The sequence below is a fragment of the Paenacidovorax caeni genome (assembly GCF_001298675.1).
In the GTDB taxonomy this organism is placed as follows: Bacteria; Pseudomonadota; Gammaproteobacteria; order Burkholderiales; family Burkholderiaceae_C; genus Paenacidovorax; species Paenacidovorax caeni.
The window spans coordinates 167,569-217,500 of sequence record NZ_CYIG01000005.1; the positions used below are offsets into that span (position 1 = coordinate 167,569).

Consider the following 49,932-nt stretch of genomic DNA (forward strand, 5'->3'; position numbering starts at 1 on the left):
TCGCCCCGCAGGTAGGGCGGGACCCGTTCAGCCATCACGCACTGCAGCGCAAGCCCCTTCTTGCCCGCATGGATGCGCAGCGTGGCGAGGATCTGGTCGCACACCTCCTGCAGCGAGAAGTCGGCAATCTCCATCTCGACCGCGCCTTTCTCCAGCTTGGCCGTATCCAGGATGTCGTTGAGCAGGCGCAGCATGGAGCGGGCCGCTTGCTGCACGGTGCCCAGGTGGCGACGCTGCTCGGCGTCCAAGGGGGTGTCGAGCAGCGCCTCAGTGAAGCCGATGATGGCGTTCATGGGCGTGCGGATTTCGTGGCTCATGTTGGCCAGGAAGGTGCTGCGCGCGGCGGCAGCGGCTTCCGCGCGCTCCTTGGCCTCGCGCAGTTCCTGCTCCATGGCGAGGCGCTCGGTGAGGTCGGTGACGAATTTCATGACCTTGAAGGGCCGGCCGTCCACGTCGAAGATGGGGTTGTAGGAGCCGTACATCCAGATGCGCCGCCCGCCCTTGCCCAGGCGCAGGTGCTCGCCCGCGTCGCACTCGCCGCGCGCCAGCTTGGCCCACAGCGCGGCGTAGGCGGGGCTTTCCGCAATCGGCGCCGGGCACAACTGGCGGTGGTGGAGCTGGCGCAGCTCCTCCAGCGTATAGCCCATGAGATCGAGGTAATTGGCATTGGCCGTGAGCACCTGGCCCGTCAGGTCGAACTCCACCACGGCCATGGCCCGGTGCAGGGCGGCGGAGGTGCCCGCGAACTCGGCGTTGCGCGCCTTGCTCTCGGTGATGTCCAGGATCACGCCATCGATCCAGCGCGCGCCGGCGCCGCTCTCATCGCCGGGCACGCCGCTCTCATCGCCGGGCACGCCGCTCTCATCGCCGGGCACGCCGCGCCCGTATTCGGCCAGCCAGCGCGTGCGGCCGTCGCGCGTGCGGATGCGGTATTCGACGCGGTAGGCGCGCTGCTGCGCCAGCGCCTGCGCGACCTCGGGGGCGATGCGCTGCGCATCCTCTGCGTGCGTGATGTGGCCGAAATGCACGCGCCCCTGCAGGAAGTCCTCGGCGCTCCAGCCGGTGAGGGGCAGCACGGCGTCGCTGATGAACTCCATGGGCCAGTCGCCCTCGTTGCGGCAGCGGAAGGCCACGCCGGGGATGTTGCCCACCAGGGTGCGCAGCTGCTCCTCGCGGCGGCGCAGCGCGCTTTCCATGGCGCGGCGCGCGCTGATGTCGGTGATGAAGCCCACGAACAGCGCCTCGCCAGGCAGCGCCACGCGGCCCACGGCCAGGCGGATGGGCAGCACGCTGCCGTCCTTGCGCAGGGCCTCGACCTCGCGCCCCCGGCCGATGATGCTGGAGCGCCCCGTGGTCAGGTGCGTGGACAGGTAGCCGTCGTGCGCCGACTGGTGCGGCTCGGGCATGAGCATGCTGACATTGCGCCCGATCACCTCCTCGGCGCGCCAGCCCAGCAGGTGCTCGGCCGCGCCGTTGAACGACTGCACGATGCCGCGGCCGTTGATGGTGATGATGCCGTCCACCGCCGTGTCGGTGATGGCGCGCAGGCGCGACTCGCTGCGCCGCGTCTGCCACAGCATCTGCCGGTAGCGCAGGCCCGCATTGGCGGCGATGACCACCAGGCTCAGCGCCACCGTGACCACGGCGACCGCCAGCGACAGCGAGGTCTGCACCGGCACGCTGAACGCGGTCTGGTTGAGCCGCTCGATGGGCTCGACGAAACGCAGCGCCGCCATGCCGGTGTAGTGCATGCCCGCGATCGCCAGGCCCATGACGCCGCCGGCCAGCACTGTGACCGGCGCCGTGCCCACACGCAGGCGCTGCTGCAGGCCAAAGCGCACCCACAGGGCCAGCACCGCCAGCAGCACCGCCACCACGATGGACAGGGCAAAGCCACGCGCGTCGTAGCGCATGAGCGGCGCCAGCTCCGAGGCCGCCATGCCGATGTAGTGCATGGCGCCTATGCCCGCGCCGACGAGCACGCCGCTGCCCAGCAGCACGGGCGCGCGCACCCGTTCGCGCACCAGCATGCGCAGCGCCACCCACGAGGCGCCCAGGCTGGGCAGCACCGACAGCGCCGTCATCCCCGGGTCGAAGCGCCCCTGGCCGCACACGGCAAAGGCCAGCATGCCGATGTAGTGCATGGTCCACACGCCGCTGCCCAGCGCCAGCGCTCCCGAGCCCAGCGCGAGCTGGCGCAAGCCGCGCGACTCGGCCGCGCGCGCCAGCGCCGCCATGTGCAGCGCCACGGCCGAGGCCCCCATGGACACCAGCACCGACAGCGCTACCAGCCACGGATCATGCTGGGACCACAGCAGCGGGTCGGGGGCGATGGTGGCGGAAAAGTAGCTGTCGAACATGGATGGGAGGGTGCGCAGGGCAGAAGACGTGGGCCGATCGCACCCATTGTGCAGGAGCCGCGCGTTCCGCGCTCAATGCGCCAGCACCTGGCCCCACTCCTGCTCGTAGGTGTGCACCAGAACCTGGTTGGACAGGCGGTTGACCTCGGCCGGCACGCGCGCCATGTCGCGCGGGAAGTCGCGCAGCAGCGCCAGCGTGGGCAGGTCCAGAAAGCGCAGCCCCGCGGGCAGCTCCGTGGGCATGCGCCAGGGCCGGCGGCTGGCCAGCACGTAGCCCCACTCGCCGAAGCTGGGCACATGCGCGTGGTAGGGCGTGGCGCGCAGGCCCACCGATTCGATGGTGGCCACCACCGTCCAGAAGCTGCGGCGCGCCACCAGCGGCGAGGTGGTCTGCACCACGGCGTAGCCGCTGGCCGACAGACGTTGGTCGAGCAGGGCGTAGAAGCTGTTGGTATAGAGCTTGCCGATGGCGAAGTTGGTAGGGTCGGGGAAGTCGACCACGATCACATCGAAGGTCTCCTGCGCAGGCAGCGCTTGCAGCCACTGGAATGCATCCTCGTTCACGATATGTACCTTGGGGCTCCACAGGGCGTCGGCGTTCAGGCGGCGTAGCGCCGGGTCGTCGCGGAACAGGCGCGTCATGGCCGGATCCAGCTCCACCAGCGTCACCGACTCGACCGAGGGGTACTTCAGGATCTCGCGCACCGCCATGCCGTCGCCGCCGCCCAGCACCGCCACCTTGCGCGGCGCACCGTGCGCCGCCATGGCCGGGTGCACCAGGGCCTCGTGGTAGCGGTACTCGTCGCGCTCGGCGAACTGCAGGTTGCCGTTGAGGAACAGGCGGTGGCCCGCGCGCCCCTGCGTGACCACGATGCGCTGGTACGGCGAGGCTGCCGCGACCACGATGCGATCCTGGTAGAAGCGGTCCTCGGCCAGGCTGGTGATGCGGTCCGCGCCGACCAGGCCAGCCCCCAGCAGTGCTAGCACCCCTGCGCAGGCTGCCGTATACGCGGCACGCCGGTGCAGCTCATGGCGGAACAGCCACAGCGCCCACACGGCCACGGCCGCGTTCATCAGGCCAAACACCAGCCCGGTGCGGATCAGCCCCAGGTGCGGCACCAGCACCAGCGGAAAGGCCAGCGACACGGCCAGCGCGCCCAGGTAGTCAAAGGTCAGCACCTGCGACACCAGATCCTTCAGCGCCACGTTGCGCTTCAAGATACGCATGACCAGCGGAATCTCCAGCCCCACCAGCGTGCCCACCAGCAGCACCATGCCGTACAGCAGTGGGCGGAAGGCTCCCGGTACATAGGCGTTTGCTATGAAAAGCGTAGCTGGTAGCGCTCCACCAATCAGGGCGACCAGCAGTTCTATGCGTAAAAAGTGGGCGGGCAGCTGGCGCTCGAAATAGCGCGACAGCCACGAGCCCACGCCCATGGCAAACAGATAGGTGCCGATGACGGTGGAGAACTGCAGCACCGAGTCGCCCAGCACATAGGACGCCAGGGCGCCCGCCGCCAGCTCGTACAGCAGCCCGCAGGCCGCCACCACGAAAACGCTGGCCAGCAGGGCGACGTCTATCGGGCGCGGCGCAGTCGCGTGAACCGGCGCTGTGGGCGAGATGGGGGAGTTCATGCCAGGGCGTTGTCCAGCTGTTGCGCCAGTCCTTCGAAAGTCAGCCAGCCAAATACGGCCTTCCCGCCGCTGCTGCGTGCCCACAGCTCACCGACTTGGCGTTTTTCCAGTTCGTAAGGCTCATGCTGCAAAAGCCCCTTGAACTCCAGCAACGCCACGCGCCCATCTGCCAGTTCGGCCACAAAGTCTGCATAGAACCGCCCACGCGATGTGGGCAGGCCAAAGCCGCAGGGCGCCGTGTCGAGGTTGCGCACCCAGTGGCGCACTTTGGGGTGGCGGTCGATGAGCTGCGCACATTGAAACTCTTGCCCGCCATCCTTCAGATCGGCCAGCACCGGGAAGTAGTGCTTGCCAAACTGATAGCGCCCGCCGTAACGCGAGGCCACGGGCGCGGGATAGCGGCCCGGCTCGAACACATGCGGGTGCGCCCAATCGGGCTCGATCAGCCATGCACCGCCATCCCCCAGACCCAGCACCTGTTGCTGAAAGGCACGCCGCGTGGCCGCTTCGCGCAGGTCGCCCACATGCGCTTCGATGGCGCGCGCCAGCCTGAAGCGCGCCTGTGCCAGCACCACCAGCGGCACGCCGCAGCTGTGCAACTGGTGCTTCACCACCGCCGCCAGGAAGGCGCGGCGCTGGCTCTGCGTGAGCCCGGCCAGTTCGGGGGCCTTGAACAGAGACTGGTCCAGCCAGCCCACCAAGGTGTCGGCATCAATGCTGCTGCTTTCCCAGTCCATGGCCATTTGGGCGCTGCCCGCAGAGCGCAGCGCCACACGGGCACCGTCCATGCCGATCTCGAAAATGTCTGATTCCTGCGCCACCTGAAAGCCGGGCAACTGCACCGCCTGCGGCGTGAGCAAGTCCAGTTCCACGGCGTCTAGCACCGCCTCGCGCTCCAGCGGCCACAGTGGGGCTTGCGCACCAAGCCGATAGCCCAACGTGGGCAGCGGCGCAAACGGCACGCTGCGCGATGCCGGCGCCGCCTGCGCCGCCACCAGCGCGTTGTGCTGCGCCACCTGCTCGCGCACCTGCTCTTGCTTCTTGGCGCCGCGCACCTGGGCCAGCAGCAGCGCTTCGGTGTCTTGGCTGATGTGGCCGGTGACCACCACCTGTGCGACGCCCGCCACCGCCCGCTGCTGCACGCCGGGTGCCGCCAGCAGTTCGGGGGTGGCAGCAATGGACTCAAAATTTGTAGCTATTGGCGCTTGCTGGACGGGCGTTAGAGCCTGATTTGGTTCTAAATCATTGCCCCACAGCGGCAGGCTGCTTTGCGAGGCGATCATGCTCGCCACATCCAGCGCTTCAAAGCCCATGTGCTCGATCAGTCGATCCGCCAGTGCGTGCGCCGCCTGCGAGAACTCCGCCGCGCACACATGGGCGTAGGCGCGGTTGAGCGCCTCGCGCCCCCGGCGCGCAGCGTAGGGCATGCGCAGCACGCGGCCCAGCAATTGCTCCACCGCCGTGGCGCTGCTCAGTTTTTGCAGGCTGCACAGCACATAGGCAAACGGGCAGTCCCAGCCCTCGCGCAGCGCCTGCACGGTGATGACGTAGCGCACCGGGCAATCGCGCGCCGCCAGGTGGATGTCGTCCAGGCCACGCTCCTTGCCCGTGGCCACGACCACCTGATTGGCTGGCAATTTCAGTTCATCAATCAAGTAGTCGCGCAGCTTCTCGGGCGGCATCTCGTCGCCCGTGTTCTGCGCCTGAAAGAGCACGATGGGGCGCACATAGCCCGCGCCTGCGGCCTCGTCCTTCAGTGCCTCGGCCTCCAGCTTGCGCCGGGTTTGCACCGCGCCGAATACGGCAGCAGGCCAGCCCTCGGGGTGCTCTGCCAGCACGATGGGCAGCTTGATCATGTCCTCGGCGGCCAGTTCCTGCGCGCTCACGTGGTACAGCACATTGGTCTTGGTGGCAATCGGTGTGGCCGTCAGCTCCAGAATGAAGCTGGGGTTGAGCCGCTGCAGCGCGGTAAAGCTTTTATCCGTCTTGGTGGTGTGCGCCTCGTCCACGATGAGCAGGGGCTGGTGCAGCGCCAGCCAGTTCGCCAGGCTCCAGCGCGGCTGGCCCGCAAAGCCCGCCAGCACGCCAGTGGTGTCGCGCGCCACATCCTCGGGCGTCACCAGCGCATCGGGCAGGGCACGCAGGCGGCTCAGCGCACGCTCATCCTTGCCCCTGAAATGCGGCTCGAAACTTTCCGAAAAACTGTAGACGTTGCGCTGGCCCGCATCCTCAATGCGAAAGCTCTGGATCGACGCCACCACCACCACGGCGTTGCGCCCCCACTCAGGCGGCGCGATCTGGGCCACGTCTTCTAGCACGCACACGCGCAACCCCTCACCGTAGGCATCGACCAGTGCGGCGCGGTAGGGATGGCCGGGCGTCTGCAGGGCCTTGAGCGTCTGCTGGCGAATGGCATCACTGGGCACCAACCAGGCGGCCACCGGCGCATCCACCGCGGCCCACTCGCGTGCCAGCAGCGGCACGGCATGCGCGGCCAGCACCGTCTTGCCACCGCCGGTGGGGATGCGCAGGCACACGCAGGGCAAATCGTCGCCAAACGCTCCCGCTTGCCAAGGGCGCCCCGTCTGTTCTCTGAACGCGCTCGCCGGTCCCTTGACCCGCGCTGCGCGAGCGAAGGCCGCCAGAGTGTCGATCGCGGCTTGCTGGTAGGTCTTGAGGGAGATGGGGGTCATGGAAGAGGGTTTTCCTGCACACTGCGGTACGCCTGTTGCGGCGACTTGGGCTTGTCCGGTTGGGTCATGACGATGCGCTTTTGCGCCAGCAGTGGACGCAGGTAGTCCTGCCGGATGGTTTCGGGCTTGCGACTGAGCAGCAAGGCCAGCTCTTCGGCCCGCCATGCTCGCAGTCTGCAAAGCTCCACCACCAATTCGCGCACCGGCTCTGGTGGGTGGCGTCGCCCTATGCTGCCGATGCGAGCCGCCAGTTGCCCTGGAATTTCATCCAGCAGCACGTTCCGCTCCTCGTCCGACTTGCTGGATAGGCCCTCAGGCTTACTGGATAAGCCCTCAGCCATGCTGGATAAGGGGGGGGGCTTACTGGATAGTTCGTCCAACTTGCTGGACAAGGCTCCCAACAGTCTCTCGGTAGGCAAATACCACGTAGCCGAACCTCTGCCCTGTTGGCTGAACAGGCCCGCATCGCGCAAACGCCGTAAGGCACTGCTGGCAGTCAGTGTGTCCACCTTGTTCAAAGCGCGGTAGGTGGCGTTGTCGATGGCGTTGGCCTCTCTGGCCACGACCAGGGCCCGGGCCTCCTCGTCGCTGAGATGCAGCACCTTGAACTGCGCCAGCCAGCGAATGTCTTCCTCGCCGAGAAAGTGGTGAAAGAAGAACAGGGTGGTGAACTGATCCTGGCCCCGATCCGACTCGAACAGGGGCGGCACCAAGCCGGCTGTGTCCATCGCCTCGCGCATGGCGCGAATGCCGCTGCCCTTGGTTTCGGCAAAGCGGGTTTCGTGCAGTACGGCAGCAATGTGAGGGTTGCGCGGCATGGAGCCCGGCTCCCCCAGATGATCGGGCGACTTGAGCGAGAAACCCGGATTGCGGATTTCAAGCCGGTTGGCATAGCGAATCACCTGCACCGGCGCCTGCACACGGTAGCTGCGGTGCATCAGGGCATTGACCAGCGCTTCACGCAGCGCGCGCAACGGAATCACAGGCTTGTCACTGCGCTGCAATTGGCCCTCCTCCAGCCCAAAGCCCTTGGGCAGATCGTCCAGCACGGCGGCCTGCGTGCGGCGCAGCAGCGTGAAAAGTGGTGCACGCAGCTCCACCGTGTCAAAGCGGCGGTCGGGGTGCGGCACCCATTCGCGCCCCGGAACCCGGATGTAATCCACCCGCGTCATCGGAAAGCAGCGCCGCAGAGCCAAGGATTTCCCAAACAGCAATAGGCCAGCCACGGTGGGCTTCCAGGCACCTGCCGCATCGCGGCGCACCGCGTTCAATGCCTGCAACAGCTCCAAGTCCGTCCATCTCAGCTCCTCGGCATCGGGATTGGCCTCCGCTCTGGCTTGGCGGTAGTCGGCAATGGCGTCGGCATCAATGTCGTCCAGCTCGGCGCCAAAAACCAGCCCCGTGTCAAAACTTTCGCGCTGGCGCGACTGGTACAGCATTTCCAGATCGTCCTCGGTGCAGCGCTGGTCGGTGCTGCCGATCCGGCGAAACGCGCCCTTGGGCAAGCCGGTGGCCTTGAAGTAAATCGGCTTGTCCTGAGGCGCTGCCTCGGGCACGAACACGACAACGACGGGTTCACCCGACAGCATTTCAGTGCGGATGTCCACCCGCAGCGGCATGTTGAACGTCGTGGCGCACTGACTGGCCAAGTCCGCGCTGAGCTTGTCCGGCTGCGGCACACCCTCCACGGCATAGCCGGGAAACAGCGCCTGTTCGTCCGGCGCCACTCCCAACAAGAGCCAGCCGCCGCCCAAGTGGGGCTCATTGGCAAAGGCGCAAATGGTTTCCAGCAGCGACTTACCGGCTTCCTGTGCGCGCTTGGCCTCAATGCGCTCGTTTTCATCGAGAAGGTTCAAGCTTTCCAGCAGTTCCTGCGCGTTCATCCCTTCACCTCGCCTTCACGTCATACGGAATGTGCTTGAACGTCACCCGTGCGCGGGCCAGGGTTTCGGGGCCCAGGCGGTTGGCCTCGCCATAGACCACCAGCGGCGCCTCGGGGTGGGGCGTGGTGGCGTGCAGCGCCAGCAGCGCATCGAGCACCGCGCGCGTGAGCACGTTGCCGCTGGCGGGGCGCTTGTCGCCCAAAATACCGTTGAACAGCAGGTAGTAGGCTGTGCGGCTGCGCAGCACCGGTGCATCCGAAATTTCAAGCGAAATTGGCACTTCAGCCTTATCTGACAAGCGCGAGCAGCTCTCAAAAACAGAGTGCGTACCCAGCCACGGCGTGCCTGCACGACCCAAGGCGGGGTCGAAAGCGGTGCCGGTTTCTTGCTGCCAGACAAAAGCCGCCAGCGTGGCAAAACGCACATCGGGGTGAATGCAGCCGTGGGCATCAAAAATCGGTGCGCCCAGCCGCGCAAAACGAAAACCGCCGCCGCCCTGCCAGTTCACCGCGCTGCTGATGCCGCCTTGCTCGCCCGCGATCACCTTCTCCAGCCGGGGCAGGCAGTGCGTGGCGGCGTGCTCGCCCATTTCGATGCCGATCCAGCGGCGGCCCATCTTGTGCGCCACGGCGGCCGTGGTGCCGGAGCCGAGGAAGCTGTCGAGAACCAGGTCGCCGGGGTTGGATGCGATATGGAGGATGCGTTGGAGCAATGCTTCGGGTTTAGGTGTTGAAAACGGTGTTTCACCTGGGAAAAGCGCTACCAATTCCGCCTTTGCTTTGCCGTTCGTCCCTACTTCCTGATGTAGCCACAGGGTCGACGGGACTAGGCCTTCTTGCACTTCCGACAGGAATTTTTTGACCCGTGGCGCATTGTTTCCACTTTCGCCAAACCATATCCGGCCATCTCGCACCATCTCCAGAAATCGTGGCTCGGTGTAGAGCCAACAACGCCCGGGTGGTGGGTCGATCTTTCTTCCTGATGGAGTCGTGATTGTGAAAAACTGAGCCTCACGTCGCCCCTTCTCGGCCTTAGCATGTGCGGGCAGAGAGGCCCAATTCCCACGGGGGTCGCTATCTGGATTGGTGAATCGCTCTAGCTGCTCTTCTGAGGATGGAAGCATGTTTCTGACTTCCTTCCAGCCATCCCGGTTTTTGGCCATCACAAGCAGGTGGTCATGCACGGCGGAAATGTCGGTTCTGTTTTCGCGCGTATGTGTCTTTTGCCAAAACACATTCGCCACAAAATTTCGCCGCCCAAAAACCTCATCCATCAACACCTTGAGGTAATGCCCCTCGTTGTCGTCGATGGTCACCCAGATCGATCCGTCCTCGGCGAGCAGCTCGCGCAGCAGTTGCAGGCGCGGCAGCATCATCGACAGCCACTGCGAATGCTCCAGGTTGTCGTCGTAATGCTCAAAGGCGCTTTGGGTGTTGTACGGTGGGTCGATAAAGATGCATTTCACCTGGCCCCGGTAAAACGGCAGCAGTGCCTTGAGGGCTTCGAGGTTGTCGCCCTGGATCAGCAGGTTGTCATGGGCTTGGTGCTGGTTCCCGTGGGTTGAAACGGTGTCCAGCAGCCGGTAGGGCACTTGGGCGGCGGTGGAGAAGGCAGTGGCGCGGTTAAGCCAGTCAAGGGTCGGCATGTTGGATGTGGAGGTGCCCGGTGTGCGGGCTGGAGGGCGAGTGCGCTATTGTGCGGGCGAGCTACCGCCACCGCGTCAGTGGATGGCGGCCGCCACGATGATGCTGATGCCCAGGCACATGGCTGCCACCACCAGGGCCAGGGCCTGGTTTTGCTTTTCGACGATCTCGCGCCACAGGTCGTAGGGCGTGATCTTGTCCACGATGATGAAGCACACCCAAAACACCACCACGCCGATGACGGCGTACAGGATGGAGCCGAGGAAGGCCGTGGGTTGGAGCCATTCGAGTTTCATGGTGTTGTCCTTTCGTCAGTGCACGCTTTACTTGTGGCCGCCGCCACTGGAGTAACCGCCCCAGGAGCCGCCGGAGTTGCGCGAATAGCCGCTGCCGCCCGAGGAGCCCCCCGAGCAGTCGCTCAGGATGATGAGCAAGATGATGATGACCACCGCAATCAGGATCACGGTGCCGCAGCCCGCGCCCTTGGAGGCGACGAAGGGCCCGGGGTCGCTGCCGCGCTGCAGCAGGTCTGCCTTGTCTTTCAGGCCGAAGGCCTGGGCCACGGTGTCGGCCTGCAGGCGGTCGCCGCTGGACCAGGTGACCTCGTTGGCGGTTTGCTCCATCGACAGCAGGCCTTTGCTGTTGGCGAAGTCGCGGTTGGCGGTTTTCTGGCCGCGCGCCACGGGCCAGTAGAACTCGCCCAGCACGTAGGTGGTTTCAGCGTCGTAGCTGTACTGCAGGGCGTAGGTGCTGCCCAGGTAGGTGGCGCTGCGCCCGTCGCTCGACAGCCGGGGCGCGCCGGTGGCAGGGCGCACCAGGCTCCAGCCGTCTTCGGCGTCCACCAGAAAGGCGAAGCCGCGCTTTTGGTTGTACAGCAGGTACTCGTTCCAGCCGAACAGTTCGTCGTCGCCGGGCTCGCGCCCCATGCGGTGCTGAAACCCCACTACTTGCCAGTGCACGCCCTGCAACTGGGCCTTGCTGCCCAGGGCAATCAGCGGCTGCACGGGCTCGTCCTGCTCGGCGGCGCGCAGCTCGCCGCCCACGCCGCTGTCCAGGTTGATGAGGCTGGCGCAGGACGGGCACGTCAGGCTCTTGGTGGTGGCCAGTTGTACCTGCACCGGAGCGCCGCAGTGCGGGCAGCTGAACTGGCGGCCTTTTTCGTCCTTGACCGAGGCGTCCTTCAGCCCCTGCAGCTTCAGGTCGTCCAGCAGCACGGCGCGCCCGCGTTCGACCTGCGGCGGCTGGCGGCTGTAGTCGATGGAGAGCACATCGCCCTCGCTGCTGCGCAGCTCCACCATGCCAAAGGGCTCGCCCAGGGGCGGCAGCTTGGGCAGCTCGCCCTGGGCCGCGATCAGGCAGGCCTGGCCGCTGAAGGCCACGCTGTAGGGCTTCCCGTTGATGGCGGTGGTGGTGCCTACGCGAAAGCGGCGGGCCTCGGGCAGTTCGCGCCCCGGGTCGATGGCGCGGGTGAAGACGTAGGCGCCGTTGTCTTCGCTCAGCGTGGCCAGGGTGCCGTCGTCAAGGAAGGCAGCCCACTCGGTCCACACCCCGGCGTCGCCCTTGAACTGCAGGCGGCCAACCAGGGTGAAGGGCAGCTCCTTGCCGTCCAGCGGCACGCGCCCGGTGGCCATGAGCTGCAGCGGGCTGTGGTCGTCGAACAGCTCGGCCATCTTGCCCAGGCGCTGCAGCACGTCGCCGCTGCGCACCACGGTGCTCTGGCAGTAGGCACAGACGGCGTGCGTGGACTGGGCGCTGCGGAATTCAACCGGCGCGCCGCAGCCGGGGCAGGGCGCCTGGTAGGTGCGCTGGGTGGGGGAGGTGGCCATCGGGGCAGGGGCTGCATGCGCCGTTTCGCACGGAGTTCAGAGGCTTTTAGGCCTCTGGCGCTTATCCCTCAAGCGCAAGCAGCTATTGTTTTAGTAGCGATGGATTCAGACCAACTTTTTCAGCAGTTCGGCTTTCTTGGCGTCAAACTCTTCCTGCGTCAGGATGCCTTTGGCCTTGAGGTCGGCGAGCTTCTCCAGCGTGGCCATGACTTCTTCGGGTTTGACACCCACGGGGGCCGCCGGAGCCGCCTGGGCCACCGGGGCCGCGCCACCGGCCAGGCCGGCCTGCAGGTTCTGCGCCAGCACCTGGCCCAGTGCCACGCCGGCGCCCAGGCCCATGGCATCGCCGGCAATGCCGCCACCGCCCTGGCCCACGCCCTCGGCCAGTTTGGGGATGGCCTGTGCTGTCTGGTACTGCATGAACTTGCCCATGTCGTTGCCGACCATGCCCATGCCGATCTTCTGGTCCAGGACCTTTTGCAGTTCCTCGGGCAGCGAGACGTTCTGCACCGTCATGCTTTCGAGCTGCAGGCCGATCTTGGCGAAGGCGGGTTGCAGTTCCTTGGCCAGGGCGTCGGCAAACATCACCTGGTTGGCCGCCAGGTCGAGGAAGGGCAGGCCGCTGCCCGCAATCGCGTTGCTGATGTTCTGCAGCACCAGGCCGCGCAGCTGGCCTTCCAGGTCGGCCGCGGGGTAGCTTTCGCGCGTGCCCGAAATCTCGGTGTGGAACAGCTTGGGGTCGGTCAGCCGATAGGCGTAGTTGCCGAAGGCGCGCAGGCGCACCGCGCCGAAGTCCTTGTCGCGGATGGTGATGGGCTGCGGCGTGCCCCACTTCTGGTCGATCTGCTGGCGCGTGCTGAAGAAGTACACGTCGCTCTTGAACGGCGACTGGAACAGCTTGTCCCAGTTCTTCAGATACGTGAGTACCGGCAGCGTCTGCGTGGTCAGCTTGTAGGTGCCGGGGCCGAACACGTCGGCCACCTGGCCTTCGTTGACGAACACCGCCATCTGCGACTCGCGCACCACCAGCGTGCCGCCGTTCTGGATTTCCATGCCCGCCATCGGGTAGCGCCAGGCCAGGGTGCCGTCGCCGTCCTCGGTCCACTGGAGGATGTCGATGAACTGTTTCTTGATGAAGTCCATGAGGGCCATGCGCATGCTCCAAGGGATGAATAAAGGGATGGAACGAGGCCGCCATGATAGCCGCCGGACTGTCGCGCGCGGATCCTGCGGGCGGGCACGCTATGCACGGCTTAGCGAGGATCAATTGGCGCTTTTAAATGAGAATGACTAACATTCATCGCAGACTATCCCAGGAGCCCGCCATGTCCCGTCTTCGCGCCACCGCACGCCAGAACCTGCCCACGCTGATGAAGACCGGCAGCTACTACCTCATCCACATCTGCGTTGCCGCCCTGATGGCCTACGCCGTCACCGGCAACCTGATCGCCTCGCTGACGCTGAGCCTGCTGGAGCCCACGGTGCAGGCCGTGGCCTTCTTCTTCCATGAAAAGGCGTGGGAACGTGCCGCGCGCCGCCGCCAGGCGCCGGCCATGGACGCTGTGCCTGCGCTGAGGAGCGCGCCATGATGACGTTCCAGGAATGGCTGGTGGAGCGGCTGGCGGGCTGGGCGCAGAGCCCCTGAAGGGATGGCACACCCGGAGGACGCAGGCCCCCCGTCAGGCGCGCATGTCGAGCAGCGAGCCGGTCATTTCCTTGGCGGTGCGCAGCACCAGCACATTGGCTTTGAAGGCGTAGGACGCCGCCATCTGCTCCACCACATCTTGCTCCAGCGCGACGCCGGGCGCGGGCATGCGGGTGGTCTGCGCCTGCACGCCACCCTGGTCGGGGGCGGCCTGCTGTTCCACGGCCTGGCGGCGAAAGCCCGGCGTGTTCATGTTGGCGACGTTGTGCGCGCTGCTGTCCAGCCGCAGTTGCGCGGCCTGCAGGCCCGAGGATGCGATGGCGAAGGCGGAGGACATAGCGGCTATGGTAGCGGCATTGGCGCGCCGGCGCCAATGCCGTTGGTGTCACCGGCTGTGGCAGGGACTGCTTCGTTTCTGAACACCACCGGAGCCGCCTGCTACGGATGGGCGCAGCGCCGGGCCTGCGTGCGGGATAGGACGGGGTTGGTCAGGGAAAAAATTGCTGGCATGGATGTTGCCGTATCGCAGCACCTCTGTCTTTCCACCCTGACCCTTCCTCCGTCATGCGCAACATCCTCCTCGCTTCCCTGTGGGCCGCCACCGCCGCGGCCCAGGCCTCCACTGATCTGGGCGCCGCCGCAGAAATCGTCAAGGCCAATGGCTGCTACAGCTGCCACTCCGTTTCGGAAAAAATTGTCGGTCCCGCCTTCAGTTCAGTGGCCGACAAATACGCCGGCGACAAGGACGCCGTGGCCACGCTGGCGCAGTCCATCCAGATGGGCTCCAAGGGCAAGTGGGGGCGCGCTGCCATGCCCGCGCACTCCAGCCTCAGCGCGCAGGAACTCAAGCTGCTGGCCAGCTGGGTGCTCAGCGCCAAGCCATGAACACGTTCTGAGGGTCAGCGGCCCCAGATGTCCTGGCTGATCGCGGCGTACCAGGCCGCGCCGTGGCGCGCCTCGGCGGCGCGGTGCGCGGGCGGGGCGTCCAGCGGGCTCACGCCCACGCTGTGCGGCAGATCGGCGATGTGCCCCTGCTGCGCGCGGTATACCCCCGCCACCGAGATGCCGTAGCCCGGCGCCAGCAGGCTGTAGCAGGTGTTGGCATACCAGGCCGTGGGCGCGGCCCGGCCCGTCAGCGCGGCGGCGATGGCCGCGGCCACCACCTTGCCCTGGTTGTTGGCGGCGAAGCCGGACTTCGGGATCGGCCCGGCCAGCGCCGCGTCGCCCAGCACGTGGACGCCGGGCACCTGCCGCGACGCGAAGTCTTCGCCGTACACGGGGGCCCAGCCGCTGGCGTCCACCACGCCGGCGCGCGCGGCGATGAAGCCCGCCTTCTGCGGCGGGATGACGTTGAGCACGTCGGCGCGGTGGCGTTCGCCAAAGAGGGTTTCCACCTCCAGCGCCTGCGCGTCCACGCGCACCACCTGGCCGTCGCGGGCCAGGCTGACCCACTCGACCATGCCGCCGTACAGGGCCTGCCAGCCCTGCAGGAACAGCTCCTTCTTCGAGAAATTGTTCTTCGCGTCCAGCAGCAGCACCTTGCTGCGCGGCTTGTGCCGGCGCAGGTAGTGCGCGACCAGGCTGGCGCGTTCGTAGGGCCCTGGCGGGCAGCGGAACGGGTTGTCGGGAATGGCCATCACGAACACGCCGCCGTCGGGCATGGCCTGCAGTTGGCGGCGCAGCAGCCGGGTTTGCGCGCCCGCCTTCCAGGCGTGCGGCGCGTGTTCCGCAGCGGCTTCGCCGTAGCCTTCGAGCGCGTCCCAGCGCATGTCCACGCCGGGCGAGAGCACCAGGCGGTCCCAGCGCAGCGTCTGGCCCGTGTGCAGGCGCAGCGTGCGCGCGTCGGCGTCCACGTCGTCGGCCTGCGCGTGGATGACGTGCACGCCCGCCGCGCGCAGGCCGCCGTAGCCGTGGACGATGCTGTCCCAGCCGCGCAGCCCCGCCAGGTAGTGGTTGGAGAACGGGCAGGTGGCGAAGCGCCGCGCGGGCTCGACCAGCGTGACCTGGACCTGCGGCGCCCAGGCGCGCAGGTAGCGCGCCACCGTGGCGCCGCCAAAGCCGCCGCCGACCACCACTACGCGCGCGCTGGCGGCCTGTGCGCGCACGAGCGAGGGGGTGAGTGCGGGGGCCGCCAGCCCGGCGGCGCCGAGCAGGAACTGGCGGCGGGGCAGCGGCGCCATCACGGCCTCGCGTCCTGCGGGCGTGCGAACCACTGGGCCAGGGCCTGCATCTGGGCCGTGTCATAGCCCTGCATCAGCAGCGGCATGACCGTGGCGCCGGCGACCGGCCCGGACTGGAAGGCCTGCATGCGCGCCAGCAGGAAGGCACTGCCGCGCCCGCGCAGGCCGGGAATGCTGCCCGCGCCGCGGCCGCCCGGGCCATGGCAGGTGACGCAGGCGGCGGCCAGCAGCGCCGTGTCCTGCGCGCTCACGGGGGGCAAGGTCTGGGCGGCGCCGGGCTGCAGCCACAGCAGGGCGCAGGCGGCGAGCCAGCGCGGGCCGTCAGTCGAGCCAGCCACGGCGCGTGCCCTCGGCGATCAGCGCGCACACCTGGGGGGCGATGCCCTGGGTGTCGAACAGCGCTTCGAGTTCGCTGACGATGTCGGCCACGGTGTGGCGCCCGTCGCAGCGGCGCAGGATCTCGGCGGCGCTGTCGTTGAGCTGCACGGTGCCTTCGGGGTCGCGCAGCACCCAGCGCGTCTGCGCACTCTCGTATTGCAGGCGCAGGCGGCGCGAGAGGTGGGGCAGCGCGGGCGCGTGCAGGGCGGCGTCGAAGTTCATGGCGGGCCTCCCCGGTGGTGTCCCGCCGGTGCCGATGCTTTATTTTTTATAGCTGCTGGCGCTTGCTGCATAAGGGTTTGGCGTTGTTTTTACTTCAAAGGCACGGTTTCCACGTAGCTGCGCAGCGCCCAGGCCAGCTCCGGGCTGACCACGCCCTCCCAGGGCGGCATGTGGACGATGCCGAACTTCTGCTTGCCGTAGCGCACCGATTTGATGAAGAACGCATCGGCATCGCCCAGGCAGCGCTGGCGCAGGGCGTCGTCCGCAATGCGCTTGCAGCGCGTGCCCAGGCGCCGCAGGTCCGGCGCAGGAGAGCGCGCGCCGTTGGCGTTTTCGCCATGGCACTTGGCGCAGCTCTGGTTGAAGGCGGCCTGCCCGATGGCGATGGCCTGCGCGTCGCCGCGCAGGGGGTTGGGCTCGGCCCAGGTGCGGGCCTGCGCGGGCAGCGCCGAGGTATCGACCTGCGGGGCGACACGCTCGATGGCCTGTGCGGTCAGAGCCAGGCCCATGCCGAGCAGCCACGCGGCGGGTGTCAGGAAAGCGGGGTGGGGCATGGCTTATCTCCAATCGGCGCGGCAGCCCTTGCAGCCTTGCAGTTGGGACTCGGACACCAGGGTGTAGAGCACGTGGTTGCCTTCGAACACGGCGTCCGTCAGGTTGGTGGCGACGAACTTGGTTTCCTGCAGGTCGCTGGCGATGAAGCGCGTGCCGACGAACCAGGCGTGGTTGAGGCGCGCCATCTCCAGGCTGGCGCCGTCGAACACGGCGCCGGAGAAGTCCGAGCGCATCAGGCGCGCGCTCTCCAGGTCGGTGCCGATGAAGCGGGCGTTCTTGAAGTCGGCATTGGCCGCCGAGGCCTTGGACAGGCGCGCGCCGGTGAGGTTGGCGCCTTCCAGGTCGGCGGCCGAGAGGTTGGCGCCGCGCAGATCGGCGCGCGTCAGGTCGGCGCCGCGCAGGTCGGCACCGACCAGGTTCGCGCCCACCAGGCTGGCGTGGCGCAGATCCGCGCCGGGGCAGCGCGTGTAGGGCCAGATGGGGCAGCCGTTGACGACCAGGGGTTCGTCCGGCGCGGCGGGCTGCGCCGGCGCGCTGCTGGCCCAGGCCAGGCAGGCCACCCCTGCCAGGGTGAAGCGGGTGAGAAGGTTCTTCATGGTGAGGGGCGGCTGCGAGAGAGGTTCGTGAACCCCCCTCCTGTCGCTGGGGGGGCAGGAAGGGGAGCGGGGCGGCAGCTTATTGGGCTGCCACCTTCTGCGCCTTGGGCAGCTTGAACACCCACATGGAGCCGCCCTGCGAGACCTGCTTGGTCAGCTCGGCCATGTCGCCGCCCCACAGCGGCACGGCGCCGCCATAGCCGGACTGGATGGCCACGTACTGCTCGCCGTCCATCTCCCAGGTCACGGGCACCGAGACCACGCCCGAGCCGGTCTGGAACTTCCACAGCTCCTTGCCGTTCTTGGCGTCGAAAGCCTTCACGTAGCCGTCGGACGTGCCGGTGATGAGCAGGCCGCCGGCCGTGGTGAGCGTGCCCGCCCACAGCGGGAACTGCTCCTTGTGCTCCCACTCGATCTTGCCGGTCTGCGGGTTGATGGCGCGCAGCGTGCCCACGTGGTCGTCATGCAGCTTCTTGATGCGGAAGCCCTGGCCCAGGTAGGCCGCGCCGGGCTTGTAGGTGATGTGCTCGGACCAGTAGTCCATGGCCCAGTGGTTGGCCGGGATGTAGAACAGGCCGGTGTCGGGGCTGTAGCTCATCGGCATCCAGTTGGTGCCGCCGAGGAACGGTGGCGAGACGAAGATGCTTTCGCCCTTTTCCTCGCCTTCCTTGGGCTCGGGCGGGCGGTTGTTGTTCTCGATCGGCAGGCCGGTCTTGAGGTCGAAGCCCTTGGCCCAGGTGATGCCATCGACGAACGGCCAGGCGTTGATGATGGCGGCCTGCTTCCAGGGGTGGCCGGTGTCGCTCTTGGCGAGCTTCTCGCGGTCGGTCACGAAGAAGAAGCCGTTGCGGTCGGCGTGGGCCGAGGCCTTGACGGTCTTGCCGGTCTTCTGGTCCTTGTAATCGAACAGCAGCACCGAGTTGTTGCCCGAGAAGTCCCAGGCGTCGTTCGGCGTGTGCGAGAAGAAGCCCTTCAGGTCGCCGGTCGTCGGGTCGATGTAGGCCTGGCCCGAGGTGTAGAGGCTGGGCCAGTTGCGCGGGTCGTCGCCCTTGGCGGTGCGCTTCCAGGTGTTCCAGGGCGCGGGGTTGCCGGTGCCGACGACGATGGTATTGGTCTCCACGTCGAACGACGGCGTCTGCCACGGCGCGCCGCCGCCCTGGCTCCAGGCCTCGGCCTTGCCGGTGGGGCTGTTCGGGTCGTTGGGCCAGCTCGGCGCCTTGGGGTCGCCTGTGGGCGTGCTGGGCTGGCCGTTCAGGCGGCCCACGTGGCCTTCGACCAGGGGGCGCGCCCAGACTTCCTTGCCGGTGTCGGGGTCGCGCGCATACAGGTAGCCGACCACGCCGAATTCGTCGCCCGAGGAGCCGTGCACCAGCAGCACCTTGCCGGTCTTCTGATCCTTGATGATGAAGGGCGCGCCGGTCATGGTGTAGCCCACCTTGTGGTCGCCGAACTTCTCGTTCCACACCACCTTGCCGGTGGCGCGGTCCAGCGCCACGATGCGCGCGTCCAGCGTCCCGAAGTACACCTTGTCGCCATAGATAGCGGGGCCGCGGTTGACCACGTCGCAGCAGGGGCGGATGTCCTCGGGCAGGCGGTGCTCGTAGGTCCACAGACGCTTGCCGCTGCGCGCGTCCAGCGCCACGAAGCGCGAGTACGAGGCGGTGACGTAGATCACGCCGTCATGGATCAGCGCCTGTGCCTCCTGGCCGCGCTGCTTCTCGCCGCCGAAGGAGTAGCTCCACACCGGCACCAGGCCGGCGACGTTCTTGGTGGTCAGCGTCTTGGCCGGGCTGTAGCGCTGCGCCGTCAGGCCCAGACCGTAGGTCAGCACGTCCGCCGTGCTCTTGTGGTCGTTGGCGATTTCTTCCCAGGTGACGGGCTTGACGTTGGCGGCCTGGGCCGTCAGCGCCAGGGCGGCGGCTGCGGCCAGGCTGCCCAGGCGCAGGTGCTTGGATACCGGTGAGGACATGGTGGTTGTCTCCTTGTGTTGTGGTGGATGAATCACGCCAGCAATGAGGCAAGAGGCGTGCCAAGAAGGTTTTGGCAGCAGTACGCCGGGGTTTGCCGCGTCTTGCGTTCAAATGTGGAGCGCAGCGCGCTGCCCGGCTGTTCATTTCAGGAGCAGCCGGGCACGCCCTGGCGCAAACTGGGACAGCGCGCGGCGCCGTCCCAGGGCACATGCGCGGTGGCATGCAAATTGCGCAAGCGGGTTCATCCCTTTTCCATAATCAGGAGACAACCCATGCAGCAATCTTTCTTCGTACCGGCACGGCGCGGCCTGCTGGCCCTGGCGCTGGCCTGCGGCGCCACCGCCGCCCTGGCGCACGGCGACGTGGTGCCCCAGGCCGTGGACACCAGCACCCTGCCCCAGCTCGGCACGAAATGGCGCGAGTCCAACCCGTACAGCAGCGGCGAGGGGCACAAGGAGGCGCTGCGCATCGGCAGCTCGGCCTACAACCAGAACTGCGCGCGCTGCCATGGGCTGGAGGCCATCTCCGGCGGCATCGCGCCCGACCTGCGCAAGTTCGACGAGGAATGCGCCGGCTACGCCGACGCCGCCAAGGCCAAGGTGTGCTACCAGGAGATGGACGACTACTACGCCGGCACGGTGCGCCGCGGCCGCACGCGCGACGGGCGGGTGTACATGCCGCCGTTCGAGGGCACGCTGACGCAGGAGGCCATCTGGTCGATCCGCACCTACCTGGAGGACCGGCGGAACTCCGTGAAGTGATTGCGATGACAAGCAAAAATGGCTGCCAGCGCCCGTCTAATAAGCGCTGGCAGCTATTGAATAAGGAGCAATCGCTTCAGGGCTGCGCAGGCTGCAGCGCCCGCCGCTCGTAGGCCGGATACCACTGCGCCAGGCTGCGGTGCAGTTCGGCGGGCTGCGCGGCCCAGCCGGCGAACCGTTCGGGCACGGGCATGCGCAGCAGCTCGCTCAGGTCCAGCCCCTGCTGTGCGCTGTCCTGCATCCAGCCCGTCAGCCAGCGCAGCCAGTCGCGCGTTTGGGCGATGCCTAGCAGCCCCTGGTCCACCGGCCCGTGGCTGGGCACGAGCTGCTTGAATTGCCCCTGGCGCTGCCATTGCGCGAGCAGGTCCAGGGTGTGCAGCCATTGCGCCGGATCGGCGTGCGGGGTGGTCGGCACGCGGTCGGCGAACACCAAGCCCCCGGCGAACAACACGCCGGTGCTGTGGTCGAGCAGCACCAGGTCATCCCCGGTGTGGCCCTGCAGGCGGCGCAGTTCCAGGTGGTGATCGCCCAGCGTGAAGCTGCCGGGCTCCAGCGCCTGGCGCGCCGGGGTGGCCTGCGTGCCCCGCATCCAGCCGCCGCACAGGCGGTACAGGTTGTCGGCATAGCTCTCGCCCTCGGCCTGCATGCCGGCGATGCTGCCGGCCAGGGCCTGCGTCGGCACGCCGTCCCACGCCTGGTTGCCGAAGAAGTAGTCGGGGTGCAGGTTGAGGTTGAGCACCCTGCGCACCGGCTGCGGCGTGACGGCGGCAAGGGTGGCGGTTATGGCGCGGCGCTGCTGCTCGCCGTACACGCGCGAGGGTCCGGTGTTGATGACGATGACGCCATCGCCCGTGGCGATGAACGCGGTGTTGATGATGTTGCAGCCGTTGGCGGGCAGGAAGTCGGCCACCGCACCTTCGATCACCCAGGTGCCGGGGGCGATCTGGCGCGGCTGCAGGCGGTAGTCCAGGCGGGCGGTGTCGGGCGCCGTCCTCGTGGGCTGCGCCATGGCGGGCATGCAGCAGGCCAGCGCGATGAAAAGGGTATTCAGTGTCTTCATGCCCGCACCTCGGCATCGATGCGGTTGCCGTTGTTGTCCTGCCCGAGCAGGCGGAACGCCTTCGGGCCTTGCAGCGGCATCTCGACGGTGAGCAGGGGGTTTTCCGACACCGGCTCGTGCAATTGCATGCGCCACCAGGGCTGCTGCGCGGCGTCCTGCAGTTCGAGCCGCTCGATGTACAGCGCGGGCACGCCGGCCACCAGCCCGGTGTCCATGGGGTGCATGATCTGCACGCGCAGGCGCCGTGTGCCGTCGGCGAGGTTGCCGAAGAAGCGCGCATGCACCTGGTTCAGCGTCTTGCTCCACGAACCGTCGGCGCGCGTCACGCCGGGCACCGTGCAGCCACCGCCCGCGGCCTGCGCCATGGCCCCGCCCACGTGCCAATGCCCATCGCGCGTCTGCACCAGGCAGCGCACCGGCGAGGCCTGCTCCAGCCGGATGCGCAGCGCCAGCAGGGGCAGGGCCTGCAGCGGCTCGAACGCCAGGACTTCGCGGATCGGGTTGCGGTCGGCGATGACGAGCATGCGCGCGATGCCTCCGCCCACTGCCTGCAGCGCCCGGGCGTCGATCTGCAGCGGCACGTTGAGCGCGTCGTCGGCGAACGCGGGCGTGCGCACCAGCACCGCGTCGGTGAAGCGCAAGGGGGCTTCCTGGGTGTATTTCCGGCGCAGGTCCGGCCATTGCGGCGAGCCCAGCGGGTCGCTCCCCGCGGGGTCTTGCGTGGCCGCGCGCGCGGCGTGGGCCGCCATGCCCCACAAGCCCGCCAGCAGCACATTGCGGCGTTTTGCCATGGTTGATTCTCCGGTGGTGTCGCGGCGCATGGAACACATGCCGCGCAGGTGTCACGAAAAGTGTTGCACGGTGGAACAGGTGTTGCGCGCGCGGCGCCGCGGCCAGCGCATGCGCTGCAGCAGGGTGTCCTTCACGATGCACTGGTGGTACAGGAAGGCCAGCACATGCAGGGCCACGAGCAGCACCAGCGCGGCGGCGGCCCACTGGTGCACGTTGCTGAACAGCTCCTTGGCGCCGTCCCAGCGGCTGGCCATCTTGGGCAGCGGCATGCCGAAGAAGCGGATGGGATAGCCGGAAAACACCGAGCCGAAGAACCCCGACCAGGGCAGCACCAGCATCAGCGCGTACAGCAGCCGGTGGGCGCCCGCGGCCAGCGCCTGCAGGGCACGGGCCCCGGGCGGCGGCGCCACGCGCGGGCGCAGCAGCGCCCAGGCCAGGCGCACGGCGATGAGTAGGCACAGCACCATGCCCCATGACTTGTGCACGTTGAACCACGCTGCGCGCAGGCCGCTGCCGTCCTTGGGCAGTCCGGTCATCCACAGGCCCAGGGCGATCTGCCCCACGATCAGCACGGCCATGAGCCAGTGCAGGAAAACGGAAAAACGGTCGTAGCGGGGCTGCGGCATGGAACACCTCCTGGGCGGCCCATGTACGGGCCCATCAATCGAGCAGATCGGGCGGCAGCAGGTTCTTCTTGCGGTAGATGGTGTTGCGCGAAACGCCCAGCGCCTTGGCCGCTGCCGACACATTGCCCTTGTGCAGTCGCAACATCTGTGCCATGGCGTTGAGGGTCACGTCGTGCAGGCTGTGGCCGTCCTCGCCCAGGTCGTCGGTGGACAGCGGCGGCGCGCCCACACTGGGCACCAGGGGCAGCTCCGGCGCGGGCAGCGGCATGGCCAGGGGGTGCATGGGCGCGCGCAGCTCGTCGAGGAAATCGTCGGGCAGATGCTCCAGGCGGATGGTGCAGTCGTCGTCCACCATCACGCAGGCCGTGCGCAGCAGGTTGTGCAGCTGGCGCACGTTGCCCGGCCAGTGGTAGGCCTGCAGCAGTTCCATCACCTGCGGGGCGATGGCGATGTGCGCGTTGCCTTCGAGCGCATGCAGCACCTTCTTCACCACGGCTCCAAAGTCGCTGCGCTCGCGCAGCGCGGGCAGGCGCACGACCAGGCCGTTGAGGCGGTAGTACAGGTCTTCGCGGAAGTCGCCGCGCGCGATCAGCTCCTTGAGGTTCTTGTGCGTGGCGCTGATGACAGTGACATCCACCTCCATCTCCTTGCCCGCACCCAGGGGGCTTACCTTGCGCTCCTGCAGCACGCGCAGCAGCCGCGCCTGCAGGTGCTTGGGCATGTCGCCGATCTCGTCCAGGAACAGCGTGCCGCCGTGGGCCTGCAGGATCTTGCCGGACGCGCCTTTCTTGCGCGCGCCGGTGAAGGCACCTTCCTCGTAGCCGAACAGCTCGGCCTCGATCAGCGTGTCGGGGATCGAGGCGCAGTTGACGGCCACGAAGGGCTGGCGTGCGCGCACCGAGTCGTTGTGCATGGCCTGCGCCAGCAGGTCCTTGCCCGTGCCGGTCTCGCCCAGGATCATCACGGGAATGTCGCGGTCTACCACCTTGCGCAGCTTGGCGATGATGGCCGACAGCTGCGCATCACCCGTGTCGAGGTACTGCAGCGACGACAGTTGCCCCTTGGGCACCGGGGCGATGCGCACTGGCGGCGCGCCGGCATCGGCCAGGGGCGAGACGATGGGCGTGGCCCAGGGGCTGGCGGGCTTGACCTCGGTGCGGCACCAGACGGACACGCCGTTGTGCAGGCACAGCTGGTGCGGCGTGGCGGCGCTGCCGGCGAACAGCTCGAACAGCGCCGACATCGGCAGGTTGAACAGCGACGAGAAGGTGTGCGCCTGCAGCGCGCCGAACGACATGCCGAGCTGGAACTGCGCGCTGCGGTTGGCCGAGAGAAAGCGCCCCTCGGGCGTGAAGGCGGCGATGCCCTCGACCAGGGTGCCCAGGAATTCGGGGCGCGCGTGGAAATGCAGGCGCACCGCCTTCGGGAAGCTGCTCGCGAACATGTGGTTCTCGATCATCTGCGCCGACATGCGTACCAGCGCCAGCGTGTGCTGGTGGTAGCTGCGGTGGTCGCCCGTCACGTCCAGCGCGCCGACGATCTCCCCGTAGGGGGCGAGGATGGGCGCGCACGAGCAGGTCAGCGCATGGTTGGTGCGCATGAAATGCTGGTCGCCATGCACGGTGATGGCCTGCTGCGCCGTGAGGGCCGTGCCGATGGCGTTCGTACCCTTGGTCTTCTCGCTCCAGTCCATGCCGGGCACCAGCGCCACCTCGCTGGCCTTTTCCAGGAAATCGCTGTCGCCCATGGAGTGCAGCACCATGCCCTGTGCCGAAGTCAGCAGCACCATGCTGTGGGTGTTGGCGATCTGCCCGCGCAGCGTTTCCATCACCGGTACGGCATGCTGGAACAGGAAACGGTTCTCCTCCAGGGAGTCCTTCAGGTGGCCGATGCCGAGGCTGGTGAAGTCGGGCTCGTCATCGGTGGAGACGCCAAACGCGAGCGAGCGCTGGTTTGCCTCGTCGATGAGGGCGATGGCGTCCGGTAGCGGCGGCGGTGTCTGCACGGCCATGTCGGATGGCCGGGTCGGCATGGTGCCCATGAAAGTCTCCTGGGTATGGAAATACGTGTTTCCATCTTTTTTATGGTCTCTGGCGCACGACCTGCGTGCGCAGGGGCGTGGTCGTCTGCTCCGGGGATTGTCCGAACGGTACCGGTGTTTGACAACCTGCAGGCTGCGCAAGGGTTATTTGCAGCAAAAAGTGTGCCGCTGTCGCGGTGGCGTCAGGCGGCCTTGAGGTGCACGATGCGGGCCTGGCAGTTGGCATAGGCCTGCTCCACGCGTGCCTCCACCAGGCGATGGCCCACGGGGCACGCGAAGCCCGGCAGCGCATCTGGCGCCGCCAGCCGCAGCGTACCGTTGACGCGCAGGCGCGCACGGCGCGCGAAGTCCACGAACACCATGCCTGCCTTGCCGTTACCCTGCGCGACGGCCTGCCAGAGCCTGGCGCCGGCCGCCTCGCCGAGCAGGAAGTAGAAGGTCTGCGCGTCGCCGAACGCCACCAGCGGGTAGGTGCCTTGGGCCGTCGCCACGCAGGCCAGCATCTGCGTGAAGACGGCGCCGTCGGCCTCGCGCACGCTGGCGAAGAAGAACGGCTGGCTGGCCATGAAGCGGGCGTTGCCCGCGCTCAGGTGGCTGGCCACCGTGCCCTGCATCTCGCGCGCCTGCGCTTGCACGCCGAAGCGTGCGTGCGCCGCACGTTCGCCCGGATGGAAGATGCCGGGGCCGCCGGGGTCTTCGAGGACGATGCGCATGGTGGCTCCTGGCGTGTTGATCAGGCCGGAACGAGGTGCAGCAGCCCCGCCACCGGCGCGCGCAGCACGCGGCAGTCCGCGACGGCGATGGTGCGCGGCGCCGTGAGCCAGTCCGGGTCGGGCCCGGCCAGCGCGGCGCGCCCCTGCACCAGCACGGTGGACTGCCGCGCGAAATCGACGAACAGCAGGGCCAGCGCGGGGTGCTCCAGCAGGTTGCCGATGGTGTTGAACAGGTTGTTGCCCGGGTAGTCCGGGAAGACCAGCCGCGTGCCGCCCTCCACGCGCAGCAGCGGCTCGGCGCCGCCCTCGGTCTGGCGCCCGCGGTACGAGCAGTCGCAGTCGCCCGCCGCGCTGGCCGAGCCCAGCAGGAAGAACGGCTGGGCCTCCAGCCAGGGCTGGAGGGCGCGCAGGTCTTCGGCGGGCGCCATGGTCAGAACTGGTAGGAGGCGCTCAGGCCGGCCATCCACTGCCGCCCCGGTGCGGCCTCGTAGTAGCGGCCGTTGCTCTCGTTGACGATGACCGAGCCCACGTACTGCTTGTCCGCCAGGTTGTCGATGCGCGCGAAGACATCGAGCTTCCAGGGCCCCCATTGCCGGGTGTAGCCGGCGCTCAGGCCCAGCACGCCATAGCCCGGGGCCTCGACGCTGTTGCTGTCGTTGGCGGCGATGGCGCCGACGTGGCGCCAGTCCGCGCCCACGCGCCAGTCGGCGTGGGGGCGCCAGTCGAGCCCGAGCGCGGCCTGGGTGCGGGCCGTGCCGGCGATGCGCTTGCCCGCGGCGATGCAGCCGCCCTTGCTGTCGCAAAAGCCGTCGCGCAACGTGGCGTCGAGCACGGTGAGCGCCGCGTTCAGCTGCCACTGGCGCGCCAGCTGCAGGTTCGCGCCCAGCTCCAGGCCCTGGCGCCGCGTGCGCCCGGCGTTGCGGTAGGTGGCGCGCCCGCCGGTGTTGTCGGCGGCGACGATCTCGTTGTCCGTATCGGTATGGAACAGCGCCGCCGACCACTGGCCGCGCAGCAGCTCGCCCGCCAGGCGCTGGCGCAGGCCCAGCTCCAGGCTGGTGGAGGTGGCTGCCTGCAGGCCGAAGTTCAGGCCCGGCAGGCCACCGGGGCGGTAGGACAGCTCGTTGAACGTGGGCGTTTCCATGCCACCGCCGGCCGAGGCATAGACGTGGGTGCGTTCGTCCAGCGCGCGCTGCACCGACAGCATGGGCAGCCAGCGGCGAAAGCGCGTGTCGCCGCTGTCGTTGCCGTTGGTGGGGGTGATGTAGCGGTCGTCGGAGTCCACCTTCACGTGGCTCCAGCGTAGCCCGGCGTCGAGCTTCCACTGCGGCGCGAAGGCCCAGCTCGCCTGTAGGTAGGGGTCGGCGTTGCCGAGGGTGTTGCGTTCGTCGCGGCGCAGCGCGCCTTGCACGCCGAGCTGGCTGCCCAGGAAGTTGTTGTAGCCCTGGCGGTCTTCCTTGACCACGTTGGCGGACAGGCCCAGCACCAGGCTCAGGGGCTGGCTGAGCGCTTGGGTGTCGTGCGCCCAGCGCAGGTCCATGCCGCCGTAGTCGCGCGCCATGTCGATCACGCCACCGGCGCTGGTGGGCGGGGTTTGCGACGCCACCGGGGTGGACTGGTACTGGGTGATGCGGCGCTGCCCGGCATAGACCATGAGGCGCAGCGCATTGCGGCCGTCCACGCGCACGTCGTAGCCTAGCCCGGCCTGGGCCTGGCGCATGCTCTTGCGCATGTTGAAGTCCATCGGCCCCTTGGCGACGAAGCGCGGATCGGCGGCCCACTCGGCGGGCGTGGCGCCGCCGGGGTCCTGCGCGGTGACTTCCACGTGGTTGACCACCATCATCAGGTGGCTGTCCGGGCCGGAGTCGGTGTCCAGGCGGGCGTTGAACAGGTTTTTGTCGGCGGCGCTTTGCGGGCGGTAGCCATCGGTCAGGAAGCGGCTGGCGCTGACCACGTAGCCCACGCCCTGGCGCTCGCCCTGCGCCTTGAGTCCCAGGCGCTTCTGCCCGTTGCTGCCCATGGCGAAGCTGCTGTCGATGCGCGGGCTGCCCTCGCCGCGCGCGGTGTAGGCGTTGATGACGCCGCCCGAGGCGTTGCCGTACAGCGTGGAGTAGGGCCCACGCAGCACCTCGATGCGCTCGACCGATTGCAGGTCGATGTTGTTGGCCTGGCCCTGGCCATCGGGCATGGTGGAGGGGATGCCGTCCACCAGGATCTGCACGCCGCGTACGCCGAACATGGAGCGCGCGCCGTGGCCGCGAATCGACAGTTGCAGGTCCTGCGCGTAGTTCTGGCGGTTTTGCAGCAGCAGCCCAGGCGTGGTGGACAGCGCTTCCGAGAGGTTGACCTGCCACTGGCGGTCGCGCAGCCGGTCGCCATCGACCAGGGTGACCGAGGCCGGGGCGTAGTCCAGCGGCGATTGCACCAGGGTGCTGCGCACGGTGACATCGGGCAGGGCCGGAGCCTGCACCTGTGCCTGCGCCGCCTGGGCCAGGGCCAGCAGGCCGCCGCAGGCTGCGAACGACATCAGTGGGACGGCATGCATGGAGGCTCCTTGCACGAGAAAAAGGAAGTGGGCGTAGGGGAAGGCAGGGCGCGGCCAGGCCGCGCCCTGTGCAGGCATCCGGCCCGGCTGTGCGGGCCGAGCGGGGGCTTAGAAGAAGCCCAGCGCCTTGGGGCTGTAGCTCACCAGCAGGTTCTTGGTCTGCTGGTAGTTGGACAGCGCCGACTTGTGGTTCTCGCGCCCGATGCCCGACTTCTTGTAGCCACCGAAGGCCGCGTGCGCGGGGTACAGGTGGTAGCAGTTGGTCCACACGCGCCCGGCCTTGACGGCGCGGCCCATCTGGTAAGCCGTGGTGCCGTTGCGGCTCCACACGCCGGCGCCCAGGCCGTACTCGCTGTCGTTGGCGATGCGGATGGCGTCCTCCATGGTCTTGAAGGTGGTGACCGAGGCCACGGGGCCGAAGATTTCTTCCTGGAACACGCGCATGTCGTTCTGGCCGAACAGCAGCGTGGGCTTGATGAAGAAGCCGTCGTCGATGTCCCCGCCCTGGCGGTTGCGCTCGCCGCCCGTGAGGCACTGCGCGCCTTCCTGGCGGCCCACGTCGATGTAGCCCAGGATGCGTTCGAGCTGCGCCTGCGACACCTGCGCGCCGACCATGGTGGTCTTGTCCAGCGGGTGGCCCTGCTTCATCGACTGCACGCGCTTGACGGCGCGCTCGATGAAGCGGTCGTAGATCGATTCCTGGATCAGGATGCGCGACGGGCAGGTACAGACCTCGCCCTGGTTCAGCGCGAACATCGAGAACCCCTCCATCACCTTGTCGAGGAACTCGTCGTCCTGCTCCATCACGTCGGCGAAGAAGATGTTGGGGCTCTTGCCGCCCAGCTCCACCGTGGAGGGAATCAGGTTGTCGGCGGCGGCGTGCAGGATGCGCTGGCCCACGGCCGTGGAGCCGGTGAAGGCGATCTTCGTGATGCGCTTGCTCGTCGCCAGCGCCTCGCCCGCTTCCTTGCCGAAGCCGTTGACCACGTTGACCACGCCAGGCGGCAGCAGGTCGGCGATCAGCTCCATCAGCACCATGATCGAGGCGGGCGTCTGCTCGGCCGGCTTCATCACCACGCAGCAGCCGGCGGCCAGCGCGGGCGGCAGCTTCCACGAAGCCATGAGCAGCGGGAAGTTCCACGGAATGATCTGCCCGACCACGCCGATGGGCTCGTGGAAGTGGTAGGCCACGGTGCTGGCGTCGATCTCGGAGATGCCGCCTTCCTGCGCGCGGATGCAGCCCGCGAAGTAGCGGAAGTGGTCGATGGCCAGCGGAATGTCGGCCGCCATGGTCTCGCGCAGCGGCTTGCCGTTGTCGATGGTCTCGGCAATCGCCAGCAGCTCCAGGTTCTGCTCCATGCGGTCGGCGATCTTCAGCAGGATGTTGGCGCGCTCCGTCACCGAGGTGTGGGCCCACTTGTCCTGCGCGGCATGGGCGGCGTCCAGGGCCAGGTTCACGTCGTTGGCGTCGGACTGGGCCACCTTGCAGAACGCCTTGCCGGTGATCGGCGAGACGTTGTCGAAATAGCGCCCCGCCAGCGGCGCGACCCACTTGCCGCCGATGAAGTTGTCGTACTGCTGCTTGTAGGGGTAGGCGATGTCGAGGTTGAAGCGCTTGAGTTCAAACATGTCCATGGAAGTCTCCTTGAGGGTGGTGCCGGGGCCGGGGGGCTGGCTGGGCAAGGAGTAATCAAGCTTCGTGCCAGCCCTGGCGCACAGGGGGCAGGCGCTGAAAAGGGCGCGGCACGGGGTGCGATGTTGCAGGCCATGGCACCGGGTGTTCCAGATTGGGTCACTGGTGTGCAGGCTTGTGACACTGCGGCTGCTGGTGGCATGGTTGCTCTCTTTTTGAGAGCTTCTTGCGCTTTTTGGGCGGGCGCTGGAGGCTGTTTTTCCTCCTATTTCCGTGCCCGCATGCGTCTCACGCTCACCCCTGCATCGCCGCGCCGATCAGCGGCCACAGCGCCTGGTGCGACGGGCGGAACCAGTGGATGTGCCCGATGGCGCGCAGCCCGTGGTCTGCGGGGCGCACGGCCAGGCTGCTGCGCGGGGCGGCGGGCCAGGTGCGCAGCAGGTCCTGCACCGTGGCCGGGGTGACGATGTCGTCGTCCGTGGCGTAAAGCACGGTGACCGGGGTGCGCACCTGGGCGTGGAAGTCCTGCGCCGGCTGGCCGCGCACGGCGTTGGTGGCGTAGCCGCCCGCGGCGCACCACTGGCCCCACTGGCGCGCCACGGCGGCGGGCAGGTTCTCGCCCAGGCCGATGCGCGAGGTGGGCGCGTAGCCCAGCCAGCGCGAGGCCAGCGGCATCAGCACGCGCAGGCCCAGCCGGGCCTTGAGCGCGAAAGCCAGGCGCATGCCGCCGAACCAGCCGCTGGAGGCCGCCACGCCCACCAGGCGCGCCACCTGCGCGTGGTTGGGCAGCAGGCCCAGCATCTGCCCGCCCGCGCTGTGGCCCACCAGGATGGCCTGCGCGGCCTGGCAGCGCGCCAGCAGCCACTGCAGCGCCGCCACCTGGTCGCGCTGGCCCCAGTCCACGAGCCGTGCATCGCACCGCGCCAGCGGCCCGTGCAGCGACTGGCCGATGCCCCGGTAGTCGAACACCAGCACGGCGTAGCCCTGCTGCGCCAGCCAGCCGGCGAAGTGCCAGTAGAACTGCTGGCGTACGCCCGTGGCCGGTGACAGGAGCACCGGCAGCGGCTGTGTGGCCACCTCTGGGGCTGCGCGAAAAAAGTGGCCGCGCAGGCGTACGCCGTCGGCGCAGGCAATGTCCACCGGCTCAGGCCCGGGCTGCGCGGTGGCGGGGGTGTCAGTCATGGGAGTCTCCAAGGGTTTGCACATGCTCCAGCCAGCGCGCCACGGTGTGCAGCTCGGCGTCGGTGAAGCCCGCAGTCAGGCGCTGGTTGATGCTTTGCGTGGCAGTGCGCAGGGCGGGCAGTTGCGCCTGGCCGGCGGGCAGAAGCCATAGCTGCAGCGTGCGGGCGTCGTGCGGGCTGGGGCGGCGCGCCACCCAGTCCAGTGCCTCCATGCGCTGCACTAGGCCTGAGGCGGCAGAGGGCGCCAGGTCCAGCGCCTCGGCCAACTGGCCCATCGTGATGCCGTCGCTGCGCGCGAGCACGAACAGCACGCCGGCCTGCGCCGGTGTGGGCGGGCGTGTGCCCGACAGCGCGGCGCGCTCCTGCTGCGCGGCGATCCATTGCTGTAGGCGGCGCTGGGCGCTGCCCAGCAGGTACACGAGACGGGGTGGGTGGGCCATGGCACGGGTTATTTATTTCGCGTGCGAAATAATAAGGCCAGGCGCCACGGTGGATGTCCCGGCTGGGACAGATGCTCCTGAAAGAAGAGCTGTCAGCGCTTTCTGTACAAGCGCTGGAGCCCGATTTCCCTATGAATCCTGTGCGTCCGCCAGCCCGGCGCGCAGCGCGGTCTTGAGCACCTTGCCGTAGCTGTTCTTGGGCAGCGCGGCCACCCAGTGGTAGTGGCGCGGGCGCTTGAAGCGGGCCATCTGCGCCAGGCACCAGGCGTCGAGGGCGGCGCTGTCGGGCGCCGCGCCCGCGCGGGCGACGACGAAGGCCACGGGCACCTCGCCCCACTCGGCGTCGGGCTGGCCGATCACGGCCACCTCGGAGACGGCGGGGTGCGCCAGCAGCACCTCTTCCACCTCGCGCGGGTAGATGTTGGAGCCGCCGGAGATGACCAGGTCCTTGGAGCGGTCCTTGAGCGTGAGAAAGCCGTCCGCGTCCAGGCTGCCCGTGTCGCCCGTGTGCAGCCAGCCGCCCTGCAGCGCCTGCGCGCTGGCCTCGGGGTTGTTCCAGTAGCCGGGCATCACGGTCTCGCCGCGCACCACCACTTCGCCGACTTCGCCCACGGGCAGCGGCGCGCCGGCGGCGTCCACCACGCGCACCTCCACCAGCGACTGGGCCACGCCCACCGAGGCGATGCGCTGCAGCCAGCGCGGGTGCGCCCGGTCCAGCAGGTGTTCGCGCGCCAGGGCGGTGATGGTCATGGGGCTCTCGCCCTGGCCGTAGATCTGCACCAGGCAGGGCCCGAGCGTGGCCAGTGCGCGCTGCAGGTCGTCCACGTACATCGGGCCGCCGCCGTAGATGATGGTCTTGAAGCCCGAGACCGCCGGTGCGCCGTCCGGGCCGCCAGCGCTCTCCACGTGGTCTACCAGGCGCTTGACCATCGTGGGTGCGGCGAACAGCACCAGCCGCCCTACGCGCTGGGCCAGATCGAGCAGCTCCGCGGGCTCGAACCCACCCGAGGCCGGCACCACGTGCTGCGCACCGCGCAGGATGTGGGCGAAGTTGTACAGCCCGGCGCCGTGCGACATGGGTGCGGCGTAAACCATGGCGTCGCGCGCATCCACGTCGTCCACATCGGTGAAGTAGCAGGCCGTCATGGCCAGCAGGTTGCGGTGGGTCTGCATCACGCCCTTGGGCCGGCCCGTGGTGCCCGAGGTGTAAAAGAGCGAGGCCAGGTCGTCCGGTGCGCGCTCCTGCACCGGCAGGGGGGGCTGGTGCATGGCCTGTTCGTAGGCGGGTGCGCCCAGTACCAGCACCTGCGTGCCAGGGGGCGCTACCGGCGTGGCAGCGGGCGCGAGCTCGGGCGAAACCAGCAGCAGCGCCGCGCCGCTGTCGTGCAGCACGTACTCCAGCTCGCGCGCGTGCAGCTTGTAGTTCACCGGCACGGTGACGGCGCCCGCCCAGTACACGGCGTGCAGGGCCTCCAGGTATTCGCGCACGTTGGCAGCGTAGAGGGCCACGCGGTCCCCCGGGCCGATGCCCTGCTGGCGCAGGTGCGCGGCCAGCGCGGCGACGCGTGCGCCGAGTTGGCCGTAGGTGAACCAGGGCTGGGCACCCACCCGCAGCGCCGGGCGGTCAGGGTACAGGGAGGCGCTGCGCTGCAGCAGGCGGGCAATGTTCATGAGTGTTGTCTCCGGGAACGTGTTGTACGAATCTTCTTGGGGGGCATCAGGCCGCGGCATGTGCATCTTGCAGGCATTGCACAAAGGCCTGCGCCGCGCGGCTCGGCGCGGGCGAGCGCCGCACCAGGCTGACGAAGCGGCAGTGGTAGTGCAGCTGCTGTGGGTTCACGGCCTGCATGCGGCCCTGGCTCTCAAAGGCCTCGGCGTAGTGGTCTGGCAGAAAGCCCAGAAAGCGCCCCGACAGTACCAGCGTGGCGATGGATTCCTGGTCAAAGCCGGTGGCGCTGCGCGTGAGCTGCGCCTGGTGGCTCAGCTCCATGTTGGGCGAGTGGTAGCCCAGGCCCGCGAACGGGTAGGCGCGCAGCGCGTCCCAGTCGAGGGCCGCGTGCGCCTGCGGCGGCTGGCCGAACAGCGGGTGGCCCACGCCGCAGTACAGCAGCATGGTTTCGCCGAACAGGTCGCTATAGACCAGGCTTTGCGAGCTGCGGTGCGCGGGGATGATGCCCACCTGGTAGCTGCCGTCGATCACGCCGCGCTCGATGGCGTTGATCGACCCCACATGCAACTGCAGCTGCACATGCGGCGCCTGGGCCGTGAAGGCGGCGATGGCGTCGCCGATGCGTGCGGCGGGGTTGCTCGCCGTCTTGTCGAACACCGCGATGGCGAGCGCGCCGCCCATGCGCGTGTGGATGTCGTCGATGCTGCCCAGGAAGCCGCGCACCGAGGCCAGCAGCCGCAGCGTTTCCTCGTACACGCGCTGCCCCTCGGGCGTGAGCGCGAAGCCCGTGCGGCCGCGGCGGCACAGCGTGAGGCCCAAGCGCGTTTCCAAGTCCTTGACGTGGCGGCTCACGGTGCTGGTGCCGATGTTCAGCTCCAGCTCGGCCGCGGCCATGCCGCCGCACTCGACCACGGCTTTGAACACCTGCAGCAGGCGCAGGTCCATGTCGCTGAGCTGGCCCAGCACGGCGCGCTGGCGGGGGGCGGTTTTTACTTGCATAAACTGGCAAGTGAACGTGGATATTTGTTGCTTCAACGAATTATGGCGGGCGCCAACAATGCGTGCATTCCCTTTCTGGAGACCGCCATGTCTTTTGCCGTGATCGACGAAACCACCACCGCCCCGCGCATGGACGCCGCCTGGCTGGACGCGCACTGGATGCCGTTCACCGCCAACCGCAACTTCAAGGCCAAGCCGCGCATGATCGTGGGCGGCCAGGGCGCCTACTACACCGACGCCGAAGGCCGCAAGATTTTTGATGGCCTGTCGGGCCTGTGGTGCTCGGGCCTGGGCCATGGCCGCACCGAGGTGGCCCAGGCCATCGGCCGCGCCGCCGCCACGCTGGACTACGCGCCGGCCTTCCAGTTCGGCCACCCCGCGTCGTTCGCGCTGGCCAACAAGATCAAGGAGCTGACGCCCGCCGGGCTGGACTATGTGTTCTTCACAGGCTCGGGCTCCGAGTCGGCCGACACCTCGCTCAAGATGGCGCGCGCCTACTGGCGTGCCAAGGGCCAGGGCACCAAGACGCGCCTGATCGGCCGCGAGAAGGGCTACCACGGCGTGAACTACGGCGGCATCTCGGTCGGCGGTATCGTGGGCAACCGCAAGCTGTTCGGGCAGGGCGTGGAGGCGGACCACATTCCCCACACCCAGCCGCCGGCCGGCACCTTCCAAAAGGGCATGGCCGAGGACGGCGGCCGCGCGTTGGCCGACAAGCTGCTCGACGTGATCGCCCTGCACGATGCGAGCAACATCGCTGCGGTGATCGTGGAGCCCTTCTCGGGCTCGGCCGGCGTAGTGATCCCGCCGAAGGGCTACCTGCAGCGCATCCGCGAAATCTGCACGCAGAACAACATCCTGCTGATTTTTGACGAGGTCATCACCGGCTTTGGCCGCTGCGGTGCCTGGACCGGGGCCGAGGCCTTTGGCGTGACGCCCGACATCCTGAACTTCGCCAAGCAGGTGACCAACGGCGCGCAGCCGCTGGGCGGCGTGATCGCCACCAAAGAGATCTACGACACCTTCATGGCGCAGGGCGGCCCCGAGTACATGCTGGAGTTCCCGCACGGCTACACCTACTCGGCCCACCCCGTGGCCTGTGCGGCGGGCAACGCGGTGCTCGACATCCTGCAGAAGGAAGACATGCTTGGACGCGTGAAGGCGCTGGCGCCCTACTTCGAGAACGCCGTGCACGGCCTGAAAGGGGCTAAGCATGTGGCCGACATCCGCAACTACGGCCTGGCCGCGGGCATCACCATCAGCGCCCTGCCCGGCGAGCCCGCCAAGCGCCCTTACGAGATCGCCATGAAGTGCTGGGAGAAGGGCTTCTACGTGCGCTACGGTGGCGACACCATCCAGCTCGCGCCGCCCTTTATTAGCACGGAAGCGGAGATCGACCGTTTGGTCAGCGCCCTGGGCGACGCACTGGCTGAAACCGCTTGATTCATCAATTTTGATAGCTGCTAGCGCTTGTTGGATAAGCGCTAGAGGCCCATTTGACCCCTAAACCATGCAGAACGATAACAACGTGACCCAGACCATCGGCCATCTGATCGACGGCCAGCTCGTCGCCGACACCGAACGCACGCAGCCCGTGTTCAACCCCGCCACCGGCCAATCGACCACCCGCGTGGCGCTGGCCAGCCAGGCCACGGTGGAGGCCGCCATCGCCTCCGCTGAGGCAGCCTTCCCCGCCTGGCGTAACACACCGCCCTTGAAGCGCGCCCGCGTGATGAGCAAGCTCAAAGTGCTGCTCGAAGAGAACGCCGACAAGATCGCCGCCCTGATCACCGCCGAGCACGGCAAGGTGCTGGCCGACGCGCACGGCGAGCTGCAGCGCGGCATCGAGAACGTGGAATACGCCAGCTACGCGCCCGAGCTGCTCAAGGGCGAGCACAGCCGCAACGTGGGCCCCAGCATCGACTCGTGGTCTGAATTCCAGGCGCTGGGCGTCACCGCAGGCATCACGCCGTTCAACTTCCCGGCCATGGTGCCGCTATGGATGTGGCCCATGGCCGTGGCCTGTGGCAACACCTTCGTGCTCAAGCCCTCCGAGCGCGACCCCACCAGCGCGCTGTTCATTGCCCAGCTGGCGCTGGAAGCCGGCCTGCCGCCCGGCGTGCTCAACGTGGTCAACGGCGACAAGCTGGCCGTGGACACGCTGCTGCAAGACCCCCGCGTCAAGGCCGTGAGCTTTGTCGGCTCCACGCCGATTGCCGAATACATCTACGCCGAGGGTTGCAAGCACGGCAAGCGCGTGCAGGCCCTGGGCGGTGCAAAGAACCACGCCGTGCTGATGCCCGACGCCGATGTGGACAACGCCGTCAGCGCGCTGATGGGCGCGGCCTACGGCTCGTGCGGCGAGCGCTGCATGGCCATCCCGCTGCTGGTGGCCGTGGGCGACGCAGTGGGTGACGCCGTGATCGCGGGCCTGAAGACCGAGATCGCCAAGATGAAGGTCGGCCCCGGCACGGACAACAGCAACGACATGGGCCCGCTGGTGACCAAGCCGCACTTCGAGAAGGTGAAGGCCTATGTGGACAGCGGCGTGGCCGAGGGTGCCTCGCTGGTGGTCGATGGCCGGGGCGTGCAGGTGGCCGGCCATGAGGAAGGCTACTTCCTGGGCGCCTGCCTGTTCGACCACGTCAAGCCCGGCATGAAGATTTACCAGGAAGAAATCTTCGGCCCCGTGCTCGGCGTGGTGCGCGTGAAGACGCTGCAGGAAGCCATGCAGCTCATCAACGACCATGAATACGGCAACGGCACCTGCATCTTCACGCGCGACGGCGAGGCTGCCCGCTACTTCACCGACCATATCCAGGTGGGCATGGTGGGCGTGAACGTGCCCTTGCCCGTGCCGGTGGCCTACCACTCGTTCGGCGGCTGGAAGCGCAGCCTGTTTGGCGACCTGCACGCCTATGGCCCGGATGCCGTGCGCTTTTACACCAAGCGCAAGACCATCACCCAGCGCTGGCCGAGCGCGGGTGTGCGCGAAGGCGCGGTGTTCAGCTTCCCCAGCAGCCGCTGAGCCGACCTTCCTCCGTCTTCCCCCATGCCGCCCCGGTTGTTCGCCGTGGGCGGCTTTGTCCGTGGGGGGGCGTGCGGCGGCATGAGGGCGCGAAAAGATGCCTGCGAGGGCGCCAGTTTGGCCGCAAGCGTGCGATGCACCCTGTTACAGTCGTTCGCACAAAACCCGTCTGCAGATGAAATCGCCCCCCGAGTCCACCCGCCGAGAGAGTGTGCATTGGACGGTGCGCATGAATCGGCGCAACCGCAGTGCGTCCTACGTACTGCTCTTCGTGGCCCTGGGATCGCACCTGCTGACCATCGGCGCACCGGCCTGGGGGTGGGTGGCCCTGGCGCTGAACTATCTGGTCTATCCGCACCTGGCCTATTGGCGCGCGCGCCGCGCGGACGACCAGCGGCGCGCGGAAATGCACAACATGGACGCCGATATCGTCCTGGCGGGTATGTGGGTGAGTGCACTAGGCTTCCCGCTGTGGATCACCTTCATTCTGTGCGCTTCGGGCTGCATCAACATGGTGGTTTTTCACGGTGGGCGCGGCGGGGTGCGGTTCCTCCTGAACATAGGGGTGGGGATTGCGCTGGTCGCGTTGGCGGTGCCGCTGCACTGGCACCCCGAGACCGATTTGCGCACCACGGCGCTGTGCATGGCGGCGCTGGGGCTGTACCTCTTCGCATTTGCGCGCGACGGCTATGAGCGGGCCATCGCCCAGCATGCGGTGCACGCGCAGCTGCGCGGGCAGTTCGATGAAATCCGCTCCCTGCAGGCGCAGCTGCGCGAACAGGCGCTGCGCGACCCTTTGACCGGCCTGTTTAACCGGCGCCACCTGGATACAGTCCTCGCCCCGATGCTGGAGCGCTGCGCCAGCCAGGGCGCGTCGCTGTCTCTTCTGATGATCGATATCGACCATTTCAAGCGGGTCAACGACACCCATGGCCACGCCGCGGGCGATGCGGTGCTGCAGGCGCTGGCACAACTGCTGTTGCGTCACGTGCGGCCCCAGGACGTGGCGTGCCGCCTCGGCGGCGAGGAGTTCATGCTGGTGCTCGACAACACCCCGGTGGCTGTGGCGGCGCAGCGCGCGCAGGTGCTGCGCCAGGCGTTTGAGGCGCTGCGGGTGCGCACCGTCGAGTGCGAGTTGGCCGCCACCCTGTCGTGCGGCGTGGCAGCGTGTCCCGACAGCAGCCAGGAGCCCCGGGCGCTTGTTGTCTGCGCCGACCAGGCGCTTTACGCGGCCAAGAAGCAGGGGCGCAACCGTGTCGTGGTGCACGCGCCGCAGGCGCGGGGCTTCTGAACTTCGGGCGCTGGGCGCATGGGCATGGGCGGGGGGTATTGACTACCTGCCCATCACAAGTGTTTCACTCGCCAGCGCGGGGGAAGGTGAGCGGCCTAAAATCGGCTCCCCCTTGGGGCCCTATCGGGCTCCTGTACCCCGCCGGCGGAGTCCAGGCCTACATGCTCCGTCCGCCGGCCCTGCCTTCGCTGGAGAAGCAAGATGTCCGAGAACACGGCCCCGACCCCCACTGACAAACGCGCACTGCTGCGCCGTGCGGCGCTGGAATACCACGAGTTTCCCAAGCCCGGCAAGGTGGCCATCGCCGCCACCAAGCAGATGGTGAACCAGCACGATCTGGCGCTGGCCTACTCGCCCGGCGTGGCAGCACCCTGTGAAGAAATCGTCAAGGATCCGGCGGCGGCCTTCAAGTACACCAGCCGGGGCAACCTCGTCGGCGTGGTCACCAACGGCACGGCGGTGCTCGGTTTGGGTGACATCGGCCCGCTGGCGGGCAAGCCGGTGATGGAAGGCAAGGCTGTGCTGTTCAAGAAGTTCTCGGGCATCGACGTGTTCGACATCGAGATCAACGAGAAGGACCCGGACAAGCTGGTCGAGATCATCGCCGCGCTGGAGCCCACTTTCGGCGGCATCAATCTGGAGGACATCAAGGCGCCGGACTGCTTCTACGTCGAGCGCAAGCTGCGCGAGCGCATGAACATTCCGGTCTTCCACGACGACCAGCATGGCACGGCCATCGTCGTGGGGGCCGCCATCCTCAATGGCCTCAAAGTGGCCGGCAAGGACATGCGCCAGGTCAAACTCGTGGCGTCCGGTGCAGGGGCGGCTGCGCTCGCGTGTCTGGGGCTGTTGGTCAAGCTTGGCATGCCGCGCGAGAACATCTGGGTGACCGACATTGCGGGCGTGGTTTACGAGGGCCGCACCGAGCTGATGGACGACGACAAGTCGTTCTTCGCGCAGAAGACCAGCCAACGCACGCTGTCCGAGGTGATCGCGGATGCCGACGTGTTCCTCGGCTTGTCGGCCGGCGGTGTGCTCAAGCAGGACATGGTCCGCGCCATGGCGCCGCGCCCGCTGATCTTCGCGCTGGCCAACCCCAACCCCGAGATTGCGCCCGAGGACGTGAAGGCCGTGCGCGACGACGCCATCATCGCCACGGGCCGCACCGATTACCCGAACCAGGTCAACAACGTCCTGTGCTTCCCCTACATCTTCCGTGGCGCGCTGGACTGTGGTGCCACCACCATCACCACCGAGATGGAAATTGCCGCCGTGCACGCCATCGCCGAGCTGGCACAGGCCGAGCAGAGCGAGGTGGTAGCGGCGGCCTATGTGGGTGAGCAGCTCTCGTTTGGCCCCGAGTACCTGATTCCCAAGCCGTTCGATCCGCGCCTGATGATGAAGATCGCCCCTGCCGTGGCCCAGGCTGCGGAGGACAGCGGCGTGGCGCTGCGCCCCATTGCCGACATGGACGCCTACCGAGACCACTTGCAGACCTTTGTCTACGCGTCCGGCACCACCATGAAGCCCATCTTCATGATGGCCAAGAAGGCGCAGCGCAAGCGCGTGGCCTATGCCGAGGGTGAGGAGGAGCGCGTGCTGCGCGCGGCGCAGATCGTGGTGGACGAGAAGATCGCACGCCCCACGCTGATTGGCCGCCCGGCCGTCATTGCGCAGCGCTGCGAAAAATTCGGCCTGCGCTTGCAGGAAGGCCGCGACTACGACGTGGTGAACGTGGAGAACGACCACCGCTACCGCGATTTCTGGCAGACCTACCATCGCATGACCGAGCGCAAGGGCGTGACGGTGTCCATCGCCAAGATCGAGCTGCGCCGACGCCTGACCTTGATTGGCACCATGCTGTTGCACAAGGGCGAGGTCGATGGCCTGATCGTCGGCACCTGGGGCCACACGGCGCACCACCTGCAGTACATCGACCAGGTGATCGGCCGACGCGCCGGCGTGCAGACCTATGCCTGCATGAACGGGCTGATGCTGCCTGAGCGCCAGGTGTTCGTCGTGGACACCCACGTCAACTACGATCCCAGCGCCGAGCAACTGGCCGAGATCACCATCATGGCCGCCGAGGAGATGATGCGCTTCGGCTTCAAGCCCAAGGCGGCGCTGCTGTCGCACTCCAACTTTGGCAGCAGCAACCAGCCCAGCGCGGTGAAGATGCGCCAGACGCTGGAGTTGCTGCGCGTGCAGGCACCCTGGCTTGAAGTTGATGGCGAGATGCATGGCGACGTGGCGCTCGATGGCAAGGCGCGCGCCACGCTCATGCCGCACAGCACCCTCGCAGGTGATGCCAACCTGCTGGTCATGCCCAACATCGATGCGGCCAACATCTCCTACAACCTGCTCAAGACCGCCGCCGGCGGCAATATCGCCATCGGCCCGGTGCTGCTGGGGGCGGCCCAGCCGGTGCACATCCTTACGGCCAGCACCACGGTGCGGCGCATCGTCAACATGACGGCGCTCACGGTGGCGGACGCCAATGCCGCGCGCTGAGAGCGCGTGAACAGGTTGGCGAGAGCGTGCGCTAACTTTAGAGGCAATTCCTTAGCAAGTTGTCTGCCTGTTTTTTGGGCAGGCGCTTGCTTTTTGGGGGGCTTTGGGCGACACTAGTAGGCTTAAATTTCGGGTTAACCCGTAATTTGCCGAAAGGTGTAGTCGATGCTGAAGGCTGTAGCCATCCAGGCGTTGCGAGCCGGTCTTGCATGCGTTGTGGGTGCAGCTTGCGTACTCGCCCCGGCGCCCGCAGCGGCGCGTGGCCCATTGCCCCACGAGGGTTCCCCCACCATCACGTTGGCCGAGTTGCCGCCCCAGGGGCGCACCACCTACGCGCGGATCCGCGCGGGTGGCCCGTTCCCCTATGAAAAGGACGGCACGGTGTTCGGCAACCGCGAACGCCTGCTGCCCGCACATCCACGGGGCTACTGGCGTGAGTACACGGTCAAGACGCCCGGCGTGCGCAGCCGCGGTGCCCGGCGCATCGTGTGCGGCGGTGCGCCGCGCACACCCGACGCGTGCTACTACACCAGCGACCACTACGCCAGTTTCCGGGAAATTGTGCAATGACGCTGGACGCGCGGCAGCTTCACCGGCATGCTGGCGCCTGCGCTGGCGCAGCCCACGTTTTGGCGGAGCGCGCACCCGTGCCTCGCAACTTGGCTCCCTTGGGGGGCTTCTTCGATAAAGAAAGAGCAGCGGAGATGGAAACGCCACTTCGTCACCACCAGGACAATCCCATGCGCGGCGTGCGCGCCAACATCGTGCAGTCCATCCGCGCCTACCGCGTGGCCGACTTGCTTGCCGCCGCGCAGAGCCTGGGCCACCATTTCCTGTATGCCAACCTGGCGCATGCCCAGACCAAGCAGGATGTGCTGGAGCTGATCGCCACGCAGTTCACCTTTCCGGCCCATTTCGGCAAGAATTTCGATGCGCTGTACGACTGCATGACCGACCCGCTGCACAAGGCGGGCCCGCAGCCGGGCTTCATCGTGGTGCTTGACCAGATTCCGACCACCGTCAAGTTCGACAAGGAAGCGCGCGAGCAGCTGCTAGACATCTTCCGCGATGCCGCCGACTACTGGGCCGACCGCAAGATCGCGTTCCGCTGTTTCTATTCTTTTCTGTAGCCCGTTCTGCATCTGCTGGCCAAGCAGAACGGGCGACCGAGGCCCCCGCCGTGGACATCGCCCTGCCGGGCGCTGCGCAGATGGTGTCGGCGGACACGCTGGTCGACGTTTCTCCCTTGGCGTTGTGTATGAGCAGCCCGTTCAACGCCGGTTACTGGCGCAATGCCGCCTGAACGGGATTCCTGGTCAAAATAACCTCCAGCCCTTGCTGGGTAAGCGCTAGCAGCTCTTTTTTCAGGAGCACTGCTGGGCCAGCGCCACGTATTCGGCCACTGGCACCTCTTCGGCGCGGCGCTGGGTGTCGAACTGGCCGGTGAACTGCCGTGCTTCGAGCCAGCGGCCCAGCGTGTGGCGCAGCAGCTTGCGCCGCTGGCTGAACGCGGTCTGCACCAACTCCTCCAGCACCGCCTGTGACAACGGCGCGGGTTGGGCGTGCGGCACCATGCGCACCACGGCACTGTCCACGCGCGGCGGCGGGTCGAAGCTCTCCGGTGGCACGAACAGCACGTTCTCCATGGCGTAGCGCCACTGCAGCATGACCGACAGGCGCCCGTAGTCGCCGGTGGCGGGGGCGGCCACCATGCGGTCGATGACCTCTTTTTGCAGCATGAAATGCTGGTCCTGGATCCAGTCCACGTAGCCCAGCAGATGGAACAGGATCGGGGTTGAGATGTTGTAGGGCAGGTTGCCCACGACCCGGATTTTCGGAGCGCCCAGCGCTTGCGCAATCTGCGCAAAGTCCGCCTTCAACACATCCGATTCGATCACCTGGAGCTGGCCGTGTTGGCGCAGCCGGGCGGCCAGGTCGCGGTCCAGTTCCACCACCGTGAGCCGTCCCAGGCGTTCGACCAGGGGCTGTGTCAGGGCGGCCAATCCGGGGCCGATCTCGACCATCGGCTCGCCGGCCACCGGGGCGATGGCGCGCACGATGGCGTCGATGATGCCGTCGTCGCAAAGGAAATGCTGGCCAAAGCGCTTGCGCGGAATGTGCTTCATAGTGCCGTGGGGATGGAGCTCACTGCGGCGGCTCGCGGTATTCGACGTAGGCGCGCGCGCGCTGCTCCTGTGCCCAGGTGGTGTAGGCGTCTTCCAGCTTCTTCTCGCGAACGGCATCGCGCGCCAGTTCGCGTTGTTCGCGCGGGGTGAGTGGCACCTCACGGCGCTCCACCAGCTGGATCAGGTGCACGCCAAAGCGCGAGACCACCGGCGGGCTGACCTCGCCGGGCTGCAGCGTCTGCACGGCCTGCTCGAACTCTGGCACGTAGCGGCCCGGCGCAGCCCAGCCCAGGTCGCCGCCCTGCGCGGCGCTGCCGTCCTGCGAGTGCTCGCGTGCCAGGGCCTCGAAGCTGGCCTGGCCAGTCAGGATGCGCCGCCGGTAGTCGGCCAGGCGCGCGGCCGCCGTGGCCTCGTTCAACTGCGCATTGGTGCGCAACAGGATGTGGCGCACGTGGTTTTGCGTGACCATGGCCTGCATCCCGGCGCTGGTGCGCTCCAGCACCTTCAGCACGTGAAAGCCGGCCGCGGAGCGCACGGGGCCGGCCACGCCGCCCACCGGCAGCTTGCGTGCCGCGTCGATGAACAGTTCGGGGTAGCGGTCCGCCGGGCGCAGGCCGAGTTGGCCGCCTTGCTTGCCCTCCGGTGCGTCGGAGTACTCGCGTGCCAGCGCGGCGAAGTCGCTGGCGCTCACGCGGGCCTTTTCCGCCGCAGCTTGCGCGCGCGCTTGGGCTGCATCGACCACGGCAGCGCTGGCGTTCTCCGGCACGCTGACCAGGATGTGGCCAAGGTTGATGGCGAAGGGCGCGTTGGCACCGCTGCTGCCCTGCTGCTCGCGCAGGTACTGCTCCACTTCGACCTCGCTCACGCGCACGCGCGATTCCAGCTCGCGTTCGCGCAGGCGCTGCACCAGTAGCTGGTTGCGCAGCTCCTGGCGGAAGCGTTTCGGGTCCAGGCCTTCGGCGGCCAGGCGGCGGTGCATGTCTTCGACCGAAATTTCGTTCTGCCGCGCCACGTTCTGCTCAGCCTGGTCCACGGCGTAGTCATCCACGCGCACGCCACTTTCCACGGCCTGCTGCTGCAGGATCTTTTCCAGGATCAGCCGCTCCAGCACCTCGCGCGCCAGCACGTCCTGGGGCGGTACGGCCATGCCCTGGCCAGAGAGCGTCTTTTCCACGCGCGCCACGCGTGCCTTGACCTCGTTGTTGGTCAGGGGCTCGGAGTTGACGATGGCGACGATGTAGTCCGCCTGGCGAATGCCGGGCACGGCCGCAGCCGCTTCGGCGGCCGCAGCGGCGGCGGGCGAGACCTTGGTGCTGCCCTGGTCCCGGGCCAGCGACGGGCCGGCGCCGCCGGGCAGGCGCAGTTTCTGCGCTTGGGCAGCGGGGTGGGCCAGGAAGCCCAGGCAGGCAAGGCCCAGGGCGAGGGCTCGATGGTTCAACAAGGTGCGCATCGGATGAATCGGGCTAGTCGTATTGGCTAAAACGGCTGGGTGGGCTGACTTGCTCACGCAGGTACTGGTAGCGCGGGATATTCTGCTTCAGGCTGGACAGGGGGTTGGAGCCCAGGCTCAGGCGGGTGAACCCGACGAATTCAAGCTGCAGCAGCAGGCGCGTGCTGGTCTGGGTCTGCCCGCTCTGCAGGCGCTCCAGCACCACGCGGCCGATCCAGCAGCAGCTGTCGTACTCGAAGCCGACCACGGCATCGACCAGGCGGCGTTCCATGGTGCTGTAGTTCAGGCGTCCGACGCTGTACCAGCGCCCGCCACCCTGGCCCCGGCCGGGGCCCAGGTCACGGCCCTTGTCGCCCCACAGGTCATTGATGGGCCATTGCCAGCCGACGTCGATCTGCTCGCTCATGTCGCGCTGGAAGCGGTAGGCTGCGCTGACCGTACGGTAGGCACCCGGGCTGTAGCGCCCGCCCACGGTAGAGCGGATTGAGCGGTGGTCCTTGGGGTTGTACTGCACCGTCGCTTCGGTGGCCCACTGGGGCGTCCAGTTGACGGCGGCGCCCAGCAGCAGATCGGACAGGCGCTCGTCCAGCGGCGCCACGCCCGGCAGCGTCACGCGCTGGTCAGAGAAGCGCACGCGCTGCGCCACGCCCAGGCGCAGCACTTCAGCACCGGTTGTGGGGTTCAGCAGGCGCGAGGTCAGGCCAAGCGTGAGCAGGTTGTTGTCTGCCAGGCGGTCGTTGCCGGTGAAAGCGTTCTCTGTGAAAACGGTGGCGAAGTTGAAGTCGTTCGCCGCGGTGTCGTACACCGGCAGCAGGCGCTGGTCGCGGTACGGCGTGTAGGTATAGAAGGCGCGCGGCTCCAGCGTCTGCGTGAAGGCGCGGCCCAGATACTCGGCCTCGCGCTCGAATACCAGGCCGCTGTCCAGGCTGAAGGTGGGCAGTACGCGGCTGGCCGTGCGCGCGCCGTTGGTCAGGGCACCGTCGAACTCGTAGTGCGTCGCGTGCACCTGCACGCGCGGGGTGACGAAGCCCCAGGGCGCGAGGAACGGGCGGCTGAGCTGCGCCATGGTGTAGCTGCGCTGCGCGTTGGGCTGGCCGGTGAGCAGGCGGTCGGCGTGAAAGCGTGTGGTGTCCACCTCGACGCTGGCGTCGAAGCTGCTCCCGAGGCTGGAGGGTGCGTAGCGCCAGGTGAGCTGGGGCAGGCGATCGTAGGGCGGGACGATGGGCGCCGTCACGTCCTGTAGCGTTTGCCAGCGCAGCGTGCGCGCCACCATGGATATGTCGCCCTGGCTCCAGTTCAGCGAAGCGTCGTTGGGCAGCAGGCGCTGGATGAGCTGCGACCGCCCGGTGCCCTGCAAGGCCATGCGCGGGAAGTCGCGCCAGTAGTCGTCGTCGCTGACGCGGTTGAGGTTCAGCCCCAGGCCCAGCCCGCCCAGGGGGCTGTTGATAAGCCCTGAGTGCCTAACCGTGTAGGACCAGCGGTTGCGGCTGGCCAGCTTGTCGTTGGGCAGGTAGCTGGCACCAATCTCGCCCTGGTACGACGGCTCCAGGTAGCGGAACTCGGCACCCAGGTTCAGCCCGCGGCGCGCCATGACCATGGGGGTGATGGTGGCGTCGCGGTTGGGCGCGATGTTCCAGTAGTAGGGCAGGGCTACCGTGGGGCCGTTGACGCTGTCCACCGGAATGAGCGTGGGCGGCAGCAGGCCGGACTTGCGCTTGTCCGACAGGGGGAAGCTCAGGCGCGGGATGGCGGGCGAAGACAGCCCCTTGAATTCCAGTCGCGCGTTTTCTGCCACACCCACTTGTTCTTCGGTGTCGAGGTGGATGCGCTCAGCGCGCACCATCCAGTCGGGCTGCCAGCTTTCCGTTTCGTCGCGCTGGCAGGTGGTGTAGGTGGCTTGGTGCACCACGGAGCGGGCAGCGTCGATGAAATCGGCGCGCGTTGATTCGCCATGTCCCTCGGTGGCGAGGAAACGGTAGCGTGCGTCGCTGAAAAAGCCCTCGAACGCCTCCACCCGCAGGTTCAGCTCAGAGCCTTCATAGATGTTGCCCGCGCGGTTCATGCGCACGTGGCCGCGCGCCTGCGCCAGGTCATCGGACACGGTGTATTCCAGGCGGTCGGCCCGGATCACCGTGTCGCCACGGCGCAGCTCGGCGTTGCCTTCGACCACGGCGTTCACGTCGGCCTGGCCCTCGATGCGGTCACCGCGCACGAACACCGGCAACTGGTTGCGCACCTCGGGGGCGATCTTCTCTTGCAACAGGGGGCTGGCGCGCAGTGGGCGCGCGGGCGTCTCCTCCTGGGCCCAGGCGGTGGGCGCCAGCGACCAGGCCAGCAGCGCCACAGCCAGCGCGCTGTGCGTCAAACGGGGGCGGCAATGCAGCTCGGCGGTGGGCTCGCGGGAAGGCACGTTGGTGGGCGGGGAAAGCACGTCGACAAAGGAGACCGCCCCCAAGAGCAAGGCGGGCGGGGCGGTTTGTAGAATCGGATTATCCATGAGCGCCCCTCTTTCCTCCCCGTCCACCGCACCATCCTCTTCCCTTTGGCCCGATGCGGCGCGCCAGACCGCCTTCAGCGCCTGGATCGCCCCGCTGGTGGCCGTCCACGGCCTGCGTCCCGAAACCTTGCGCCCCGCATCCGCGGACGCGAGTTTCCGCCGCTACCTGCGCCTGGACACCGCCAGCGGTGCCAGCCTGGTGGTGATGGATGCGCCCCCTGACAAAGAGAATTGCCGCCCCTTCGTCCAGGTGCAGGCGCTGATGCAGCAGGCGGGCCTGCGGGTACCCGAGATCCTGGCCTGGGACGAGGCGCACGGTTTCATGCTCCTGTCCGACTTGGGCGTGCAAACGGTGATCGAGGTCCTGAACCCTGAGAAACCCCAGGCCGCGCTGGACTGGTACCGGCTGGCGGTGGATGCGCTGCTGGACTGGCAGCAGGCGTCGCGCCCCGGCGTGCTGCCGCCCTATGACGAGGCGCTGCTGCGCCGCGAGCTGCAGCTTTTTCCGGATTGGTACGTGGCCCGGCACCGTGGCGTGGCGCTCGATGCTGCGCAGCAGGCCACGCTGGCCCAGGCCTTTGACCGCATCGTCGCCAACAGCCTGGCCGCGCCCAGCGTGTTCGTGCACCGCGACTTCATGATGCGCAACCTCATGGTGCCGTCCACCGGGGCGCGGCTCGGCGTGCTGGACTTCCAGGACGCGGTGTACGGCCCCATCACCTACGACATCGCCAGCCTGCTGCGCGATGCCTTCATCAGTTGGGACGAGGACTTTGTCATTGACGTCACCGTGCGCTACTGGGAGAAGGCGCGCCGCGCGGGCCTGCTCGGCGCGCGCAGCGCCTCGGGCTGGGGCGATGACTTTGGCGAGTTCTACCGCGCCGTCGAATGGATGGGCCTGCAGCGCCACCTGAAGGTGGCCGGCATCTTCGCGCGGCTGACACTGCGCGACGGCAAGCCCAAGTACCTGGCGGACGCACCGCGCTTCATCGCCTACATCCGTGCCACGGCCACGCGCTACCGCGAACTGGCGCCTTTGCTGCGCCTGGTCGATCAGATCGAGGGCACCAGCGCGCCTGTGGGCTACGCGTTTGGGCGGATGTGACGATTTTGCATAAAAATAGCCTCCAGCCCATACTGGGCAAGCGCTAGCAGCTCACTATTCAATAGCAAACCAAGAGCAAACAGTTCAGCATGCCCCGCTTTTACAGCCCCATACCGCTGGTTTGCGGCGCCGAAATCGACCTGCCCGAAGGCGCCGTGCGCCATGTGCAAGTGCTGCGCCTGCAGCCAGGCGATGCCATCACACTGTTTGATGGCGGAGCGCAGGGCCAGGGCGGGGAGTTTGAAGCCATCGTGCTGCACATGGGCCGCAACAGCGTGCGCGTGCGCATCGACGCCCACTTGGCGCTAGAGCGCGAGGCCGCCCGCGCCGTGCATCTGCTGGCCGGCATCACGGCGGGCGAGCGCATGGACTGGCTGGTCGAGAAAGCCACCGAACTCGGCGTGGCCAGCATCACGCCGGTGGCGGCCGAGCGCAGCGTGCTGCGCCTCAAGGGCGAGCGCGCCGACAAGAAGCGCGCCCATTGGCAAGCTGTGGCCGTGGCGGCCTGCGAGCAGTGCGGGCGCAACCGCGTGCCCACGGTGCATCCCATGGCCACGCTGGCCGAGGTACTGCCCACCCTGGCGCCAGCGGGCCCCGGCCAGCGCCTGCTGCTGTCCCTGCGCCCCGAAACCCGGGCGCTGCGCGAGGGGGCTGCGCCGCAGGGCGCGCTGTGGTTTCTCTCGGGGCCCGAAGGCGGGCTCAGCGCTGCCGAAGAGGCGATGGCGCTGGGCCAGGGCTTTGCCCCGGTGACGCTGGGGCCGCGAGTGCTGCGCGCCGAGACGGCGCCGCTGGCGGCCCTGGCCGCCTTGCTGATTTGAGTAAAAGCCCTCTGTAGCCCTTGCTGGGTAAGCGCTTCCAGCTCTTTAATTCATAGCGAACGCAAGGGGGCTTGGCAACAGGCAGAATGGCCGGCCATGCGATTTTTTAAAGACCTGAGCCTTTCGGCCTTCACCGCCGGCTTCGTCGCCGTGCTGGTGGGCTTCACCAGTTCGGTGGCCATCGTGTTCCAGGCGGCGCAGGCTTTTGGCGCTACGCCGGCGCAAATCACCTCATGGATGTGGGCGCTGGGGCTGGGCATGGGGCTGTGCTCGCTCGTGCCCTCGCTGCTGCTGCGCCAGCCGGTCATGGTGGCCTGGTCCACGCCGGGCGCTGCCGTGTTGGCCACGGCCGGGGTGGCCGGCGGCTTTTCCATGGCCGAAGCCGTGGGTGCCTTCATGGTGTGTGCGCTGCTTATTACGCTGGCGGGCGCGACGGGCTGGTTCGAGCGGGTGATGAACCGCATTCCCATGGAAATTGCGTCTGCGCTGCTGGCGGGCGTGCTGGCGCGCTTTGGGCTGGAGGCCTTTGCCGCCGCGCAGACGGCGCTGCCGCTGGTACTGGTGATGCTGGCGGCCTACCTGCTGGCGCGCAAGCGGCTGCCGCGCTATGCGGTCGTCGTCACACTGGCGGCGGCGGTGCTTTTCGTTGCACTGCGCGGGGACATGCGCTGGTCGGCCGTGCAGTTGGAGCTGGCCATGCCGGTGTTCACCATGCCGCACTTCAGCCTCTCGGCGCTGGTGAGTCTGGCGCTGCCCCTGTTCGTGGTCACCATGGCATCGCAGAACCTGCCAGGCGTGGCGGTGATGCGTGCCACGGGCTACCAGTTACCCGTGTCGCGCCTTATCACCATGACCGGGCTGGCCACGCTGGTGTTGGCGCCCTTCGGTGCTTTTGCGCTGAATTTCAGTGCGATTACCGCGGCCATCTGCATGGGGCCGGAGGCGCATGAGGACCGCAGCAAGCGCTACACCGCAGCGGCGTCTTGCGGACTGATCTACGTGGTGATCGGGCTGTTTGGCGCGGTCATCACCGGGCTGCTCACCGCCTTTCCGCGCGAGCTGG

Annotated in this window: 43 protein-coding genes (2 of these 43 cut by a window edge); 13 read left to right on the forward strand and 30 right to left on the reverse strand. The window is 67.8% G+C overall.

Annotated elements, in window-relative coordinates; genetic code table 11:
* The 8 genes from BN2503_RS03400 to BN2503_RS03435 form a co-directional block, all read right to left on the reverse strand.
* A protein-coding gene (locus BN2503_RS03400) for a PAS domain S-box protein (protein WP_054255230.1) crosses the window boundary here: on the reverse strand, window positions 1-2,360 show its 5' portion. Its footprint begins 1,444 nt before the window's first position; only the first 2,360 of its 3,804 coding nucleotides appear in the window; the start codon lies at window positions 2,358-2,360; the stop codon falls past the left edge of the window.
* 72 nt (window positions 2,361-2,432) lie between these two features.
* A complete protein-coding gene (locus BN2503_RS03405) occupies window positions 2,433-3,995 on the reverse strand; it encodes a polyamine aminopropyltransferase (protein ID WP_054255231.1) in 1,563 nt (520 codons plus the stop codon).
* Window positions 3,992-6,688: a DEAD/DEAH box helicase gene (locus tag BN2503_RS03410; protein WP_054255232.1), complete on the reverse strand. Its 2,697-nt coding sequence runs from the start codon at window positions 6,686-6,688 to the stop codon at window positions 3,992-3,994. Before BN2503_RS03410 ends, BN2503_RS03405 begins: the two co-directional genes overlap by 4 nt.
* Window positions 6,685-8,571: a DUF8451 domain-containing protein gene (locus BN2503_RS03415; RefSeq protein WP_054255233.1), complete on the reverse strand. Its 1,887-nt coding sequence runs from the start codon at window positions 8,569-8,571 to the stop codon at window positions 6,685-6,687. Before BN2503_RS03415 ends, BN2503_RS03410 begins: the two co-directional genes overlap by 4 nt.
* A 4-nt stretch (window positions 8,572-8,575) precedes the next feature.
* Window positions 8,576-10,216 carry a site-specific DNA-methyltransferase gene (locus tag BN2503_RS03420; protein WP_054255234.1) on the reverse strand — a complete coding sequence of 547 codons (1,641 nt, stop codon included), beginning with the start codon at window positions 10,214-10,216 and terminating at the stop codon, window positions 8,576-8,578.
* Between the two features lie 75 nt (window positions 10,217-10,291).
* Entirely contained in the window at window positions 10,292-10,510 is a 219-nt protein-coding gene (locus tag BN2503_RS03425; protein ID WP_054255235.1) for a DUF350 domain-containing protein, read from the reverse strand.
* A gap of 27 nt (window positions 10,511-10,537) precedes the next feature.
* Window positions 10,538-12,040 carry a DUF4178 domain-containing protein gene (locus tag BN2503_RS03430; RefSeq protein ID WP_054255236.1) on the reverse strand — a complete coding sequence of 501 codons (1,503 nt, stop codon included), beginning with the start codon at window positions 12,038-12,040 and terminating at the stop codon, window positions 10,538-10,540.
* A 105-nt stretch (window positions 12,041-12,145) separates the two neighbouring features.
* Window positions 12,146-13,192 carry an SPFH domain-containing protein gene (locus BN2503_RS03435; protein WP_054255282.1) on the reverse strand — a complete coding sequence of 349 codons (1,047 nt, stop codon included), beginning with the start codon at window positions 13,190-13,192 and terminating at the stop codon, window positions 12,146-12,148.
* A 173-nt stretch (window positions 13,193-13,365) separates the two neighbouring features.
* On the opposite strand from BN2503_RS03435, the gene BN2503_RS03440 reads away from it, so the two are divergent.
* Window positions 13,366-13,629: a DUF2061 domain-containing protein gene (locus tag BN2503_RS03440; RefSeq protein WP_054255237.1), complete on the forward strand. Its 264-nt coding sequence runs from the start codon at window positions 13,366-13,368 to the stop codon at window positions 13,627-13,629.
* 90 nt (window positions 13,630-13,719) lie between these two features.
* Here the strand turns inward: BN2503_RS03440 and BN2503_RS03445 are convergent, their stop codons facing one another.
* Entirely contained in the window at window positions 13,720-14,022 is a 303-nt protein-coding gene (locus BN2503_RS03445; RefSeq protein WP_054255238.1) for a flagellar basal body rod protein FlgC, read from the reverse strand.
* A 227-nt stretch (window positions 14,023-14,249) separates the two neighbouring features.
* Here BN2503_RS03445 and BN2503_RS03450 point away from each other — a divergent pair, with 227 nt between their 5' ends.
* Window positions 14,250-14,570 carry a c-type cytochrome gene (locus tag BN2503_RS03450; RefSeq protein ID WP_054255239.1) on the forward strand — a complete coding sequence of 107 codons (321 nt, stop codon included), beginning with the start codon at window positions 14,250-14,252 and terminating at the stop codon, window positions 14,568-14,570.
* Window positions 14,571-14,584: 14 nt separating this feature from the next.
* On the opposite strand, the gene BN2503_RS03455 is transcribed toward BN2503_RS03450, so the two are convergent.
* The 6 genes from BN2503_RS03455 to BN2503_RS03480 form a co-directional block, all read right to left on the reverse strand.
* Window positions 14,585-15,865, reverse strand: coding sequence for an NAD(P)/FAD-dependent oxidoreductase (locus BN2503_RS03455; protein ID WP_054255283.1), 1,281 nt, complete (start codon window positions 15,863-15,865; stop codon window positions 14,585-14,587).
* Window positions 15,865-16,203 carry a c-type cytochrome gene (locus BN2503_RS03460; RefSeq protein ID WP_074930032.1) on the reverse strand — a complete coding sequence of 113 codons (339 nt, stop codon included), beginning with the start codon at window positions 16,201-16,203 and terminating at the stop codon, window positions 15,865-15,867. The genes BN2503_RS03455 and BN2503_RS03460 overlap by 1 nt, the downstream gene beginning before the upstream one ends.
* Window positions 16,187-16,465 (reverse strand): pyrroloquinoline quinone biosynthesis peptide chaperone PqqD, encoded by a 279-nt coding sequence (gene pqqD / locus BN2503_RS03465; protein ID WP_054255240.1) that lies wholly within the window; start codon window positions 16,463-16,465, stop codon window positions 16,187-16,189. Before pqqD ends, BN2503_RS03460 begins: the two co-directional genes overlap by 17 nt.
* 89 nt (window positions 16,466-16,554) lie before the next feature.
* Window positions 16,555-17,019, reverse strand: a complete 465-nt coding sequence (locus BN2503_RS03470) for a c-type cytochrome (RefSeq protein ID WP_054255241.1) — start codon at window positions 17,017-17,019, stop codon at window positions 16,555-16,557.
* Between the two features lie 3 nt (window positions 17,020-17,022).
* Complete coding sequence (locus BN2503_RS03475) at window positions 17,023-17,616, reverse strand: pentapeptide repeat-containing protein (protein ID WP_054255242.1); 594 nt, start codon at window positions 17,614-17,616, stop codon at window positions 17,023-17,025.
* A 79-nt stretch (window positions 17,617-17,695) separates the two neighbouring features.
* Window positions 17,696-19,585, reverse strand: coding sequence for a methanol/ethanol family PQQ-dependent dehydrogenase (locus BN2503_RS03480; RefSeq protein WP_054255243.1), 1,890 nt, complete (start codon window positions 19,583-19,585; stop codon window positions 17,696-17,698).
* 273 nt (window positions 19,586-19,858) lie between these two features.
* Between BN2503_RS03480 and pedF the strand changes: the two genes are divergently transcribed.
* Window positions 19,859-20,347, forward strand: a complete 489-nt coding sequence (pedF, locus tag BN2503_RS03485; protein WP_054255244.1) for a cytochrome c-550 PedF — start codon at window positions 19,859-19,861, stop codon at window positions 20,345-20,347.
* A gap of 76 nt (window positions 20,348-20,423) precedes the next feature.
* On the opposite strand, the gene BN2503_RS03490 is transcribed toward pedF, so the two are convergent.
* The 12 genes from BN2503_RS03490 to BN2503_RS03545 all read right to left on the reverse strand — a co-directional run bounded on the left by BN2503_RS03490 (window position 20,424) and on the right by BN2503_RS03545 (window position 34,043).
* Entirely contained in the window at window positions 20,424-21,407 is a 984-nt protein-coding gene (locus BN2503_RS03490; protein ID WP_054255245.1) for a quinoprotein relay system zinc metallohydrolase 1, read from the reverse strand.
* On the reverse strand, window positions 21,404-22,198 hold the full coding sequence (locus tag BN2503_RS03495) for a quinoprotein dehydrogenase-associated SoxYZ-like carrier (protein WP_139235310.1): 795 nt from the start codon (window positions 22,196-22,198) through the stop codon (window positions 21,404-21,406). Before BN2503_RS03495 ends, BN2503_RS03490 begins: the two co-directional genes overlap by 4 nt.
* Window positions 22,199-22,249: 51 nt before the next feature.
* A complete protein-coding gene (locus tag BN2503_RS03500) occupies window positions 22,250-22,825 on the reverse strand; it encodes a cytochrome b (protein WP_054255247.1) in 576 nt (191 codons plus the stop codon).
* 34 nt (window positions 22,826-22,859) lie between these two features.
* Window positions 22,860-24,866: a sigma-54-dependent Fis family transcriptional regulator gene (locus BN2503_RS03505; RefSeq protein ID WP_082366483.1), complete on the reverse strand. Its 2,007-nt coding sequence runs from the start codon at window positions 24,864-24,866 to the stop codon at window positions 22,860-22,862.
* A 182-nt stretch (window positions 24,867-25,048) separates the two neighbouring features.
* Complete coding sequence (locus BN2503_RS03510) at window positions 25,049-25,579, reverse strand: hypothetical protein (protein WP_054255248.1); 531 nt, start codon at window positions 25,577-25,579, stop codon at window positions 25,049-25,051.
* Window positions 25,580-25,599: 20 nt separating this feature from the next.
* A complete protein-coding gene (locus tag BN2503_RS03515) occupies window positions 25,600-26,007 on the reverse strand; it encodes a pyridoxamine 5'-phosphate oxidase family protein (RefSeq protein ID WP_054255249.1) in 408 nt (135 codons plus the stop codon).
* 2 nt (window positions 26,008-26,009) lie between these two features.
* A complete protein-coding gene (locus BN2503_RS03520) occupies window positions 26,010-28,121 on the reverse strand; it encodes a TonB-dependent receptor family protein (protein ID WP_139235309.1) in 2,112 nt (703 codons plus the stop codon).
* Between the two features lie 108 nt (window positions 28,122-28,229).
* Window positions 28,230-29,756, reverse strand: a complete 1,527-nt coding sequence (gene exaC / locus BN2503_RS03525) for an acetaldehyde dehydrogenase ExaC (RefSeq protein WP_054255250.1) — start codon at window positions 29,754-29,756, stop codon at window positions 28,230-28,232.
* Between the two features lie 292 nt (window positions 29,757-30,048).
* Window positions 30,049-30,936 carry an alpha/beta hydrolase family protein gene (locus BN2503_RS03530; RefSeq protein ID WP_054255251.1) on the reverse strand — a complete coding sequence of 296 codons (888 nt, stop codon included), beginning with the start codon at window positions 30,934-30,936 and terminating at the stop codon, window positions 30,049-30,051.
* Window positions 30,929-31,375 (reverse strand): MarR family winged helix-turn-helix transcriptional regulator, encoded by a 447-nt coding sequence (locus BN2503_RS03535; RefSeq protein WP_054255252.1) that lies wholly within the window; start codon window positions 31,373-31,375, stop codon window positions 30,929-30,931. Before BN2503_RS03535 ends, BN2503_RS03530 begins: the two co-directional genes overlap by 8 nt.
* Window positions 31,376-31,504: 129 nt before the next feature.
* On the reverse strand, window positions 31,505-33,046 hold the full coding sequence (locus tag BN2503_RS03540; RefSeq protein ID WP_054255287.1) for an AMP-binding protein: 1,542 nt from the start codon (window positions 33,044-33,046) through the stop codon (window positions 31,505-31,507).
* A gap of 46 nt (window positions 33,047-33,092) precedes the next feature.
* A complete protein-coding gene (locus tag BN2503_RS03545; RefSeq protein ID WP_054255253.1) occupies window positions 33,093-34,043 on the reverse strand; it encodes a LysR family transcriptional regulator in 951 nt (316 codons plus the stop codon).
* Between the two features lie 87 nt (window positions 34,044-34,130).
* On the opposite strand from BN2503_RS03545, the gene aptA reads away from it, so the two are divergent.
* From aptA to BN2503_RS21225, 7 genes are all read left to right on the forward strand, one after another.
* Window positions 34,131-35,486, forward strand: coding sequence for an omega-aminotransferase AptA (aptA, locus tag BN2503_RS03550; RefSeq protein ID WP_054255288.1), 1,356 nt, complete (start codon window positions 34,131-34,133; stop codon window positions 35,484-35,486).
* 67 nt (window positions 35,487-35,553) lie between these two features.
* The gene (locus BN2503_RS03555) at window positions 35,554-37,071 is read left to right on the forward strand and encodes a CoA-acylating methylmalonate-semialdehyde dehydrogenase (RefSeq protein ID WP_054255254.1); all 1,518 of its coding nucleotides are present in this window, start codon (window positions 35,554-35,556) and stop codon (window positions 37,069-37,071) included.
* 229 nt (window positions 37,072-37,300) lie between these two features.
* Entirely contained in the window at window positions 37,301-38,362 is a 1,062-nt protein-coding gene (locus BN2503_RS03560; protein WP_233494996.1) for a sensor domain-containing diguanylate cyclase, read from the forward strand.
* A gap of 201 nt (window positions 38,363-38,563) precedes the next feature.
* Window positions 38,564-40,873, forward strand: coding sequence for an NADP-dependent malic enzyme (locus BN2503_RS03565; RefSeq protein ID WP_054255256.1), 2,310 nt, complete (start codon window positions 38,564-38,566; stop codon window positions 40,871-40,873).
* Between the two features lie 165 nt (window positions 40,874-41,038).
* On the forward strand, window positions 41,039-41,443 hold the full coding sequence (locus BN2503_RS03570) for a guanyl-specific ribonuclease (RefSeq protein WP_054255257.1): 405 nt from the start codon (window positions 41,039-41,041) through the stop codon (window positions 41,441-41,443).
* A gap of 134 nt (window positions 41,444-41,577) precedes the next feature.
* The gene (locus BN2503_RS03575; protein ID WP_054255258.1) at window positions 41,578-42,003 is read left to right on the forward strand and encodes a barstar family protein; all 426 of its coding nucleotides are present in this window, start codon (window positions 41,578-41,580) and stop codon (window positions 42,001-42,003) included.
* A 50-nt stretch (window positions 42,004-42,053) separates the two neighbouring features.
* Window positions 42,054-42,176 carry a hypothetical protein gene (locus tag BN2503_RS21225; protein WP_267887033.1) on the forward strand — a complete coding sequence of 41 codons (123 nt, stop codon included), beginning with the start codon at window positions 42,054-42,056 and terminating at the stop codon, window positions 42,174-42,176.
* A 61-nt stretch (window positions 42,177-42,237) separates the two neighbouring features.
* Here the strand turns inward: BN2503_RS21225 and rsmA are convergent, their stop codons facing one another.
* From rsmA to BN2503_RS03590, 3 genes are read right to left on the reverse strand one after another with little or no spacing between them, the layout of a single operon-like run.
* Complete coding sequence (rsmA, locus tag BN2503_RS03580; protein ID WP_054255259.1) at window positions 42,238-42,999, reverse strand: 16S rRNA (adenine(1518)-N(6)/adenine(1519)-N(6))-dimethyltransferase RsmA; 762 nt, start codon at window positions 42,997-42,999, stop codon at window positions 42,238-42,240.
* Between the two features lie 19 nt (window positions 43,000-43,018).
* Window positions 43,019-44,449, reverse strand: a complete 1,431-nt coding sequence (locus BN2503_RS03585; RefSeq protein WP_054255260.1) for a peptidylprolyl isomerase — start codon at window positions 44,447-44,449, stop codon at window positions 43,019-43,021.
* Between the two features lie 13 nt (window positions 44,450-44,462).
* The gene (locus BN2503_RS03590) at window positions 44,463-46,946 is read right to left on the reverse strand and encodes an LPS-assembly protein LptD (RefSeq protein WP_082366485.1); all 2,484 of its coding nucleotides are present in this window, start codon (window positions 46,944-46,946) and stop codon (window positions 44,463-44,465) included.
* On the opposite strand from BN2503_RS03590, the gene BN2503_RS03595 reads away from it, so the two are divergent.
* From BN2503_RS03595 to BN2503_RS03605, 3 genes are all read left to right on the forward strand, one after another.
* On the forward strand, window positions 46,945-48,051 hold the full coding sequence (locus tag BN2503_RS03595; RefSeq protein ID WP_054255261.1) for an aminoglycoside phosphotransferase family protein: 1,107 nt from the start codon (window positions 46,945-46,947) through the stop codon (window positions 48,049-48,051). The two genes, BN2503_RS03590 and BN2503_RS03595, sit on opposite strands and share 2 nt — an antisense overlap.
* Window positions 48,052-48,140: 89 nt before the next feature.
* Window positions 48,141-48,869 (forward strand): 16S rRNA (uracil(1498)-N(3))-methyltransferase, encoded by a 729-nt coding sequence (locus tag BN2503_RS03600; protein WP_054255262.1) that lies wholly within the window; start codon window positions 48,141-48,143, stop codon window positions 48,867-48,869.
* Window positions 48,870-48,965: 96 nt separating this feature from the next.
* Window positions 48,966-49,932, forward strand: partial view of a benzoate/H(+) symporter BenE family transporter gene (locus BN2503_RS03605; protein ID WP_054255263.1) — the 5' portion only. 221 nt of this gene lie beyond the right edge of the window; 967 of the gene's 1,188 nt are visible here — the first part of the coding sequence; it begins with the start codon at window positions 48,966-48,968; the stop codon falls past the right edge of the window.

What these genes read in the sequence shown, in the direction of transcription:
- BN2503_RS03430 (WP_054255236.1), bottom strand. Translation starts at nt 12,040, where the DNA reads ATGGCCACCTCCCCCACCCAGCGCACCTACCAGGCGCCCTGCCCCGGC.
- BN2503_RS03425 (WP_054255235.1), bottom strand. Translation starts at nt 10,510, where the DNA reads ATGAAACTCGAATGGCTCCAACCCACGGCCTTCCTCGGCTCCATCCTG.
- BN2503_RS03495 (WP_139235310.1), bottom strand. Translation starts at nt 22,198, where the DNA reads ATGGCAAAACGCCGCAATGTGCTGCTGGCGGGCTTGTGGGGCATGGCG.
- BN2503_RS03590 (WP_082366485.1), bottom strand. Translation starts at nt 46,946, where the DNA reads ATGGATAATCCGATTCTACAAACCGCCCCGCCCGCCTTGCTCTTGGGG.
- BN2503_RS03490 (WP_054255245.1), bottom strand. Translation starts at nt 21,407, where the DNA reads ATGAAGACACTGAATACCCTTTTCATCGCGCTGGCCTGCTGCATGCCC.
- BN2503_RS03565 (WP_054255256.1), top strand. Translation starts at nt 38,564, where the DNA reads ATGTCCGAGAACACGGCCCCGACCCCCACTGACAAACGCGCACTGCTG.
- BN2503_RS03505 (WP_082366483.1), bottom strand. Translation starts at nt 24,866, where the DNA reads ATGGGCACCATGCCGACCCGGCCATCCGACATGGCCGTGCAGACACCG.
- BN2503_RS03420 (WP_054255234.1), bottom strand. Translation starts at nt 10,216, where the DNA reads ATGCCGACCCTTGACTGGCTTAACCGCGCCACTGCCTTCTCCACCGCC.
- BN2503_RS03455 (WP_054255283.1), bottom strand. Translation starts at nt 15,865, where the DNA reads ATGGCGCCGCTGCCCCGCCGCCAGTTCCTGCTCGGCGCCGCCGGGCTG.
- BN2503_RS03585 (WP_054255260.1), bottom strand. Translation starts at nt 44,449, where the DNA reads ATGCGCACCTTGTTGAACCATCGAGCCCTCGCCCTGGGCCTTGCCTGC.
- exaC (WP_054255250.1), bottom strand. Translation starts at nt 29,756, where the DNA reads ATGGACATGTTTGAACTCAAGCGCTTCAACCTCGACATCGCCTACCCC.
- BN2503_RS03445 (WP_054255238.1), bottom strand. Translation starts at nt 14,022, where the DNA reads ATGTCCTCCGCCTTCGCCATCGCATCCTCGGGCCTGCAGGCCGCGCAA.
- BN2503_RS03595 (WP_054255261.1), top strand. Translation starts at nt 46,945, where the DNA reads ATGAGCGCCCCTCTTTCCTCCCCGTCCACCGCACCATCCTCTTCCCTT.
- pqqD (WP_054255240.1), bottom strand. Translation starts at nt 16,465, where the DNA reads ATGAACTTCGACGCCGCCCTGCACGCGCCCGCGCTGCCCCACCTCTCG.
- BN2503_RS03470 (WP_054255241.1), bottom strand. Translation starts at nt 17,019, where the DNA reads ATGCCCCACCCCGCTTTCCTGACACCCGCCGCGTGGCTGCTCGGCATG.
- BN2503_RS03410 (WP_054255232.1), bottom strand. Translation starts at nt 6,688, where the DNA reads ATGACCCCCATCTCCCTCAAGACCTACCAGCAAGCCGCGATCGACACT.
- BN2503_RS03555 (WP_054255254.1), top strand. Translation starts at nt 35,554, where the DNA reads ATGCAGAACGATAACAACGTGACCCAGACCATCGGCCATCTGATCGAC.
- BN2503_RS03575 (WP_054255258.1), top strand. Translation starts at nt 41,578, where the DNA reads ATGGAAACGCCACTTCGTCACCACCAGGACAATCCCATGCGCGGCGTG.
- BN2503_RS03535 (WP_054255252.1), bottom strand. Translation starts at nt 31,375, where the DNA reads ATGGCCCACCCACCCCGTCTCGTGTACCTGCTGGGCAGCGCCCAGCGC.
- BN2503_RS03510 (WP_054255248.1), bottom strand. Translation starts at nt 25,579, where the DNA reads ATGCGCATCGTCCTCGAAGACCCCGGCGGCCCCGGCATCTTCCATCCG.
- BN2503_RS03530 (WP_054255251.1), bottom strand. Translation starts at nt 30,936, where the DNA reads ATGACTGACACCCCCGCCACCGCGCAGCCCGGGCCTGAGCCGGTGGAC.
- BN2503_RS03480 (WP_054255243.1), bottom strand. Translation starts at nt 19,585, where the DNA reads ATGTCCTCACCGGTATCCAAGCACCTGCGCCTGGGCAGCCTGGCCGCA.
- BN2503_RS03570 (WP_054255257.1), top strand. Translation starts at nt 41,039, where the DNA reads ATGCTGAAGGCTGTAGCCATCCAGGCGTTGCGAGCCGGTCTTGCATGC.
- BN2503_RS03500 (WP_054255247.1), bottom strand. Translation starts at nt 22,825, where the DNA reads ATGCCGCAGCCCCGCTACGACCGTTTTTCCGTTTTCCTGCACTGGCTC.
- BN2503_RS03475 (WP_054255242.1), bottom strand. Translation starts at nt 17,616, where the DNA reads ATGAAGAACCTTCTCACCCGCTTCACCCTGGCAGGGGTGGCCTGCCTG.
- aptA (WP_054255288.1), top strand. Translation starts at nt 34,131, where the DNA reads ATGTCTTTTGCCGTGATCGACGAAACCACCACCGCCCCGCGCATGGAC.
- BN2503_RS03450 (WP_054255239.1), top strand. Translation starts at nt 14,250, where the DNA reads ATGCGCAACATCCTCCTCGCTTCCCTGTGGGCCGCCACCGCCGCGGCC.
- BN2503_RS03560 (WP_233494996.1), top strand. Translation starts at nt 37,301, where the DNA reads ATGAATCGGCGCAACCGCAGTGCGTCCTACGTACTGCTCTTCGTGGCC.
- pedF (WP_054255244.1), top strand. Translation starts at nt 19,859, where the DNA reads ATGCAGCAATCTTTCTTCGTACCGGCACGGCGCGGCCTGCTGGCCCTG.
- BN2503_RS03600 (WP_054255262.1), top strand. Translation starts at nt 48,141, where the DNA reads ATGCCCCGCTTTTACAGCCCCATACCGCTGGTTTGCGGCGCCGAAATC.
- BN2503_RS03540 (WP_054255287.1), bottom strand. Translation starts at nt 33,046, where the DNA reads ATGAACATTGCCCGCCTGCTGCAGCGCAGCGCCTCCCTGTACCCTGAC.
- BN2503_RS03415 (WP_054255233.1), bottom strand. Translation starts at nt 8,571, where the DNA reads ATGAACGCGCAGGAACTGCTGGAAAGCTTGAACCTTCTCGATGAAAAC.
- BN2503_RS03435 (WP_054255282.1), bottom strand. Translation starts at nt 13,192, where the DNA reads ATGGCCCTCATGGACTTCATCAAGAAACAGTTCATCGACATCCTCCAG.
- BN2503_RS03405 (WP_054255231.1), bottom strand. Translation starts at nt 3,995, where the DNA reads ATGAACTCCCCCATCTCGCCCACAGCGCCGGTTCACGCGACTGCGCCG.
- BN2503_RS03440 (WP_054255237.1), top strand. Translation starts at nt 13,366, where the DNA reads ATGTCCCGTCTTCGCGCCACCGCACGCCAGAACCTGCCCACGCTGATG.
- BN2503_RS03515 (WP_054255249.1), bottom strand. Translation starts at nt 26,007, where the DNA reads ATGGCGCCCGCCGAAGACCTGCGCGCCCTCCAGCCCTGGCTGGAGGCC.
- rsmA (WP_054255259.1), bottom strand. Translation starts at nt 42,999, where the DNA reads ATGAAGCACATTCCGCGCAAGCGCTTTGGCCAGCATTTCCTTTGCGAC.
- BN2503_RS03545 (WP_054255253.1), bottom strand. Translation starts at nt 34,043, where the DNA reads ATGCAAGTAAAAACCGCCCCCCGCCAGCGCGCCGTGCTGGGCCAGCTC.
- BN2503_RS03520 (WP_139235309.1), bottom strand. Translation starts at nt 28,121, where the DNA reads ATGCATGCCGTCCCACTGATGTCGTTCGCAGCCTGCGGCGGCCTGCTG.